A 44,708-nucleotide genomic window follows, 5' to 3' on the forward strand; every position below is an offset into this window, starting at 1 on the left:
AATCCGTCGCGGGCAGGAGGCTCCCTCCGCCTACCCCGAACGGCGTCGGGATCGTTGATCCGTTCGGTCGACCGCCGGCGAGGTGGGCATGCCCGCGCACCCGAGTGCTGAGCCCAATCTGACAGCGGCCGGTGCAGAAGTTAAGCCCTGATGTCCGGCGCGCCCGGATTCCGCTGAATTGCACCCGTTCGGCGGTGGCCGGTCACTGATCGTGACGTAGCCGCTGAGCTGGGCAAAGGCCGTCCAGATCAGTCGCTCTCGACGAGGTCCAGGAACTGCCAGTGACCATCCGAGAGGCCGGCGAGCAGCGTGCCGCAGTTCTGCAGCACGCCGGGGACCGAGGTCACGTGCTGGGTGCCTCTGTGCAGATCGCGGAAGAAGCGCTGCAGGACGCTGCGCCGCAGCGCCGCCGTGCCCGGCCACTTGCAGACGGCCTGGCCCACCTCGTGCAGTGCAGCCGTGCGACGCCGATGTCGGGTCTTCGAGGACGCTACCGGCGAGTGCTCGGCGGCCGGACACCGGCACATGTCCCGCGCAGCCGGTCAGCTGGAGGACAGCACCGACTGCGAGGAGATGATCGTGCCGTAGCGGGCGATGGTCAGCGCCGAGTCGTCGACGTGGTAGACGTGCCCGTCGTTGGTCTCGGTCACGTACCAGCTTCCGCTGGGGTAGGCCCGCAGCGTGATCGACCCGCTGTCGCTGGAGCCGTAGTAGTACAGCGATCCGGCCGAACCGCAGATGTCCACACGGGACTGCGCGGTCTCGTAGGAGGCCACGCAACCGCTGGTGCGCGCCGGGCTCGGCTGCGGGACCTGGTGGGGCGCTGCGGGCACGACCGGCGCTGCGGGTGCGACGGGAGCCGCGGGCACCGGGATCGTGATCGTCGGTGGGGCCGCGGGCAGGTAGGTCACGCAGGCCGTCAGCGCCGGAGCGCTCAGCAGTGCGAGTGCTGCGGCGGCGTTGCGGAGCCGACGACGGCGCATGACGGGTCCTTCCGGGCGGTGGTGGACGAGGGGGATGCGGGGTGAGGTCGCGATGAGCCCGCACCCCCCTCGAAACAAGGGAACACCGGCTGGGAGCCCGGGTTCCCGCTGTCATTGGGCTCCGGAGCGGCGAGCACCGACCAGGGCCTTTGGTCCCGGGGCACCTGTGACGCGGCGACGTAACGTGGTCACCAGGTGGTTATTCGTCCACCACGGATCTTCCTGGGGGTGCGCGATGTACGCAGCGGCCGTGTCCGGAGGTGTCGCCGCTGCCGCGTTGCTCACCGGGTGCGCCGCGGGGCAGACGCCGAGGACCGTCTACGTCGAGACCCCGGCACCGCCTCCACCGCCGCGAACGCCCGTCGAACAGCCGCGCGGCGAGTGCGGGATCGATCCGGCGCGGATGAGCGAGAAGACCAAGGCCCGGTGCGGGCTCGTGGTGCGGGAGAGCGCCGATCGTCACTGCGGCGATCCGGAGTGGTGGGACTTCTCCGATCCCGCCGACGTCCACAGCTACTTCCGGGTGTGCACCGACGGCCCGATCCCGGTTCCTGTCCCGGTACCCGTGCCGGTGCCGTACGAAGTGCCGAGCCCGCCGTCGACGAGCGAGTCCGCCGAACCGCGGTCGTCGGTCGAGTCGGAGGTGGAAGCACCGGAGACATCTCCGCCTGAGTCGCCGCAGTCCCAGTTCTCGGAACCGGACACGAGCTCCGTCGAACCGGACACCGGGTCGTCGGAGGAGGCCCCGAGTTCGGAGGACTCGACTCCCGCCGAGGAGTCGGATTCCGGTGAGTGAGGCGAACCGGTGGTTCAGCGCTCGATGACGGGGTTGCCGAGGATGTCCAAGGCGCCGGTCAGGTCGTCGACGGCGATGAGCCGATCCGGCGGGAACGTCTGCTCCACCGTCACGACCGCGCCCGCGTCGATGCCGTTGTGGTCGATGAGCAGGTGCGGGTCGGCGTCGACGCCGAGTCCGAGCAGTTCGACACCCGCGTGCACCGCGCCGTCGGCGACCGGCTCGGGTGACGGGGACGGCGCGGGAATCGGCAGCGGTGGCAACGGGTTCGGCTGCTGAGCGCCGGGCGGCGGAGCCGGTCGTCCGGGTACCGGCGCGGATCCCGGCGGAGCGGGAACGGCCGGAGCTGCCGGGGGAGCGGGCGGTGCCGAGGGTGACTGGGGCTGCGGCTGCTGCGGGGCGGACGGCGGCTGCGGCGGCGCGGAGGCGACCGGCGGGATCTCGTCCTCGTTGGCCGCCATCGCCAACCCGAGGACGGCCAGCGCCGCGGCGAGCGCGGCGCCCGACACGGCCGCGCGTCGCGGACCGCCCACGGCGTTGACGACCCCGCCGACGACTCCGCCGCTCCCGGCACCCACGGCGGTGAGGTAGCCGGCCGCGGTGGCGCTGCCGATCACCAGGGGAGCGATGAACACGCGCAGCGCCCCGTTGATCTCCACCAGTTCCGCGGCCAGCGCGCTGCACCGGTCGCAGTCGTCGAGATGCGCCTCGACCCGGGAGGTCTCGCGCTTCGCCAGGCCGCCGCGCGTCCACGCGCCGAGCCGCTCCACGTTCTCCCGGCAACGCTCCTGCTCGGCGTCCAGGTTGCCCAGGTGCACCTGCAGGAACGCCTGCTTGAGGCCTTCCCGCGCGCGGTAGGCCAGCGCGGACACGCCGTTGGGCGTCATTCCCAGCAGCGGAGCGACCTTCGCCGGGGACTCGCCCTCGATCTCGACGTGCCAGAGCACCATCTGCCAACGCTCGGGCAGTTTCGCGAACGCCGCGGCGACCAGAGACCGGTCCTCGCCTTCGACGGCGGTGTCCTGGAACGGCTCGGAGATGTCGATGCCGGGCACCGTCGCCAGGTCCTCGGCGTACTGCAGCCGCTGCTGCTTGCGGGTGCGGTCGTAGGCGGCGTGCCGGACGGCGGTCAGCAGGTAGGCGCGGAACGCCGAGGTCGGTCCGCGCTGGTCGCGCAGCAGGTCGAGGACCTTCGCGAACGCCTCGGAGACGACGTCGTCGGCCTCGGCGGCGGACTTGGTGACCTGCCGTGCCATGCTGTGCGCGGCGGCGACGTGGCGCTCGTAGAGGCTTCCGTAGGCCCCGGTGTCGCCCTCGCGCACCGCCTCGATGAGCTCGCCGTCGCTGCGCTCCAGGGAGCCAGCCTCCGTCGGTAACGCCGCCATGCCAGCCCCCTGCTCGCGGTCTTGATCAACACTGCCCGGCACAAGTGCTACCCCGGCCGGCGCGGCGGTGGTCGATGACGCTCGCATTCGTTGCGCCTTCGTGACCGCGTGTTGCTCCGTTCGTATGGCGCGCAACGACTTCCGACGGTCTACGGCGATGGGCGAAACATCACAGCACCGCCGGCGCCCGAAGGGGTCGAACGGCTCAGAACGGTCAATTCGCGAATTGCAGCCGGTGATTCGTCGGACGGGGGATGACGTGCACCCAGCTGCCCGCGTCGGTGAACACCAGGCCGCATTCGCGCAGATCCGCCAGGCGGGAGTGCACCTGCCCGCCGAAGCGGGCCGCGAGCACCGACAGGGGGCAGGGGGCGTCCACGTAGCGCAGGAGCTCCGCGGCTTCACCGGCGAAGACGTACTCGTGCCGACCGAAACCCGGCCGGTCGTCGAGGACGACGAGCGCGCCGCCGTCCTCGACGAGCTCCAGCAAGCCGAGCGGGTTGTCCCGCCGCCAGGCCGCGACACCGGCCAGCAGCACCGCTTCGGTGTCGCCGGAGATGCCGTCGCCGCACCGCACGGCGCTCTGCATCGGCGGCAGGTGGTGCAGAGCGGGGAACTGCGCCAGCACCCGTGCGTAGGAGCGGTCGGTCTCGCCGGGGAAGCCGTAGCGGTAGGTCCACTCCACCGACAGCCCCAACGTCCGGGCATCGCGCAACATCCGCACGTTCCCGCAGCCCTCGGACCGGCTGCCCGCCAGCCGCAGCACCCGCGTGCTGAGGTTGTCGATGCCGGGCCGGACCCGGCGGAACCCGCTGTCGCGCAGGCGCGACAGCCGCTCGTAGGACACCTCGGTGCTGATCTCGGCCTGCGACCGCATCGGACCCGCATCACCTTTCGCCGCTCGTGCGGTGGAGCGGCGGGAAGCCCCCCTCGCGCATCTCAGAGGTCCGGATGTCGTCCACGCCGCCTCGTCGCACCGCGAAGAACCCCAGTCCGATCCACCGTGCCAGGAGGTCCCCCGCGAAACCAGGCGTGATTCACCCGGACGTCGTCATCGTCTCGTTCTCGGGTTTCCCGCTTTTCCGCTCGCTCGCCGAGAGGGTCTCCAGCAGCGCGTCGTAGGCGGGCTTGGGGGTGAAGTCGTCCCAGTAGATCGTCGCCGCGCCCTGGTTCGGGAACGTTCCGGGCACCCAGGAGTACTTGTCCGGCAACCCCCACACGGTGAACGAGCGGCAGCTGGAGACGTCCAGGCACGACTGCAGCGCGCGGCGGTAGTAGTCGGCCTGCTCGGTCAGCTGCTGCTGGGTGGGGGCACCGCCCTGCGGCAGCGTCATGCGCACGTCCAGCTCGGTGATCGCGGTCTCCAGCCCGAGATCGGCGAAGCGCTGCAGGTTCTGCGTGAGGTCCGCCGGGAACCCGTCGTCGAGGTTGAGGTGGGCCTGCGCGGAGAAGCCCTGCACCGGAACTCCCTGCGCCAGCAGGTCCTGGACCAGCGCGTAGTAGGCGTCGCTCTTGGCGTTGTCGCCCTCCACGCCGTAGTCGTTGAAGAACAGCTCGGCCTGGGGATCGGCTTCGTGGGCCCAGCGGAAGGCGTCGGCGATGATGCCGGGGCCGAGCTCGCGGATCCAGATGTTGTCGGTGGTGCGCAGGTTCCCGGGCTCGTCGAAGATCTCGTTGGCCACGTCCCACTGCTGGATCCGCCCGGCGTAGCGGCCGACCACGGTGGAGATGTGCTCGTGCAGGATCTCGCGCAGCTCTTCGGGCGAGAAACCGCCGTTCTCCAGCCATTCCGGGTTCTGGCTGTGCCACAGCAGGGTGTGCCCGCGCATCACTTGGCCGTGCTGCTCGGCGAAGTCGACGATCGCATCGGCGGTGCCGAACTCGTAGGTGTCGCGAGCGGGGTGGAGGTACTCCCACTTCATCTGGTTCTCCGGCGACAACGAGCTGAACTCGCGGGCGAGCACGTCGCGGTAGGGCTGGTCGGAGGTGAACGGGTCGGGGTAGGGCTGCTCGTCGTGGTGGCCGCCGCCGGCGACGGCGGAGCCGACGACGAGGCCTTCCGGCGCGGCATCGCGCAGCGCGGGCGCCTGGGGTGCGGCTTCGGCGTGGACGGGTAGCAGCAGGACCGCTGCGGCGGCGGTGGTGGCGAGGCGAATCGGCTTCATTGCGGACTCCCGCGTTCTCTACTGGACCGGAACAGTTTCCGAAATATTTCGTACAACACGCGATTTCGAAGACTATTGGCGCGCCCGAGGAAAGGTCAAGAACCGCAACTTTCGGATTCAAGGTACGTGCAAATCCCCGGCATTCGCGCGCCGAGGCCATGAACCTCCCCCGAGGGTGGACTTCCGATCCGTGAGCGAAACATTTCGGTCAGGAATCGCCCGCGGGCCGCGGCAGGTATCAACCTCGGAACGACTCCCGCTGGGCGGAACAGAACGCTGGTCCGGAATCCGGGAGGCGCCCACATGATTCCGGGCACGACACCGACAGCGAAGAGGTGACCTGGAATGACAACGGCGTCAGGACAGTCCGGCCGCGCGCCGGGGGCGAGCGCTCGGGGCGTCGCCGCGCTGTGCTGGGCGGCGGTGGCGCTGGAGGGCTACGACCTGGTGGTCCTCGGCGTCGTGCTTCCCAAGCTGCTGCGCGATCCGAGCTGGCAGCTCACGCCTGCGACCGCATCGCTGATCTCCTCGGTCGGGCTGGTGGGCGTGATGATCGGCGCGCTGTGCGTTGGACCGCTGACCGACCGCTTCGGCCGCCGCAAGCTCATGATCGCCACGGTCGCCCTGTTCTCCGCGCTGACCCTGGCGTGCGCGTTCGCCGACGGCCCGCTGCTGTTCGGCGCCCTGCGATTCCTGGCCGGTCTCGGGCTCGGCGGCGTCCTGCCGGTGGCGATCGCCCTGGTCAACGAGGCGTCCGAGGCCAAGGGCGGGAGCGCGACGACCACCCTGATGACCGGCTACCACGTGGGTGCCGTGGCCACCGCACTGCTGGGAATCCTGGTGATCCCCGCGCTGACCTGGCGCGCCATGTTCGTCATCGGTGCGCTGCCCGCGCTGGTGCTGCTGCCGCTGCTGGCGCGCCACCTCCCGGAGTCGCTGCCGGCCACGGCCGAGGAGAAGGCCGCCCGCAGCCCCGTGGCAACCCTGTTCCGAGGCGGCTACCTGCGGTCCTCGCTGGCGTTCTGGGTGACCTCGTTCATGGGTCTGCTGCTGGTCTACGGGCTCAACACCTGGCTGCCGGAGATCATGCGCGCGGCCGGCTACGAGCTCGGCGCCGCGCTGGCGCTGCTGCTGACGCTCAACGTCGGTGCGGTGCTGGGTCTCCTGCTCGCCGGACGGGTTTCCGACCGCATCGGCGTGCGCACCTGCACGCTGATCTGGTTCACCGCCGCAGCCGTGTTCCTCGCCCTGCTGAGCGTGCGGCTGCCCGGCTTCGGCGTGTACGTCAGCGTGCTGCTGGCGGGTGTGTTCGTCTTCAGCACGCAGGTCCTCGTCTACGCCTACGTCAGTCACCACTACCCGGCCATCGGGCGGGCCACCGCGCTCGGCGCGTCCAGCGGTGTGGGGCGGCTCGGCGCGATCTGCGGCCCCCTGGTCGGTGGAGCGCTGCTCAGCGCGGGTCTGGCCTACCCGTGGGGCTTCTACGCGTTCGCGGCCGTCGCGGTCATCGGGCTGGTGTCGGTGACGTTCGTGTCGAACCGGCGACCCGCCTGAGCCCTGCCCGGCCCGGGATGTGGGACGCGAGCGGCGGTGCTTTGCAGCGCGCTGATCACGAGCGAGGATGACCGGCATGACAGCTCAGGCCGGTTTCGTGGTGCGGTGCCACATCGACCTGTTGCGCGTGGGCAGCGCGATCTGTTGATCCACGGCTGCACAGCCGCTCAGAACATCTCTCCTGCACCGGTTCTCAGGCCGGTACCCGCTCGCACGCCTCGTCCCGGGAGTCCTCGTGCTGTCGTGTCCCGCCATGCCCTCGTGCAGTCCTCTGTGGACCGAGGGGGCCGGGTGTGGTTGAGCTCGCGGTGCTCACCGGGCACCTGAGTCCGAGGTCGCGGTCCGCGGCGGTGGCCCGCACGCTCCTCGACGAGCTGCGCCGCACCGGCACCGAGGTCGCCGAGGTCGCGGTGGGAGCGCTGCCGCACTCCGCGCTGATGACCGGGAACCACCGGCATCCCGCGGTGCGCGCGAGCCGCCGCGTGGTCGCCGAGGCCGCTGCGGTCGCCATCGTGACGCCCCGCTACGAGCCGCACGGGAGCGTCCCGCTGCGGTCCTGGCTGGCGATGCCGACGAGCGACCCGCTGGCCGGAAGACCACTGCTACCAGTCGGTTTGGGTGTGCCGTGAGAGGTCACTCCACCGGTCTCGGCGGTGGCCTGGGCGCCGCGAGGGTGCTGCCCGCGACGTTCCTCTACGACCACTGGTTCACCGAAACCGTCGGGTGGAGCCCGGACCCGCGCGCCGACGACCTCATCCGAGAAGCTGCCCGCACCCTCCGGGCATCCGCGTTCGGCGAGGTCGTCGCCGCGTGAACCGGTGATCAGATGCCGTGGACCTGCTTGCGCGCGGCGGCGTAGGCCGCCCGGACCGCGGCACCGCTGGTGTCGTCCCCGACGGCCCGGCGGGTGCCCGCGACCTCCCACTGCGGCGGCGCGGCGCTGCCGGAACGGGCCCAGGCGGCCTGCTTGGCCGCGCCGATGGCCACGTACTCGGCCGGCTCGGGGATGTCCACGTCGACGCCGAACAGGCCAGGAGCGATGGCCTGCACCGCCTCGGAACGGGCCGCCCCGCCGATGAGCAGCACCCGCCGGACCTCGGCGCCGGTGTCGCGCAGCGCGTCGATGGCGTCGGCCATGCCGCACAGCATCCCCTCCACGGCCGCGCGGGCGACGTTCTGCGGCGTCATGTTCGCGCCGGTCAGCCCGGCCAGAGTGCCGGTGGCCTCCGGGAGGTTCGGAGTCCGCTCGCCCTCCAGGTACGGCAGCAGGCTCAGCCCGCCGGAACCCGGCTCGGCCGCCAGCGCGAGCCGGGAGAGCCCCGCCAGGTCGGTGTCGAGCATGTGCGCGGTGGAGCTGAGCACGCGCGCGGCGTTGAGGGTGCACACCAGCGGCAGGTACCGGCCGGTGGCGTCGCAGAAGCCCGCGACGATGCCGGTCTGGTCGGCGCTGGGCTTCTCGGCGGGCGCGAACACCGCACCCGAGGTGCCCAGCGACACCACCACGTCACCGGGCTTGAGCCCCAGTCCGAGCGCGGCGGCCATGTTGTCGCCGGTGCCGACGCCGATGGTCGCGCCCTCGATGCCCGGCAGCGTCGCTCGCGCGGCTTCGGCGTTGGGGCCCAGCAGCTTCGGCAGCTCCGGGGTGCGTCCGCCCATGGCCTCGGTGAGCAGTTCGGGCAACCACTCGCCGGTGGTCGGGGAGTAGTAGCCGGTGCCCGAGGCGTCGCCGTGGTCGGTCCAGCTCTGCTCGGGGCGTCCGGCGATTTGCCAGCCGAGCCAGTCGTGCGGCAGCAGCACCTGCGCGACGCGATCGGCGTTGTCCGGCTCGTGCTGCGCCAGCCAGGCGAGCTTGGTGATGGTGAAGCTCGCGACCGGGACCAGCCCGGTGCGGGTGGCGAGCGCCTCGGCCCCGTGGCGTTCGACGAGCTCCTCGGCCTGCGGGGCCGAGCGGGTGTCGTTCCACAGCAGGGCGTCGCGGACCGGCTCGCCGGAGGAGTCCAGCGCGACCATGCCGTGCTGCTGGCCGCCCACCGCCACCGCTTCGATGCGGCCCGGCGACTTCGCCACGACTGCGGCGATGGCGTTCTGCGCCGCCTCCCACCAGACCGCCGGGTCCACCTCGGTCCCGTCGGGGTGCGACGCCTTGGCCTCGGCGACGACCGCGCCGTCGTCGGCGTCGACGACGAGCGCCTTGGTGGACTGGGTCGACGAGTCGATGCCTAGCACCAGCATTGCGGATCATCCTTCGTGCTCGCGGAGTGCAAGCACTCCCGGGCCGGGTTCGTGCGGCGCCGGAACGCCGTGGTCGGTTCTGACCGGACACGATTGTGCGCGATCAGGACGCGGTCGTGCGAACACCCCTGGCCCCAGCACAGGGGTGCCGGGGCCAGGGGCTCGGTGGGTCAGTTGACGCCGAGGAGGTGGTCCATGGCGAGCTGGTCGAGGCGCTCGAAGTGCATGCCGCGAGCGGCCGCGGCCTCGACGTCGAGCTCCTCGGACAGCAGGTCGGACACCGATTCCCCGGTGTTGAGGGTCGGGGTGGACAGCTCGGCGACCCGAGACGCCTCCAGCGCCTCCTTCACCCGCGGGTCCGCGCGGAAGGCCGCCGCGCGCTCCTTGAGGATCAGGTAGTTGCGCATGCAGCCGGCCGCCGAAGCCCAGACGCCGTCGTAGTCCTCGGTGCGCGGCGGCTTGAAGTCGAAGTGCCGCGGGCCTTCGTAACCGCCGTTCTCCAGCAGGTCGACCAGGAAGAACGCGTTGCGCACGTCGCCGGCGCCGAAGCGCAGGTCCTGGTCGTACTTGATGCCGCTCTGCCCGTTGAGGTCGATGTGGAACAGCTTGCCCGCCCACAACGCCTGCGCGATGCCGTGCGCGAAGTTCAGGCCCGCCATCTGCTCGTGCCCGACCTCGGGGTTCACGCCGACGATGTCGCCGTGCTCCAGCTCGTTGATGAACGCCAGCGCGTGGCCGACGGTCGGCAGCAGGATGTCGCCGCGCGGCTCGTTCGGCTTGGGCTCCAGCGCCAGCTTCATGTCGTAACCGCGTTCCTTGATGAACGCGCAGACGGTGTCCACGGCCTCGCGGTAGCGGTCCAGCCCGGCGCGAACGTCCTTGGCCGCACCGGATTCGGCGCCCTCGCGACCGCCCCAGGCGACGAAGGTGCGGGCGCCGAGCTCGGCGGCCAGCTCGACGTTGCGCAGCACCTTGCGCAGTGCGAAGCGGCGCACGTCGCGGTCGTTGGCGGTGAAACCGCCGTCCTTGAACACCGGGTGGCTGAACAGGTTGGTCGTCACCATCGGCACGGCGAGACCGGTTTCGTCCAGCGCGCTTCGGAAGCGGGAGACGATGGCCGAGCGCTCGGTGGCGTCGGAACCGAAGGGCACCAGGTCGTCGTCGTGGAAGGTGATGCCGTGGGCGCCCAGGTCGGAGAGCCGGTGCACGGCCTCGACCGGGTCCAGCGGGCTGCGGGTGGCTTCGCCGAACGGGTCGCGTCCGAGCCAGCCGACGGTCCACAGGCCGAACGAGAACTTGTCCTCGCGCTCCGGGGTGAAGTCGGTCATGACTTGATGCTCCTCACGTCGTGGTGCAGTGCGATGTCGTGCCGGCACCGGGTGGTGCCGAAACCCGGTCAGCCGACGGCCTTCTCGGCCGCGGGGATGCGCAGCGGATCGTGGAAGATCTCCTCGATGACGATGCTGCTGGCGCCGCGCACGGCGGCGGAGAACCCGTAGGTGGAGGCGGTGATCCGGCAGACCGCCGCATCTCCGGCCACCGAGCGGTCGCGCAGTTCCCGCATCGCGGCGGGAACCAGGTAGGGCGCGACGGTGCCGAGGTAGCCGCCGAGCACGACGACCTCCGGGTTGAGCAGGTTGACCAGCATCGACACGCCGATGCCCAGCCACCGGCCGATCTCGTCGAAGCCGGCCATGGCTTCCGGCCCGCCGTCCTCGGCGCGCCGGCGCAGCGCGTGGGCCTGTTCCTGCGGGTCGACGTCCTGATCGGCCAGGTCGGGTGCCGCCGCGCGCAGCACGGCGGGCAAGCCGATCTTGGTCTCCAGGCAGCCGCGGCGCCCGCATCCGCAGACCTGCCCGTCGAGGTCGACCGGGACGTGCCCGATCTCCCCGCTGAACCCGCCGGAGCCGCGCAGGAGCCGCCCGCCGGTGATCAGGCCAGCCCCGACGCCGACCTCACCGGTCAGGTACACCAGGTCGGCGGCCGGTGGGGTCATGGAGTGCAGCTCGGCGAGGGCGGAGAGGTTGGCCTCGTTGTCGACCACGATCGGCACGTCACCACCGAGGCGCTCGCGCAGCGCGTCGGCGATCGGGATCGAGCGCCATTCGAGGTTGGGCGCGTAGCGCACCCGGCCGGTCTCGGCGTCGACCAGACCGGGCACGGCCACGGCGATGCCGGCCAGGGACGACGATCTGGTGCCCGCCAGTTCGGTGACGGCTTCGCGGGCGATCGCGGCGAGCCGGTCGAGGGTGGTCTCCGGGTCGGCGCGCATGGCGTCGAACCCGATCCGACGCTCGACGATGACGCGTCCGGCCAGGTCGGTGCCGCGCGCGGCGAGGTACTGGGAGTTGATCTCCAGCCCGAGCGCGGTGATGCCGCCGCCGTCGAGCTCCAGCGAGCGTCCGGGACGACCGACGGCGCCGTCGCGGCGCAGGCCGGTCTCGCGGATGAGGCCGCGGTCGATGAGCTCGGCCGCCAGGCTGGAGACGGTCGCCTTGGTGAGCTTGCTGCTGGTGGCGATGTCGGCGCGCGAGACGACCTCGCCGCGCCGCACCTCGTCGAGCACGCGCGCGAGGTTGGCCCGCCGCACCGCGGTCTGGTCGACACCGGCCGACGCGCCGAGCCGCACGGCCTCACCGCTTCCTCGTTCGGCCACACCCACCTCCCAATAAGTACGGCCGCAAAACTAATGGCCGAATCTGCCGATGGCAAGAGTGGCCGCGAGATCCGACCTTCGTGCGGGCTCGTCCGGTTCATGCGGTGACGGCGCACGTCTGCCGGGCTCCTTGGTTGACCCGGCGAACTAATCCGATCACCGGATGCGGTGAGATCGTCACGCAGTGCCGCATTCGGGGATCGCCGTTGCGCCGAGCGGCGTAGTCTCTCGGCTGCCCGTCTCGCTCCCGCCCCCTCGGTGAGGCGGGCACCTCTTCGTCCAGGACACGAACCGGACAGGGTTCGGTTCGTGTCCTGGACAATCCGTTGCCCTGAGCTCGAGCGCGGTGGCAGCATCGTGATCACGCACGATCACCGGATCGCGACCACCAGCGGCGTCCGGAACGACTCGCCGGAGGGGCGATGACCGCGAACCATTCCGCCGACCCGAGCGCGGCCACCGCCACGATCCGCCACGTCGAGATCGGCTGCCGGAACCTGGCGCGCTCCCAGGAGTTCTACACCGGACTTCTGGGATTCACCGAAACCGCGCGGGAATCCGGTGTCAGCTGGCTCGACGCCGGGCCCGCGCGGATCAAGCTCGTCGAGATCGGCGACGGCGACCTCGGCGGCTGGGCGTCCGACGACCTGCAGTGCGGGATGCGGCACGTGGGCATGAAGGTCGGCGACGTCGACGCCCAGGCGGCCCGGCTCCGCGAAGCCGGCGTCGAGTTCACCACGCATCCCAAGGACGCCCACGGCAACGTGCGCATCACCTTCTTCACCGACCCCGACGGGACGCTGCTGGAATTCGTCGAGGGTGCCGTGCGCCACGACGAGACCTGCTCGCCCGAGCTGGCCGCCGAAGACGTCGCCGCGCACCACAACCGGCCGCGCGACGCGGGACCGGTCTTCGACCACATCGCCGTCACCGCCCCTGACCTGCAAGAAGCGCTCGACTTCTACGTCCGCACGCTCGGTGCGAAGGTGATCGGCAAGCTCATCCGCTCCGACGACCCGCGCGGGTTCGTCATCACCAACCTGCGACTCGGCGGTGCCGTGCTGGAGCTGTTCACCTTCCGCCGCGAGACCAGGCCCAGCCCGTGGTCGGCGGGGCAGTCGCGGCTCGGGCTGCGCGCCGTCGGGCTCGGCGTGGCCGAAGCGCGCGGAGCCGTGGGGGCCATGACCGCCGCCGGTGCGGGCGCGGTGCTGCGACCAGGACCCGAACCGCTGCTCATCGACCCGCACGGCCTGCCGCTGACCATCACCACGCGATGAGCCGCTCCACGAGGAGCGACCGAGCGGCCGCCTGAGCACGGGTCCGGTGTGGACGTCAGGACTTCTCGGTCATCGGGAACGTGATCCCGGTGAGGTGCTCGGAGAGGGTCCACAACCGCTGGGCCGCCTCGGGGTCGCTGGCCGCCTGGGTGCGTCCGACCAGGGTGGGGGAGCCGCGCAGCTCGAACGGCCCGTCCGGACCCACGTAGCTGGCGCCCGGGATGTCCTGGGTGGCGGCGAACAGCGTCGGCAGCGCGCCTGCCTGCGCGGGCTGCGCGACGATGAGGTTGCCGACGGCCATCAACCGGCGCAGCAGCGAATTCCCCGCGCGGCTCTGCAGGTTCGTCGCCGCGTAGCCCGGGTGCGCGGCCGTGGCGCGGACCGCCGAACCCGCTTCGGAGAGCCGGCGCTGCAGCTCCAGGGTGAACAGCAGGTTCGCCAGCTTCGACTGGCCGTAGGCCTTCTGCGGGTCGTAGGCGCCGGTGAAGTTCGGGTCCTCCCAGCGGATTCCCTTCACCGAGCGGTGCAGGCTGGACGACACCGTGACCACGCGATCGGTGACGTGGCCGATCAGCAGGTTGGTCAGCGCGAAGTGACCGAGGTGGTTGGTGCCGAACTGGATCTCGAAGCCGTCCCGCGTGAGCCCCTCGGGCGGGAACATGACCCCGGCGTTGTTGATGAGCATGGCGATCTCGCCGTCCCACGCCTCGGCGAACTCGTGCACCGAGGCGAGGTCGCCCAGGTCGAGCCGGCGCACCTCGGCCGAGCCGTGCACGCTCCCGGCGGCCTGCTCACCCTTGGCGACGTTGCGCACGGCGAGCACCACGTGCGCGCCCGCCCGCCCGAGCGCCTGCGCGGCCTCCAGCCCGAGTCCGCTGTTCGCGCCGGTGATGACGGCCGTCTTGCCGGCCAGGTTCGGTAGTTGATCGCTGGTCCATCGCGTCATGCCGCCCATCGTGCCACCGATGTCGCGACATGCCGATGACCACGGCCGCCCCGAGCGGCCGTGGCCATCGACGTCCCCCTGTCAGCAGGGATCGACCAGGTAGGTGTCGAAGCCCTTGTCGTTCGGGCTGTCCTCCACCGCGGTGGAGGAGTACTGCCATTCGCCCCCGGCACCGTGGAAGTTCGCGACGGTGCCCGGTGTCTGCCGGTTCATGAACGAGCCCAAGCGGAGTTCCAGCGGGATCGGGCCGGCCTGGCATTCGAAGAGATCGACCCTGTTGCCGGTGTAGTTGGGTCCGTCCCAGACGCAGAGGAAGGTGTCCTCGCACTCCGCCAGAGCGCGTGCCGTGGCCTCGTGCTGCGTCTCACCGGATGCCAACCCGGCTCCGGCCCCCAGCAGGAGCAGTGAACCTGCGCCGGCCGCGGCCAACTTGCTGATCAGTGCTGCGTGCATTGCTGATTCCCCCAGTCGGTGCGGCCCGGCCACCACCGCGCGGAACAGCGGTGGCCGGGCGCTTTCCTCACATCAGCAGGGGTGCACCCGGCGGGTGTCGAATCCCCTGTTGTCGTCGCTGAACTCAGGTGCGGTCGAGGTGTACTGGACGATCCACGCGCCGTCCGGGTTCGCCGGGTCGGGACCGATGAACTCGGCCACCTGGCCGGTGTACTGGTTGTTGATCCAGGAACCGACCGGCCACGGCGTGTCGTAGACGCCGCACTCGAAGAACTTCACCATCTCGCCGTGCCCGTTGGCCTCGGGCCAGACGCACAGGTAGCCGTCCCCGCATGCTTCGGCCATGGCGCGCTGAGTGGCTTCCTGATCGGTTTCAGCAGAGGCGAGGCCCATGCTCGATCCGGCCAGCAGCAGTCCTCCCGCAACGGCGGTTCCGGCCTTGACAAGTGTCCTCGTCGACATCGTTCCTCCCAGTTCGCAGCGTTCGCGGGCGTGCGAACGCACAGGTGTCCCCGTCGTGTGGTGTTCGGTGTTGGCCCCCAGCGGCCCGGTCGGGCCTTGGCATCGCGACACCCTTTCCACGTCGCACGTTCGACTAGGGTTGCCTCGAACCGGACGGACAATGCGGCGTTTTCGGCCACGCCACCCGGCCGAGACCGCGCGAGGCCCGAACTCACAGCCGGTAACCAGCGCGAACATCAACCAGGCAGCCCGGTTTCAGGGCGAACCCACGTGCGAAACGCGCCTGCGCATCGCTCGCATGCGCACAGGGTGAGGAAGTTGAACCCTCAGCGAACGCCGTGCGGTGTACTTGGGTGGACTTCCGGGGGAGGACACGAATTTCGTCGGCGGATCGTGCTGTTGGCTCGGCTCGGTCCACAGCGGTATGTGGATGGTGCTGCCCAACATGCTCTAGAACCCGTGAACCAGGCGGCGAGGCCGGTATCCGGTCAACTCGAGCAGCGCAGACGAGTCACCCGACACGGCCCTGACGCAGTAGGCCCTGCGCTGCCCGGATCAGACGCGTGCCGGTGCCAGTCCGCATCGCCAGGTCGTAGGCGCCGCGCAGCGCCGCCGGCCTGATGGACTCAACCGCAGGAGAACAACGGTAGGGACTGCCGCCGAAATCGCACTTGTATCGAACGTAGCTGCTCAGCGACGACCAATCATCGACGTCGTCCAGCAACGTCCTCAACGCCGACTCTGGCAGACCCCCATGGTCGAACCATCGAAACCCCTGGTCCCTAGCCCACATCATGGCTTCCCAGTGCAGGATGCCGGGCAGCCCGTTTGGGCTCGGCACCGCGCGGTCGAACCCGGTCAGGCGCGCCCTCATCGTCGCCCCGCACAGGGTGTACAGGTGGGCGACCACGGGCGTTCCGCGATAGCGGGCGATCCACAGCACGGCGTGCCTGCCGAGCCCATGCAGCAGGGCTTCCACGTACTCCTCGGAATACGGCTGGAACCTGTGGTGGGCACCGGTCCGGGCGAGCAGCTCGGCCATCACAGAGAAATCCCGCTCATCACCGCGACCGACCCGAACCCCCTTGTTCTCCCAGGACCTCCTCCTGACTTCCCGGCGCAGCCGCTTGTTGCCGAGCTCGGACCACAAGGCGTCCTCAGGGCGGTTGAGGTCGATGCGCAACGACCCAGGTGGGGCCACGCACGCGTCGGACCCGCGGAATCCGCGCGCGATCATCTCACCGCTGAGGTCGTCGACGCCTTCCGGTGGTTGCACGAACAGCATCCGCAATCGATGCCGAGCGAGGTCGTCAAGCGCCCCAGCGAGCGCATCACGCACACACGCGCGGTCAGGCACGCCCGTCGCGATCACGGGCCCGTAGGGCACGTAGCCGAGCGTCCCGAGCGGCCGCACCTGCCGGACCAGGACCTGCGCCCCACCGAGGACTTCGCCCCCGCGCGTGACCAAGACGTAGTGGGGTGCGTACCCTGCCTCCGCGCGAACGCGCCCCCACGCGCTCAGCTGGCTGACGTCACAACCAGGTGTGGCCTCGACGAGTTCGTCCCACGCCCGAAGCCAGGACTGTCCTGGTTGAGCCGAGTCCACAATGATCATCGAGTTCCCCGCAGACATGTCCTGCCCCTTTCGCGACGCGGAGCCGGTCACCGGCGTCCGTCACAGCCTTTCCGCGTTACCGGACCGCAGCCGGTTGCGCGTGTCCAACACGCAGTCGCTGCGTTGAGCGACCAGGTCCCAGTTGATGACGTCGTGATCGGTCAGCACGATCACCAGGTCCGCACCATCGAGCTGTTCCCGCTCGCAGCCCACCATCTCCACGTACGTAGGTACCGCGGTTGAGTCGACGAGCGGGTCTATCGCGTACAGCCGGGCACCGAGTTTGTCGAGGAGCCGAGCTACGGCGACCGCCGGAGAGTTGCGCGCGTCCCCGGAGTTCGACTTGTAGGCCAAGCCGACGAGCAGTATTCGGCTGCCGTTGACCGCCTTGCGGCGGGCGTTGAGGCATTTGGCCGCACGAGCGACGACGTGTTCAGGCATGTGGTCGTTGACGGCGTTGGCGAGGTCGACGAATCGGAACGCCTGCCCGAGCGACCGCTTCACCTGCCACGATAGATACGACGGATCGATGGGCAGGCAGTGGCCGCCGACACCGGGACCGGGCTCGAAACGCATGAACCCGAACGGCTTCGTCGCGGCGGCGTCGATCACCGACCACACATCGACCCCCAATCCGTGCGTGTAGAGCGCGAGCTCGTTGATCAGGGCGATGTTGACGTGCCGGAAGGTGTTCTCCAGCAGTTTGGCGAGCTCGGCCTCCCGCGTCCCGGGGACCGCGAACGTGCGGGAGACGAGCGAGTCGTAGAACTCCCGCACGACTCGGAGCGACTCGTCATCGACGCCCGAGACGATCTTCGGCGTGTTGTGGAACCGCCACGTCCGGTTGCTCGGGTCGATGCGTTCCGGGCTGTATCCGACGTGGAAATCCCTGCCGGCGCGGAGTCCGGAACCGGCTTCGAGGATCGGGATCAACACATCCTCGGTCGTTCCCGGGTAGGTGGTGGACTCCAGAACGACGCAGCACCCGGCAGCGAGGTGGCCCGAGATCATCCGTCCGGCCTCCTCGATGCAGCCGACGTCCGGGGCCCCGTCACGCAACGGTGTCGGCACGCAGATGACTGCGACGTCGAACCCGGCCAGCTCCTTCTGGTCGCAGGTGGCGACGTACCGGCCGGACGAGAGCGCGAGTGCGATCTGGGCGTCGCTCACGTCGTCGACGAACGTGCTGGCTCGCCCGAGCAGCTCCACCCTGTCCTTGTCGAGATCGAACCCGACGACCTCGAAACCGACCTCCACTGCTCTGATGGCGACCGGTAGTCCCACGTATCCCTGGCCCACCACCACGAGCCGTCCAAGCGATTCGTCTGGCATCTCACCCATCTCCTTTGCGATGCGATTCGGCGCCCGGCTCCGAGCACGTCGGGCGGCCCCGTCGTCGCTGCATGAATCGGGGCCGAGTTCTAACCTCGGAGAAGTTGTGCTCGGGTTTCAGACGGGGAGGGAAACCATGAGCGTCAAGATGATGATCGCGGTCGTGGGGACGACGGCGGCGCTGTTCGCAGGCGCGTGCACCGGTGGTGGGAGCGAACCCGAGGGACCGTCCCGACCAGAACGAGCTCCGGCCGCGGTTGCCGAGCCTCCGCGAGCACTGCCCCCTATCACCTGCACGCACACCGCGACCGATCCGGAGCAGGCCCGCGCTCAACTCGCTCAGGCCGCACCCGGTCAGACTCTGTGCTTCGCGGGTGATCGACTCCACGGCGCCGACTTGGAGGCGACGGCGTCGGGAACTCCGCAGCAACCCATCGTGCTGGTCGGTCGGGACGCCACCGTGGGCGCGGTCTCGGTGGACGCCGACCACGTGATCGTTGACGGCTTCACCACCGTCGACGGCGACGGCGTGACGCTCGACGGGACGGGCCTCACGGTTCGGGGAAGCGAAGTGCTGCGTGCGCACGACGACGGCATCAGCTGCCAGTGCACCAACACGGACATCACGGACAACGTCGTGCGCGAGGCGGACGGCACCGGGATCAGGATCGAGGGCGAGCGGATCTCCGTGCTGAACAACGACGTGAGCCGTTCGGTCATGCGCGAGTCGAACGATGCCGACGGGATCCGGTTCTTCGGCACCGGACATCGGATCAGCGCAAACAAGGTTCACGACATCTCCGACGACGGTTACCCCGACCCGCCGCACACCGACTGCTTCCAGACCTACGACAACTCCAGTCCGCCCACGCGCGACGTGGAGATCTCCGGGAACGCCTGCTACAACGTCGATCACCAATGCCTGATCGCCACGGCGGAGGAGGCTGGTCAGGACGGCGCTGTCGGCCGCTCCCGCTCGCTGCGGTTCGTCGGCAACACCTGTGCCGTCGAGGGGTCGCAGGCCGTTCTCGTCCGATGGTTCCCCGAGATCACGGTGCGGGACAACGAGATCTCGGGCCCGGATCTGGTCAACGGGGTGTACATCGCGGACGGTTCGACGTCCGCGACGGTCGTCGACAACAGATTCCGCGGTGACTACCCGATGGTCGAGGTGGACGAGAGTTCTCGGCCAGGCCTGCGCGTCGAGGGAAACGAACGTTTCTGATGCGGACAACCCTGAGGGCGACAACGCCCGGACGAGACCGCGCCGATGATCGCACGACATGTGCCGCTCCTAGCAGAAGTAGTGGTACAGCATGGCCCCGGCTCGCGCCGTGACCTCCTCCGGGACGGAGTCCTCGGTGAGCAGCAGCGTGATCGCGTTCAGGGTCGACCCGACCTCGATCTCCGCGGGCGAGGCCTCCCCTCGGGAACGCAGCGTCACGACGCGCGACTCGTGCGTGGAGTACTTGCGCTTGAACCGCTGCAGACCGGGCTGGTCGAGTCCGCTGATTCCCCAGTCGACCATCCGCAGCCCCTGGTGCGCCGCCCAACGGATACCGGTCCAGTACAGTGCGTCGTTCGGCCTGTCGTCGAGGAATCCGGGCAACGACGCCATGAACTTGGCGTACAGCACATCGTTCCACCGCAGGAACACAACACCCGCCACTGGCTCCGTGCCGCCGGGTAGGTACGCCAGCATCGTGGTCACGGCCTGCTCCAGGGTGAACGCCTCCCAGATCCGTTCGAAGAACTCGACCGGCTGCGCCAACATCCGGAACTTGACCTTGCGCAGCGCCACCTGCAGCCGATGGAACTGCCGCACCCCGTGAAGACCCGTATCGATTTCAACCCGAACGCCCCGTCGCTCGGACCTGGTGACGCTGCGCCGGGCAGCGGCCCCGATGCGCTCGTACAGTTCCGGCACGGGCACGTCGAGGCGACAACCGTGTCGGACCGCCTCGTCGACCACCTCGAGGCGGGTGTCCTCGAAGGGAACCGAGTCCTTCGAGCACCGCACGCTGAAGCGCTCCCCGGGTGCGAGCAGATCGTCGGTCAGCGCGTTCCAGGTCGCCGCGTCCGCCATGATCGGGTCCACCCAGTCGGAGAACGGGAGACTGCAGACCCGGTGTCCTCGGGCATCCGAGACCGGGATCCACGCCAGCCCTGAGACCGGTCTTCCCCCGGCGTCGAGCGCGAGTCTGGCCATCGGGGTGAATCCGTAGGTCGCGCTCAACGCTCGGATCCACGGCGGGGAGACGAACGGTCCTCCGGACGTGCTCAGCACCAACTCCTTCCATCGGTCGTCCCACCGCGGATCGACCCGCACAATCTCGCCGGCAGCGAGCGTCATCGCCGACCACTCCTCTCGTGGCGTGGGAGCAGGCTGAACGGGCTCGGTTCGTCAACGCGCCGAACCGACCAGGACATGCTTGCGATCAGCTCCGCTACGTCGACCGGCCCATCCCGTCGGTACGACGCCAAACCACGCCGCAGCAGCTCCTCGGCCAGCTGATCCTGATGGTCGTCGCTGGCTTCGCCGTACTCGTGCAGGCGAGAGACCAGGGCGGGCTTCAGTCCCGCTTCGAACGCCGCCATCGCCGACCCGGTACCGGCATGACTGATCACGATGTCCGACACCGACAGGGCGTGGTCCAGATCGGGCCCCGACAGGTACTGGACCCCGTCGATCGGCAACCCGTCGACCGGCGTGGAACCCGTCTGCCACAGCACCTCCACGGTCCGCCCCGTGGTGGTGCTCAGCGCACCCTGCGGCGCGAGCAGCTGCACGAGCTGGGCGAGCATGCGTCTGAACGGGAAGGCCGACGTTCCCACGGTGACCAGGACCCGGATCGGACCGCGGCGATCGCGGTGCGCCGGTACCGGTGCGTAGCAGTCGAACTGGCTGCCCCCGTAGTGCCAGTGACGCGATGCCCATCCGGGGTACTGGGTGTAGCAGCGCACACCGGGTACCCACCGCATGAGCCGCCCGGTGAGCGAGGGACCCGTGACTCTGGCTGCGCTCTCGACGTAGTGGCACTCGACACCGCGCGCCGCCAGGTACGGGAGGAACCCCAGCGCTATTCCCGAACCCGTTGAGATGGCCCGCGTCACCTCCCGGTCCCGCCAAATCCGGTGGGCGATCGGCAGACACCGCAGCACACCCGCAACACTGCGGCCCGGGACGACGTGGGTGAACTCCGCATCCCGGTGTGTCAGCAACGAGCGGCCCTGCGTGGAGTCGGGGGTCACCCACAGCGCGGTGCCGGCGGGGGGAACGCGCTGTGCCAGCCTGTCCAGCTGGGCGAGGTGACCCCCTGTCGTCGCCACGAACAGCGTGGTCATCGCGAACCACCTCCGCGCAGCATCGAAGGCACCGTTCTGGCGAGGATCACGAGATCGCTCCAGAAGCAGCGCTGCCGGACGTAGGCGAGATCCAACTGCAACATCTCGAGAGTCCCCATCGTGCTCCGGCCGTTGACCTGCCAAAGCCCGGTCATGCCGGGCCGGACGGTGAACCGCTCTGCGTAGGCCGCGGGGAACATCGCCGCTTCCCACTCCAGACAAGGCCTCGGACCGACCAGCGCCATGTCTCCGCGGACCACGTTGATCAGCTGGGGGAGTTCGTCGAGGCTGGTCCTGCGCAGCCACGAGCCGAAGCGGGTGATCCTCGGATCGGTGTCGAGCTTGCAGCTGCCATCGATCAAGGTGTCTTCACCCCGCAGCTCACGAGCGATGAGCTCCCGGTGCGCGGCGTCGCTGCCGCCGACGCGCATAGTGCGGAACTTGTAGAGGGTGAACGGTTCTCCCGCGAGACCGACGCGGCGCTGCCGCAGCAGGGCAGGGCCGGGACCCGTCAGCCGTACGAGCGCGCCGATGACAAGCATCGGTATCGCGAGCAATCCCAGCGCCACGATTGCCAGGACGACGCCGGCCCACAGAGGAGGGTCGAGTGGCCGTCGGACTGGTAGGTCACGATCGATCACGGGTACACCTCCCCGAAACGACTGCGAGGAGCACGAACAGCAGGTCGCCAGACCCCCGCAGGACCAGGTGAATGTCGATGATCGAGAGCACGAGGATCACCCACCACGTGATCTCGAGGGTCGTCGCGTAGGCGCCAGTGGCGTCCTGACGCGTCCTCAACCGCGATGTCGCGGTCAGAACCGACACCGAAAGCCACCCGAATGCCACGAGAAGCGGCAGACCGCCCACCCACAGGAACTGCAGGTAACCGCTCTCGAGGTAGATCAGCTCACGCCAGGTTTCCGGAGCGACGAGCACTGAATCCGGCGAGACGCCGAGAAAGAAGCCGAACTCGTCGAGCCGGGGCACGTAGAAGTGGGTGATGTTGTCCCAGCGTCCCAACCAGCTGCGCGGGACGGTGAAGCCCTCCGAAAAGTCCGACATCCGGCCGAGGAACGCGGGCGCGCCGACCAGCACGGCGACCCCCACCACCGGCAGGAATCTCACGGCGCTCCTCCGCAGCTGCGGGATCCTCCGAAGGATCACCACCACCGCGACCGCGGCCGCGATCCACGTGGAGAACTGCCCGGCCGCCAGCACTCCTGCTCCGAGGACGAAGCCGGTGACGAGTGCTTCCCGCCTGGCGAACAGACCGCGCAGCGAGCAACAGATCACCAGGCTCAAGCACATGATGACGTAGTCACCGGTGGCAATCGACGAACCGAGTGTCGTCGTCCCCCGGGACGAGAGCCCACCGCTGTCCGTGGACCACCACCCGGCGAGCAGGTCCAGCACGGGACCGACGTTGAGCGTCTGCAGGATCGCCACCACGGCGACGACGGCACCCGGCCAGACGATCAAGCGTGCGCATCGGAGCAGCTGTGCATCGGTTCGCACGGTCATGCGCACCAGGACGAACAACGCCGCGAGCTTGCACATCGGCAGGACGGCCGCAAAATCCGAGCCCAGCGGTGTCTGCCCGCGAAGCATCATGGAGGCGATCGGCCACACCGTGGCCAGCAGCACGAGGCCGGCCAGCGGCATGTCCATCGGACGCAGCCGCAACCGCACGGCGTCACCGCGCAGGTATCTCAGGACTCCGCCGAAGCAAGCGCCTGCCAGCAGCACGGCCAGCAGAGCTTCGTTCGGACGCGCCATCGGCACCAACGCGCCGCGTTCGATCCCGGCCAGGAACGGCAACGTGACGAGGTAGATGTAAGGAGCGAACACCGGGCGGTAGGCGCAGACGGCGAAGAGCCCGACGATCCCGAGCGTCGCGAACACGAGCAACCCGCCCACGATCGACAACGCCCCGAACACGACCGCCGTGACCGCGGCCAACGCGACCAGCCGACCGTCGCCGCCGACACGCGCTCGCGGTGTTCTGTCGCGGACCAACGAGATCACGTCGCACCTCCCGACAGGTGGAGCAACCTGGCACGCGCAGCTCCGGTGAAAGCGGCCAATGACAGCAGTCCACACGCAACGAGCACGCCGAATTCTGCGGCGGTGCCGAGTTCGTTGGTATCCAGCAGCCACCAGCCGACCCCGACGACGGGCAGCATCGCTGCCGTAGCAATGACGGCGACCGCGATGTGCGCCGGATCGGCGAACTTCTCGGGCCGGATGGCGTGCCACAGCCGAACGAGCGTGATCACCGCCCCCGCGAGCTCCCCGAGCAGCAACGCGACGCACAGGATGACCAGGCGCATTGTTCCGGGCGTGACCAACAGCGCCAACGCAGCGATCGTCACAGTCATGATCAACAATGCCAGGCTCGCGTTCCTCGGTCCGGCGACATCGATGCGTGCGAACAATCCCTGGCGTCCGATCTGGTGCATCCCGGCCGCAAGCTGGGCCACCGCGACGACGGTGATGCACGCCGCGAACCGGGCTATCACGTCGGGCGACCGCATCTCGCCGCTGGCGAGCACGTGGGCCACTGACTCACCGAGCACCAGGAGCAGCACCGCCGCGGGCAAACCGGTCACGGTGGCATATGTCAGTGCCTGACGCCACGATGCGGCGAAGGCGGCGCGGTCGCCACGTTCGTAGCTGCCCGACATGTCGGGCAGCACGGCTATCGAGACGGCACGAGCCCCCAACGCGATCGGGAACTGGAAGATGGCGTACGCGAGCTGGACGACGACCACACCTCCGGGAACCGTCGCCGCGACGATGAGCAGCGCGTACATCCCGATCATCGGTGCGGCGGGTACCGCGAGGGAACCACGGAGACGCCGCGCGACCCGCAACGCGCCGGGTTCGCGCCACCACCTGCGAAACGGCCGGACCGCCAGGCCGCACCGTGCTGCACCGTACAGCTGCAGTCCCGTGTGGACGACGACGGCGGCTGTGCTGCCCACCCCCAGCGTCAGGAGGAAACCGTGCGGGACACCACCGACCTCATGACCTGTACCCCACGTGACACCGGCGACAACAACGATCACGATCAGGATGACGTTCTCCACCGCCGGCGCGGCGGCGGCGAGGACGAACCGCTCCTGAGCTTGCTGGGCGGCAGCCGCTAGGGCGGCCAGTGTGTACAGCATGACCTGCGGGCTGACCAGGAGGATCAGCAGCACTGCGATGCGCTGAGCCTGCTGCCCGACGACGGGGTCGTCGATGCCGAAGGTCAGTGACCACGCCAACAGAGGAGAGGCGAGGATCAGGAGCGCGGTCACCGCTCCGGCCGCCGTGAGCAGACACGCTCCCACACCACCGAGCAGTTCCGCGGCATGCCCGCGCGGCCCGCGCGGCCCGCGCGACGAGGCGCTCACGACGGCCGGCACGACCACGAGCCCGAGTGCCTGTCCTGCCACGGCCGAGAAGACGATGTTGGGAACGACGTTGGTGGCGATGAACGTGTTCGCGAAGAAGGTCGGCCCGAGCACCGCCCCTATCACGACCACGCGGCCCAGCCCGGTCGCCCGACTGATCAACGTCCAGCTCGCGACGACGGCCGAACGACGTGCCGCCACGGTGACGAATGGCCCAAGAGGGCGAGAGCGCAACACTACTCGGCCCCGCTCATCCTCGAGCGCCTGTGAACGAGCACCACGACCGTCAACGTCGCGACAACGAAGGCCGCGAGCGCGCCGGAGGCGACCGCGAAGCCGGGCCGTGGGCTTACCGGGTCATGCACGCCGTACGGAGGAACGACGACCTCGGTACGGGGCGCGTCCATACCTGCGACCGTGAGCTCGTCGAGCTGCCGCCGCAGGTTCTGCTCCCGATCACTAAGACTCTGCACCTGGGCCTCGGCAGACGCCAGTTCCGAGGTCCCGATCGCGCCGTAGGCCTGTCGAGCGCGCTGGCGTTCCAGCTCCGTGCGGGCCTTGGCGAGTCCGTCCTGCACCTGGCTCAGCTGCGTGTTCAGGTAGTCCGTCGCCCCGCTGCCATCTTGGGTCAGCACGACCTGCCGATAGCGGTCGAGGATGCTGCGAGTCAGGTTCTGCGCGGTGTCACGATCCCCTGCCCGGGCCTCCACCTGGATGATCTCGCTGCTGTCCAGCAGTGAGATGGTGACCTGCTTCTCGAGTTGCTCGACGGGGACACCATTGGCGATGGCGACCGGCGCGAGCACCTGCCTGCTGCGGAGGGTGACCAGCTGGGTGGTCAGGCTGCGGTCCTCTCGCAGGAAGCCCGTCGGCTTCTCCGTGCTGATCTCGTAGAGGATCTCCGCGCGGGCCGCGTACTCCTTCGGCGACAGCAGGGCACCGACATATCCGGCGGCTGCGCCGAGCAGCACTATCGCAAGAACCAACGAGAACAGGCGACGAGGGGCGATCAGGCGAAAGATGCTGTGCGCGGCGGTGTCGCGGTCCCGGGTTGGTACCCGTGTCGGGCCCGCCCCCCAGGGCTCGTAACGATGCCAGCGTTCGATGGACGACTGGTTCGCATTCCCGTCCGGTTCGGCCCGCGGCTGTCCTTGATCGGATCCGGTGTTGGTCATGAGGTGACACCTCGCAATACATCACAGATTCGTGCGACGTCGGCTTCACCCAACGTCGGTGAGATCGGCAGGGAAAGAATCTGCCGGGCGGCCGTCTCGACCGTCGGCAAGCGCTCGCGAAACGCGGAGAAAGCGGGCTGCAGGTGGCAGGGAACCGGGTAGTGCACGCCCCACCCGATCGCAGCGGAGTTCAGTGCGGACACGGCGCGCTCCCGTTGTGCGGTCCGCACGACGGCCAGGTGGTGCGCGGACTGCGCCGCGGGTGATACGGCGACCGGGACGTAGGAGGATGGCAGCAGCGCCGCGTAGGCCTCCATCAACGCCGAGCGTCGTCGGTTCTCGTCATCCAGTTTCGGCAGTTTGGCCGACAGTGCTGCCGCCTGGATGCTGTCGAGTCGGCTGTTGCGGCCACGTTCGCGGTGCACATGACGGTTCGTCGGTGAGCAGCCGTGGTTCCCGAGCCGACGCACTCTGTCAGCGATCGAACGATCCTGCGTAACAACGGCTCCCGCGTCTCCGAGCGCTCCGAGGTTCTTGCCCGGGTAGAAGCTGAAGGCCGCTGCTGTGCCGACGCTCCCTGCCCGGTGGCCGGCGTACCGGGCGCCGTGCGCTTGTGCGGCATCTTCGAGCAGCGCAAGCCCGTGCCTTCGGGCCACGGCCGCTACGCGGGGCACGTCGATCATCTGACCGAAGAGGTGCACCCCGACGATCGCTGCTGTCCGCGAGTTCACTGCCGCGTCCGCCGCAGCGGGATCGATGAGCAGCGTTCCGGGATCGACGTCAACGAACCGCGGTCGGGCACCTGCCGAGCAGACCGCCTCGGCCGTGGCGGCGAAGGTGTTGGCCGGGACGATCACCTCGTCACCGGCCCCGATCGACAGCGCGGTCAGGATCAGTTGCAGCGCGTCGGTCCCGTTGCCGACACCGACACACGCGGAGGCCTCGCAGTAGCTCGCGAACTGTTCTTCGAACAGCTCGACCTCCGGTCCGCCCACGAATCGCCCGTGCTGCAACACAGACTTCCACGCGATGTCGAGCTCCTCACGAACATCCGAGTTGACGCCGGCGACATCCAGGAAGCGAATCAAGTCGTTCATGATGGTGTCCCAGTGAATTTGGTGTGCGCGAACGTGACCTGTCGGCCGTCGACGACGCCATGCTCGTCGTGAACCGGGACTTCGCGCCCACTCTTGCGGGCCACATCGGAGGCGCTGAGTACCCGGACCACGTCGAGTCCGCTCGCTCCTGGTGTTAGCGGCCGCGCGCCTGTGCGTACGCAGTCGAGGAAGTGAGTGTCCTGAACCCAGAGCGGCTCCCGGAGCACGACGTGCGGTGAAACGATGTCGCCCGTGCGGTAGGTGACCGGCATCGCCGGCGTGTCCACCGGCTCGCCGGGATCGTTGGAATCCACCCCGATGTCATAGATCCGGATCCGGTCCTCGTCGAGCAGGTCGTCGTAGACAGCCATCTTGCGGTCGCCGACGACGGTCACGCGCCGGACCTTCTGCGGGTTCAGCCAGCTCACGTGCACGAAGGCCGGAACAAGGGACCGCTCGAGCTGCAGACGCAAGTACGCGACGTCGGCATGTCGCGCGCCGAGGCTGCGATGTGCCCAGGCCGCAACCGAAACGGGCCGTTCCCCCATGAGGAACGAGATGATCGACAGATCGTGCGGAGCCAGATCCCAGATCACATCGACATCGTTTTGATAGATTCCTAGATTGAGCCGAGCTGTATCTATGTAGAGAACTCGTCCGAGCTCACCAGAATTGATCACCTCTCGCAGCTTCCACACCGCCGCGTTGTACTCGAAGGTATGGCCGACCATCAGCCGGGCACCGTGCTCGGCCGCGGTGTCGATGAGCGACCTCGCCACCGATGTGGACGTCGCCAGCGGCTTCTCGACCAGGACGGGTTTGCCCAAGCGCAGTGCGCGATGTGCGATGTCACCGTGCGTCCTAGGTGGAGTGGCGACCACGACGCCGTCGACGAAGTCGAGCACCTCGGCGAGATTTCCCGTGATGTCCGCATTGGGGCAACCGCGCTGGGCCTCTGCCCTGCGCTCCGGATCATTGTCGACCACGACGAGGTCGACTCCCGGAACGCTGCTCAACACGCGTGCGTGCTTGGCACCCCAGTACCCATACCCGACTACGGCCAAGCGCGTGTGTTGATGACTCATCCCGCCCCCATTCGAGTCGGTACTGCAACTCATTTCACGTGTCCTTCGACAGGTTGTGATAGCGCTACCGAAGCGTGGAACAGGTTGGTGCGTCGTCCTAGTGTCAAAAGTCCCTGCGGCTCCCCACAACGGACGGGCAGGCGGACACAACCAGCGCCCGCTGAGGAAACGTCGGGGCTGCCCGGGCTTTGGTTGACGGGGCCTGAGGGCCGCAGCCGTACCGACACGCGGAATGGGGGACGTAAGCGATTGAAAGGTGTGGCGACAGCGGGGAAACGGAGCAAAATCGTTCTCTTGTGTTCAAGATCTGGCGGCCCGCTGTGCGCGGTGCGGCCCGCAACCAGGCGGCGAAGTCGACGCCGTACGTCCGGCCGTGGCCGTGGCCGTGACCGGGCGCGTCGAGGGACGTCGTCGTGTGGAGCTGGGTTGGCGGATGTGATCGTGTACTACCGCTCAGTGCCGCTGGTCGCGACCGGCTTTCCGGATGCGTTTGATCTCGTCGGCGTCGTAGAGGTTCGCCAGCGCGCCGCGACCGGCAGGTCGCCGCGCAACCGGACTGATCCTGTGCCGGGCTAGCCAAGCGTTCACCGATCCGACCCGGATTCCCAAATAGGCGGCGATGTCGTGACGATCCCACTGTTGCTGATTCATGGGACCTCCTTGTGCGGGTCCGATCACGAACTCATTTCCTCGATTGTTCACTCCCCGCTTCCCTCGGGGAGGGGGAGGAAGTCCTGGCTCGGGCCTTTGGCCCCTGGTATGTGGCACCACGTTGGTGCACTCTTCCGGCAGGCCCTGTCGGGGCCGCCATCATCGGCGGTCCTCAGCGTTGAACGAAGCGCCGGTAGAGCTGCCCAGTGCCGGCCCTGGTGGCGCTGAAGGCAGTGTGCTCGCAAACCCGATGCACGAGAGCAGAGGGATCCGCAATCATGAGTGCAGCGAAAATGACTGGGACACGGGCGAGTTCAGCAGCACGACTCGTGGAGGAGTCGGAGTTGGTTCACGCTGTGGTCGTGGGTTCGGGTGAAGTCGTTCTGCGGAACGCATTGTCACTCGTTGAATCTGGAGGCGTGGGGACCGGTGTGAACATCGATGAGAACAGGCGGCTGGTGCGCAAGACCAGGGAGCAGAGCCGGCCACGCCTGAACATGCGCGATTCGAGCGCGCGCTCGCTCGTGGCCGGTTGGAGCTGACCTCTCACGTCGCGGCGATCAGCGACGCGATGTTCGTGGTGATTGCAGTGCCCATGCCAGCGGGCGGCGAGGACGTTCACGTCGCTTTCAGTCCGGAACATGTCGATCCCGGCGTGAGCGGGGAAGGACGGTACGCGACCCCGCGCGTGGTGGGTGGGGTGACCGAGGAGTGCGGTCGCCGGGCCGAGGCGGTGATGAACGCCGCGATGGGTTCGATCGCGGCCCGGCCGCGTCGGGTCGTGGACCGCGCCAGGCAGCTGCTCGCCGATCGCGGCAAGCGCGTCACGGGAGCTCAGGTCCTGGTCCTGGGCGTGGCCTACAAACCTGGCGTCGCCGACGTTCGCGAATCCCCGGCCCTGGAGATCATGACCGAACTGGCGGGCCTCGGAGTCGACGTCACCTACGCCGATCCGCACGTTCCCACCGTCCGCCTGGGTGAAACCGCGTTGCAGTCGAGTGACCAGGTGGAGTCCCAGGAGTGGGACCTGGTCATCGTGCACACCGTGCACCCCGGGCAGGATCCGTCCTGGTTGGGCGGCCAGAACGCGGTCCTGGACACCACCTACCGGCTCGGCCCAGAGCTGCGCTGCGCCCGCCTGTAGAACCACCCGACCTGCGGCGTCCTGGGATGCGGACACGGTCGCCGAGGTGGGAGTGCGGGACCATGCTGGAGCGACTGAACGCCATCTCCCGAGGAGGACGAGATGAGCCATGCCGCGGTCGATCCGACCTTCTACCGCTGTCCCGCCGACGCGATCGCCGCACCACCGGAGAAGCTGGCCTACGTGGTCACCTTCGACCGCGCGGCCGAACAACCCGATGCCCTCGCCGTCATCGACACCGACCCGGGATCGGCCCAGCAAGGGCAGATCGTCGGATGGGCGGAGCTGCCGACCAAGGGTGACGAGCTCCACCACTTCGGCTGGAACGCCTGCAGCAGCGCCTTCGCCCACGCCGGTCACCACACCGACGGCCTGCAACGCCGGTACCTGCTGCTGCCCGGCCTGCGCTCCTCGAACCTGCACGTCTACGACACCCACCCGGACCCGAAGCAGCCGCGCCTGATCCGCACCATCACCGCCGACGAGCTCGCCGACCGCGCCGGGTACTCGCGTCCGCACACGCTGCACTGCGGACCGGACGGCATCTACCTGTCCTGCCTGGGCTCCGCCGACGGTGACGGGGGACCGGGCGGGATCGCGGTGCTCGACCACGACACCTTCGAGGTCGTGCGGGCGTGGGAGACCGACCGTGGCCCGCAGCGACTCGCCTACGACGCCTGGTGGCACCTCAACCAGAACACGCTGATCACCAGCGAGTGGGGCACGCCCTCGATGGTCGAGGACGGCGTGGTGCCCGAACTGCTGCTCGCCAACGAGTACGGCCACGCCCTGCACTTCTGGGACCTCGCCGAGGGCAAGCACCTGCAGCGGGTGGACCTCGGCGCCGAGCAGCAGATGGTGCTGGAGCTGCGGCCCTCGCACGACCCGAACGCCACCTGGGGCTTCGCCGGCGTGGTGATCAGCACCGAAGACCTGTCCGCCTCGGTGTGGCGCTGGCGGCGCGACGGCGATCAGTGGACGGCGGACAAGGTCATCACCATCCCCGCCGAACCCGCCGACGCCGAACTCCTACCCCCCGCGCTCAAGCCCTTCGGCGCCGTTCCGCCGCTGGTCACCGACATCAACCTCTCCGTCGACGACCGCTTCCTCTACGTCTCGTGCTGGGGGACCGGCGAGCTCAAGCAGTACGACGTCAGCGACCCCGCGGCGCCTCGCGAAGCCGGGTCGGTGCGTCTCGGCGGGATCGTCGGCCGGGTCCCGCACCCGTCGGCGCCCGACCGGCCGCTGGCGGGCGGACCGCAGATGGTCGAGGTCAGCCGGGACGGGGCGCGGATCTACCTGACCAACTCGCTCTACGGGTCGTGGGACGACCAGTTCTACCCCGACGGCGTCGGCGCGTGGATGGCCAAGCTCACCACCGACCCGCACCGCGGCGGCCTGACGGTCGAGGAGGAGTTCTTCCCCCACGGCGAGGACTTCCGAGGTCGTCGAGCCCACCAGGTCCGGCTCCAAGGTGGCGACGCTTCCTCGGACTCCTACTGCTACGCGGGGTTCTGAAACGCGACGAGGGGCCGTGAGCAGCGCTCACGGCCCCTCGAACGAGTGATGACTGTCAGCGACCGCGGGTCGACGGGCGGGCCGACGGGGTCGCCGAGACGTCGCGGATCTCGTGGCTGCCGTCCGCGCGGCCGATCACGACCTCCGCGGCGATGCCGGTGAACAGGCCGTTCTCCACCACGCCGGGGATCCAGTTGAGCTGCGAGTCCAGCGCGATCGGGTCCTTGATCGCCTCGATGTGGGCGTCGACGATGAAGTTGCCGCTGTCGGTGACCAGCGGGCCGCCGTCCTTCTCGCGGCGGGTCAGCTTCACGCCGGGCTGGCCCAGCTCGTCGAGCAGCGCGCTGATGGCGCGCTCGGTGGCCTGCCACTCGTACTGCACGACCTCGATGGGCAGCGGGAACTTGCCGAGCTGGTCGACGACCTTGCCCTCGTCGACCACGCACACCATCTTGTTCGAGGTGTCGGCGATGATGCGCTCCCACAGCAGGCAGGCGCCGCCGCCCTTGATCATGTGGCCTGCGGGGTCGATCTCGTCGGCGCCGTCGACGGTGAGGTCCAGCCGGCCGACCTCGGCGAGCGTGGTCAGCGGCACGCCGACCTCGAGCGCCAGGTCACGAGTGCCGGTCGAGGTGGGCACGCCCACCACGGTGAGGCCGTTCGACACGGCTTCGCCCAGCGCGCGGACGAACCAGTGCGAGGTCGTGCCCGAGCCCAGGCCGAGCTTCATGCCGTCGCGGATGTAGGCGTCGATGACGGCCGTACCCGCGGCCCACTTCGCGCGGTCCTGCTCGTTACTCGGTTGCATCGGTCGTAAGTCTCCTGTGGACGCTCCAGCGGATCACCACCCGGCGGGCCGGCCGGTGGGTTCGCCAGTCACGGTACATGCGCTGGTCGCGGGCGGTTGCGGGGTCGCTCCTGACGGCGGTCTCCGCGCGTCACCGGCTCCGCGACGGACCCCGTCGCGGACTTCGGAATCGATCTGGAAACGCCCACCTATCGGGTGACGGCGGCGGGGTCCGGTGATGATGTTGCCAGCGCAATGAACCTGCGGGTCAGGGCCGCGTCGAGGGCAACCTGAAGCATGCTCGCGATCTTGCCGGGATCGCCGCGTTCGGTAGGCTCCGGCGACCTCGGCGGGAACCTCGAACAGCCGGTGTCCGATTCGGAGGGAGCGATCGCGAAAGCGGCTACGTAGCACGGATTTTCGGAGGTGTCCGCAGGTGTGTTCTCCGCCACCGCTGTCGCCCGATGTCGTGCCTGTGGGGCGATCACCGGGTTCCGATCGAGTTGCTGATTCCCTTTCGGGCCCAACAATGGTCCCGGTGGGGGTAATCCGGTAGCGGGGCGCCCCAGGGGGAAATTGAGTGGAAGGACGCCTGAGCCATGCCCTTCTATTCGACGATGGCCGAGACCGACATCGAGTGCCCGGCCATGGACGTCTACAGCTACATCACCGATCCGGCGAACTGGGAGGACGGTCGGCCGGTGACCGATCCAGGTTGGACACTCGTGCCCCGGGGCAGGCAGCCCGCGGGCACGACGTGGCGGGAGCCGCGCGGCGAGGACTGGGCGATACTGGAAGCCGAACCGGGTCGCCGCTGGATCGTCCGGTCCCAGGGTGTCGATGACGCGTCCTCGGTGACCATCACCTACAGCTTCTCCGAGGTCGAGGGCATGACCCACGTCTTCCGGCACATGGAGATCGAGGTGTCCGCGCACGCCGCGATCAGCGAGCACGCTCGCGCCGCGTTCACCTGCTCCAAGCCCGGCCGGGACGTGGTGACCGTCATCAAGCGCGTGCTGGAGGGTTCTCGCCAGGTCGTCGCTCCGCCGGTGGCGGTGCCGGTCTCGATCTCGCAGCCCGACTGACGGCAGCCTCGTCGTCCGGTAGTTGACAACCAGGGTTTCATCACGCAACCCTACTGGTCAAAGCCGCACGACGAGGAGGTCGCCGAGCATGGAGTGGACGGGCGCGCGCTACGCCGACGGGCCGACGGTCGAGGTCGAGACCTGGATCGACTCCGCACCGCAACGCGTGTGGGAACTGGTCACCGACATGCAGCTGATCGCCCGCATCAGCGACGAGCTGCAGGACGTGCAGTGGCTCGACGGCGCCCGCGGTCCCTCGCTCGGAGCCCGGTTCACCGGCCGCAACCGCAACGAGGCGCTGGGGGAGTGGACCACCACTTCGCACGTCGTCGAGTTCGAACCCCAGCGGGTCTTCGGCTGGGCCGTGCGCGACCCCGAGAACCCGATGGCGTCCTGGCGGTTCACCCTGCGCCCCGCCGACGGCGGCACGCAGCTGAGCCAGTGGGTCCGGATGGGCCCGGCGCCTTCCGGCCTGAGCCTGGCCATCGAACGCATGCCGGAGAAGGAGCAGAAGATCGTCTTCGTCCGGCTGCGGGACTTCGAACGCGGTATGACCGCCAACCTCGCCGGGATCAAGGAACTCGCCGAGGCCGGCGCCTGATGCGCACCGCCACCACCATCGAGGGCACCGGCGGCGACTGGCGCGAGATCGTCGAGTTCGTCCTCGAAGCCGAGAAGCTCGGCCTGGACATGTGCTGGGTCGCCGAGGCCTGGGGTTCCGACGCTCCCTCCACGCTCGGCTACCTCACCGCCCGCACCGACACGATCCTGCTCGGATCCGGGATCATGCAGCTGGGCACGCGCACTCCGGTCGCGATCGGCCAGGCCGCGATGACGCTCGCGCACCTGTCCGAAGGACGCTTCCACCTCGGTCTCGGCGCCTCCGGCCCGCAGGTGATCGAGGGGCTGCACGGCGTGGACTTCGCCCGCCCGCTGGCCCGGATGCGCGAGACCGTGCAGGTCGTGCGGCAGGTCTTCACCGGCGAGAAGATCTCCCACAACGGCGAGCACTTCACCATCCCGCGCTCCGGGGAGTCCCGGCCGATGCGGGTGTCGATCCCGCCGGTGGACGTCCCCATCCACCTCGCCACGCTCTCGCCGAAGATGCTGGAGCTCACCGGCGAGATCGCCGACGGCTGGCTGGGCACCAGCTTCGTCCCGGAAGGCGCCGACGCCTACTTCGAACACCTCGACAGCGGTCTGGCCAAGGCCGGACGCACCCGGGACCAGCTGGACATCTGCCAGGGCGCCGAGGTCGCGTTCGTCGACGACCCCGACGAGCTGAGCGGTGTCCTGGCGAGCCGGAAGAAGGGGCTGGCGTTCTCGCTGGGCGGCATGGGATCGGCCACGACCAACTTCTACAACCGCGCCTACTCCCGGCAGGGCTGGCAGGACGCCGCCGCAGCGGTGCGCGAACGCTGGCAGGCCGGCGACCGCGAGGGCGCCGCCGCGCTGGTCACCGACGAGATGGTGCTGGCCACCACGCTGATCGGCACCGAGGACGTGGTCCGCGAGCGGCTGCGGGTCTGGCGGGACACCGGCGTGAACACCGTCCGCTTCTACCCCGCGGGCGACACCCTGGACGAGCGCCTCACCACCCTGGGGCGAGCCCTGGACCTGGTCCGGGGTCTGTGAGTTACCGCAAACGATCACAGGGCATGACGACGCCCCACGGGATAGCGAGCCCGCTCGGCGCGACGACGATCTGAACCTCGCCGGGGCCTGGGTGGTCAGCAAATGCCAGCCTCGGCTGCGGCTCGGTCGTCGGGGGTGCCTGCGTGCAAGTCTCCGCTGCGCGACGCACATCGTCTTCCCAGCTCGGGCTGTGTGATCGAACGGTCTCTCCGCCCACGCTGGCGACCAGTTGGAGGCTCAGGAGTGCGGTTATTGCGATGGGAGCCAGTCGGAATGCGTGAGGTTGGCCACGCTGTGTCAGGACTTTGTCGACGACAGCGATGACGGCGAGCCACAGAAACATGAGCGGAACGATCGTGTAGCGCGATCCGCTGAGGAAGAGCGGGCCATGATCGAGGTAGCCCTCGTTTCCCCGCAGCGCCAACGGAATGCAGAGGTAGGCCACGGAGGTCGTCGCTGCTAGCAGCGCGACCAGGCGAGTCTCCCGGTTCACCAGGCTCAGTATTTTGAGGAACAACGTGGCGAGAACGGCGGAAACGACCAAGACACCGGTCAGGCCAAACGTGTCGTAGAAAAGACCGAGCTCCCGGTCGCCAATTGCAGAACTGGTGAGGACACGAAGTCCGTATATCCACGGCAGTTGGTGCGGATCCGACTTCACCCACTGAAGCGGTGGCTGGCCCAGGCGGACCGCTCCCTGAACGACCAGGCCGACGACCATGACGCTCGGAACGATGAAGGAACGGCGACGGCGTACGAACGCACCCAATACCGCAGCCGGGAGCACGAGCGCGGTCAACGGGTCCGAGAGTGCGGCGACGAGAACCACCAGAGACCCGACGACCTGACCCCGGATGGAGGTGGGTGCTGCGAGCAGCACCCAGAAGGCGGCATAGGCCAGAAACCAGTGCAGGTTGGCGCCGGTGGCGTTCACTTCGAAGCTCGCCTGCGGCAGCAGCGGGACCAGTGCCGTTACCGTCATTCGCGCCCACGGTGACGAGAGCACGGATGCGCTGGCAAACCACACCACGAGCGAGAGCAGGGACACCACCACGGAGGCGCCCGCCGCGATCCCCACCGCCATCCACGACGGTGGCAGCAACGCCACTGCATCCGAGAGCAGACGGCACACGACCTGCACGTAACCCGCGTGCGGCGTGAGCAGGTTCTCCCAAGCTGTTCGGTGGATGGCGTGGTTGAGAAAAGCAGCGTCCTCCGCCCAGATGGCGTCGGGAGCCCGAGTTGCGGGTCCACGCACGAGCTGGGCGAAGGTCGCCCACACGACCCATGCGACGCTCAACGCGAGGGTCCTGGCCGCGCCACGATCGGTAGGAGCCTCTGCCTCGGATGACTGGTGTGGCCGGTCCGGGGTGAGGACCCGTTCGATCATTTCCACGGTCCTCCCGCGCGTCGCAGCAGATCCCCGCTCACGCCCGCCAGGTTCCGCAGCGCTGGGGTGAAGCGCCGCTGGTCCTCGAGTTCCCTGACGAGGACTTCGTTCCGGCGACGAAGCTCGCCGATCTCGCGGGCGTGGCGTTTGCGCAAGGCTTCGTTGTCGCGACGGAGTTCGTCGATCTCGTCTCGCCGTTCCGCCATGCCGCGCACGAGCTGGTCGGCCTCCTGAGCATGCGCGGCCATCTCGGCCTGCATGGCCAGCACGCGGGTGTAGAGAGCGATTCTGTTGTTCTCCATCGCCGCGAGCAGTCGGGAGTGCGTGTACGGGCGCAGGGCTCCGAGTAGACGGGTGTCGTTGGCGGTGTCTGCGCGCAGCAGCAGGCCGAGGCCGAAGACGGCAGGCACGATCGTGAACCGCCGGTTGTCGTCATAGGCGATCGCGTCCTCGATCGCGGTGAGGACGCCGTTCTCCTCACCTCCTGCATGCGCTGCGCTGGTGAACGCACCACGCCCAACGAACCCGGACGAGGTCACGCAATCGTGCCAAACTGTCGGCCCATCCTCGGTGCAGGAATGCCGTTGATCAGACCTCAGCAGGCTTGGTTGGTAATAGAGATCTCGGCGGCTACACGGCCAGAGCACGTCGTGGAAGGCGACGAGCGCTCCGGGAGCGTGCTCGAGGATCCAGTCGAGTTCAGCGCGCACAGTGGCGTAGTTGTGATCGCCGTCGAGCACGTAGAGATCGGCGATCGGGAGCTCTGCCAACGCGACGGGCGAATGGCGTTCCACGAGGTGCAGAGCAGGGTTCTCTGCGATGTGCGCTCGCAGTTCGTCGCTCGGGATGGGCTCAACGCAGTAGACGTCCTCGGCGCCGAGCTCGGCATAGAGCCCGCTGACCTCGCCCGTTTCCACCCCGATCTCAACGACGGTTGCGATCGGGCGGTGCTCGAACACAACCTCGAAGATTTCGCGGAAGAGGGTCAGGGAGTGCAGTAGGAGCGGCTGAGAGCGTGCAGCCCTGGCTTGTGCGTGCGGGTCTTGCCGGGTCCCGAGCATCGCGACGATCCGGTCTTGCTCGTCCATCAGAGGCCTCCCAAACGGCGGTATGCGACGCGCGCCGCGCCGGACATCACTCCGCGCATGCCGGACGCGCGGTATTCCTCGCGCAACCGGCCTGCCATCCGCACCAGGTCGGGTGCGGTCGCCATGCGTGGTGCGAGTCCCGAGTCCGACTGCGGAAGCGTCGCGAATGCGATGTTGATCTGGGCGGATGTCACCGGGCCACCCGCGTGGTTGGCCAGTGGCAGCCAGAACGCGCCGTGTGGAGCGTGGAATTCGACCATCGTGCCGCCGAGCCAGGCGCAGTCGGCGAAGACCAGACCGGCGAAATCCTCCGGACGCTCCCATCGCAGCTTGCGCTGGCGAGGGTCTCCGCTCACGTACGCAGTGACCTCGATCCAGTCGATGCGGACTATCGCCGGCTGGCCGGGGACTGCCAGCGACACATCGAGCGCACCGTCCGAGGCGAAGTCGAGCCTGGCGAAGGACAGGCCGTTGTGGTTGATGCGCACACGCCGCCGTGGCCCTTCGTGCCATTTGTCGTCGGCCGTGCGGAATCGCAGACGTGTTTCCGGGGCCTCGTGCGACATCTCGAAGATGCCCGGATCGACCGCCCGTGTGTGCACTGCGGTGATCGCTGCTCGAAGCTGGGGGTCCCCGGCCGCCAGCAAGCCCGGCCAGAACGCGTCGCGCATGTGCAGGTCGTCGAGGTCGCCAGGAGACATGTACGGCACTGCTGCCGACAGGTCCGCGGGGAGGATCCTGGTGATTACCGAAGATCCGAAGTTGTCCTCGTGGTGCCAGTTGCCGAAAACGGTCGCCTCGGCCGAGGTGGGTGCGCGAAGTGCCGCAGTCATGATCGCGGCGAGCCGCGCCGTGCCACCAGCGTCCAGTGCGGGCCACGGCTGCGCGTCGTCGATGCTGGTGTACTGGTTCCAGGTCTTCTGGAAGGCAAGAATTCCTTCCTGCGCCGACCGCCTTTCCAGATCCTGCGCCGGGCTGTTGTTCGTCGGAGCGAGCACCGGGTCCCCGTCATCGGTGAAGTCCACGAGAGATCCGCACAGCGCGCTCACGCACTGCTCGATGACCTCAGGGCTGCGCGTCAGGGCTTGAACGACTTCGCTCGGGTGGCCGCTCTGCCCTAGGAAGCCCTCGGCCTTACCGCCGGTGAGTGACAGCCGTGCGGATCGCTGGTCTGTGACGATGTAGAAGCCCGAAGCGCGGACGTCGATGCGGCTGCGTTCGAGCACGCGTGTGAGCTGGTACTGGATCGTGCCGCCCCATCCCAGGTCGACGAGCGGAAGGACCGGCGATTCGAGCGCCCCGGTCTTGCGCAACGCCCGCAGGAGGCGGTCGCGGGCTGCGGTCACGGTCGAAGCCAGACGATTCCTCAGGTGCGGAGCCTCGGTGAGCGCAACGGTGACCCGCCTGCGGAGGTCGGGCTGGTCCAGCGACATGTCGAGTTTGTCCGCCAGCGCGGGAACATCACCCGGGCGTAGGTGCAGTGATGCGAGTAGTTGCGCGATCGTCAACCGGTAGCTGCGCCCGATGAAGTCCTCGACCGAGTTCTCGTCGTAGCAGTCCAACGTGGCCAGTGACGTGACTTGACGCGATAGCCAGATGGGTCGTGCGGTGACTTCCCACCCGTGCTTGGCAGCTGCGTTGTTGATCAACTCGGAGAGCAGTTCACCTTCACGCATCGGGCACCACAAGTCCTGGTGCCCGGCCTCATGCGCCCGTCGAGCGACCCACTCGGCGAAGGCCGTGAGGACCGGCCCGAGCACGCCGGCTCCGAATCGCCATGCGATGCGCGCCGAATCACCGACCTCAGTGGGAGCTTGCCGCAGGGCCTTGGCGCGCAGGCTGGTCAACCCACAGTCGCCGTAGTCGGGGTGGACCTTGTCGTCTAGCGGCGCGAAGGAGTCAGTCGACTCGCCCTCGCGCTCCAGGACCGGAGCGAACTCGTCGTCGATCCTGCAGTAGTGGATGGTTCGAATTCCCAGCTCTGCTGGTGCTTCGTCGTCGGCCACGGGATTGTCGCCCAGGTGCACGACTTGCTCCGGTCTGGTTCCCAGCTCCTGCAGGACCACCTCGAACAGCCCGCCGGATTTGGGCAGACCGTGTTGGTGCGAGCGGAAAACCTTCGCCTTGTTTAGCGGCACCAGAACCGGGCGATCAAGTAGGTAGGAAAGCTGGTCGGCGGTGAAGTAGGTGTCCGAGACCAACACGATCGGCACGTCGTTCTTGGCGGCGTCGTGAACGAGCTCGGCGATGTGCAGGTCGGGAACGGTAACCTCGCGCTCCAGCTGGACTTCCGCCGCGACCAATTCTTCGAGGTTCAGGCCACCGAACACGGACAACGGCATCTCTCGCCAGATGTCGAACAGGGATACTTCGCCGGAGGCAGAAACGCTCGCGTCGCGGGCGCGTTTCTCGGCCTCGATGCGTATGAGGCGGAACGTCGCTTCGGTGAGCCAGGGCGGACATTGCCCTGCTCGCCGCAACTTGGCTCCCAGCATCCCGAAGACGTCCGTGGGACGTGGCGCTCGACGCCACAGCACGGTATCGAAAACATCCAAAGAAAGCACCGTGCATGATCCATCGGTGACAAGACGGTGTGCCCGTTCGAGTTCAGGTGTCCTGTCGGCATTCTCAGGGCTCGCAAGCGCAGGCAACAAAATGCGTCTCCTTTGACGCGAGGTGCGGAGGTCGCCGAGCCACCGAAAGCATGTTCCTCGGCGACCTGCTGTTGATTAGAAATCTAGCGACGTTCGCGCTACGGGAATTGGCGACCCGCCGGTTGGGCATCTATTCGGGTGATTGAGTACCCGAACGATCGCTAGCGGAATCTGAAAAGTGTAATGCTTTGGGCTGATTTCCGCGCGTTCAGAAGAATCTTCGAGAATTTACTTCGAGTTCTCCGGCCGTAGCTCTTGTGTGCTCAGCCGAAGCGGGCCCGCACGTCGGGCCGCTCGGCCAGCCGGGAGGGGTAGCCGGGGCCGAGGTGCGAGCTGGTGTCCTCGGCCCGCAGCGGCTCGCGGCAGGCCGCGCAGACCACCTCGGCGTGGGTGTCGTGGCCGCACGTGCGGTGGTGCAGCACCACCGGCGCGCCCTCGTCACCGGACAGCCAGCGGTCGCCCCAGCGCGCCATGGCCGCCAGCACGCCGTAGAAGTCGCGGCCCTTGTCGGTGAGGACGTAGTCGTAGCGCGGTGGATCGTCCTGGTAGGCGCGCTTGTCGAACAGGCCTTCGTCGACGAGCCGGCGCAATCGTTCGGTCAGCGTGTTGCGGGCGATGCCCAGCGAGGACTGGAAGTCGTCGAAGCGCCGGACGCCGTAGAAGGCCTCCCGCAGCACCAGCGGCGTCCACTGGTCGCCCAGCAGGTCCAGGGCGCGCGCGATCGAACAGGGCCAGTGAGCCAGGGACGTCCGCCGCATGCGTTCGAGGATATACGGGTCGCACCGCGCGACCCGCGTCATTCGATCCGCGTGCGCCGGTCGGCGAGGTCGATGGTCGCGGCCAGGTCCTCGATCGGTGCAGGCCGGCCCAGGTAGTAGCCCTGCGCCTGGTCGCAGCCCAGCCGCCGCAGCACCTCCAGCTGGTCGGCGGTCTCCACGCCCTCGGCGATCACCGCGAGATCGACCGCGTGGGCCATCGCCATGATGCTGTTGACCAGAGCCTTGGCGTCGTGGGAGCGGGCGATGCCGTCGATGAACGACCGGTCGATCTTCAGCGAGTCCAGCGGAAGCCGCAGCAGCTGCGCCAGCGACGAGTAACCGGTCCCGAAGTCGTCGATGGCCAGCCGGATTCCGTACCGGCGCAGCTCCTGCAGCATCCGGGTGGCGGTCGCCGGATCGTGCATGAGCGCGCTCTCGGTGAGCTCCAGCGACAACGACTTCGCCGACAGCCCCGATTTGCGCAGCGCCTCGTCCACCGTCTCCGGCAGGCCCGGATCCTCCAGCTGGCGCACCGAGAGGTTGGCCTTCACCTGCAGGTCGAGGCCGTGACGCGTGCGGAACTCGGCCAGCTGCTCGATCGCGGTGGACAGCGCCCAGGACCCGATGTGGTGGATCAGATCGCTCTCCTCGGCCATCGAGATGAACTCGTCCGGGGAGATCTGGCCGTGCACCGGGTGCGTCCAGCGCAGCAGCGCCTCGACCCCGCCGACGCGGTTGGCGTGCAGGTTCACGATCGGCTGGTAGGCCACCCAGAGCTCACCGCGGTCCACCGCCGAGCGCAGGTCCTGCTCCAGCTCCAGGTAGCGCTGCAGGCGTTCGCGCAGCTGCACGTCGAAGAACGCCGCCCGCCCGCGGCCGCGCGTCTTCGCCTCGTACATGGCCACGTCGGCATCGCGCAGCACGTCCTCGGCAGTGCGCGGGTCGTCGGGCGGGACGAGCACGATCCCGATGCTGGCGTCGACGTGCAGCTGCCTGCCCTCGACCGTGATCGGCTCGGTGAGCCGCCGCCGGATCGCGTCGGCCAGGGTCCCCAGGGATGAGCCGCCGTCCTCGTCGTGCACCAGCACCACGAACTCGTCGCCGCCGTGCCTGCCGACCTGCTCGGCGGAGTGCATCACGGTGCGGAGGCGTTCACCGGTCACGCGCAGGACCTCGTCACCGACGACGTGGCCCAGCGAATCGTTGATGATCTTGAACTTGTCCAGGTCGATGAACATCACGCCGGTCGTGACCGTGCGGTCGGGCTCGCGCATCGCCGCTTGCAACCTGCGCAGCACCATCGTCCGGTTCGCCAGCCCGGTCAGCGGGTCGTGGGTGGCCTCCCGCTCCAGTCGCTTGCGGAACGCGCGCGGCTCGGTGATGTCGGTGAACGACACCAGCGTCCGGTGCGGCGGCGAGTCGTCCGCGGTCAGCGACCGCGCCGAGATCGCCAGCCACACGCTGCTGCCGTCGGAGCGCTCGAAGCGCGCCACGCGCCGGTTCTCCGGCTCACCGGTGAGCCGGGTGCGCAGGGACGGTGCCTGCGGGAGCCGGTTGCCGTCCTCGTCGAAGGTCACCCACGACTCCGGGCGGGTGCCCACGATGTCCTCCTCCTGGGCGCCGAGGATGGACGTGGCCGCCGGGTTGGCCATCACGACCTTGCCGCCCTCGTCGATGACCAGCACGCCCTCGTCGAGCAGGCTGACCACCGTCGCGTAGCGCTTCTCGGCCCGGCGCCGGGCCGTCTCGTCGGTGCACACCAGCACGTAGCCGTCGCTCATCTCCGCCGCCGAGATCCGCACCTGCACCGGTGACCCGTCGGCGTGCCGGTGCTTGGCCTCGACGGTGCCGCCCACCGCCAGCAGCGCGGCCGGGTCGATCGCGGTTCCCACGACCTCGGAGACCTCTCGCCCGCGCGCCTGCGCCGAGGAGTAGCCGTAGATCGTCTCGGCGGCCGGGTTCCAGCTGGTCACCACGCCCTGCCAGGTGGTGGCGATGATGGCGTTGCTGACGTTCTCGACCAGCGCCGCCTGGTAGCGCAGAGCCGCCTCGGCCTCCCGCTGCGCGGTGACGTCGCGCAGGATGACCTGGAACGCCGGGCGACCGTGCCAGCTGGTGCGCACCGCGATCGACTCGACCAGCATCCGCGATCCGTCGACCCGGATCATCTCCGCCTCGGCGGGCTCGGTGGTCGTCCCCGGATCGTTGGCCACCGACAGCCGCGAGAACAACTCCGCTCGCGCGTGCTCGGCGACGAACTCGGTGATGGGGTGCCCCACGATCTCGTCGGGGGAGGAGGCGTTCATCATCCGCACCCCGGCGGGGTTGACGTAGACGGTGACGCCGTCCTGGTGCACGCACACCGCGTCCGGGTTCAGCTCGATCAGCCGCCGGTAGCGGTCGGCGATGTCGGTGTCGTGGCTCTCCTCGCTCAGCGGGTACGCCACGTCCACCGCGATCCCGACCAGGCACTGCTCGGGACCGTGGAGCGTGGTGCAGCAGCGCAGGAAGATCGCGCGCCGCTCCCCGGACGGCGTCTGGAACGGCTCCTCGACGGACTGCGAACCGTCCGCCTGCCTGGTCTCGGCGGAGTGCACCAGCGGCGCGATGAGCTCCCGCAGCCTGCGCTGGAGCTCCTCCGGATCACCCTCGTCGACGTGCAGCAGACTCGCCATCCCCGCCGACCAGCGCAGATCCCCATCGGAGAACCGGTAGCTCCAGGCGGCGGCCCGGTTGACCTCGCAGGCCAGGTTGCGGAGCCCCTCGTCCAGCCCGGACGCCCCCTCCAGCCGGTCGCTCTCAGTCATGGCCCTCCGCTCCCGAGGCGGACGCCGACGACCACACCCCGCCGGCTCCGTGCCGGCGGACCCCCCGCCCGCCCGCCCGGTGCCGGGCGGGCGGGACGACGCGTTCAGCGGTGCTGAACCGCGGCGCGGGGAGCCGGCGCGAACCTCTCGATGTCCACGGTAGAACCGATGTCGGTCAGCCGGACGGCCACCTGTTCGTTGTCGATGGTGAAGGCTTCGTAGGAGAACTTCCAACCGGTCGCGTCGACGTGCTCTCCCCAGGCGCGGGCCGACGAGCTCCAGCACGGTCTGCGACCGGGCCCGGGTGGGTCTCCAGGAACTTCGGCAGCGTGTCGTCGAACGTCATCCGTACACCGCGTACGGATCCAAGCGGATGCCGTCGTCCATGAAGAGCGCGTTCGCTGCGTCGTCGTAAGCCAGGGCTTCGCGGGTTCCAAAGGGCTCGTGCGGACTCGAGAGGATCGTCGCCCTGGTCGATCACGTGGACGGCCGACTGCGCGCTCATCGCGGTGGGGCTCCACTGCAATCTCGAGGTCGGGACCGCACAGTGCGGGTGAACCGTGACAGTGGTGCGGTGCCAGCGGGATCGCGCCTGGTTCTTGTTCACTTCGCGAAAGCCGCCATAAGTGTCACGAGCGCCGCCTTCAGTCCTTAACGAAACTTGGATCTACGTCGTTATTTGCGCGCTCGCGCGTGAATCATCGGTAGCCACGACGGTGCGGCCGCCGGGTATCACCTGTTCCGGTGATGTTCGGTGCTCCGACCTGGCAGCTTGACAAAGGCCCCGGGCGTCACCAGAATTTTGAGCACGCCGGGTTCGACCGACTCGACGCGCTCCGATCAGGAGCGCGACCGCTGGCTGAGAGGCGCTGCAACGGACGTCACGTCCGCCACGCTCGGCCGGCGGGGTAAAGGGACAGCACGGTAAGGGCGCCTCCTGACGGAGGTGCCTTTTTTGATGTCGCGAGAGGGATCACGGCCGACCGCCGACGATGCCGGGTCGTGCTGAGCCGAATCTTCGCCGACCCCGTGCGATCGCCATCCGGCACCTCCGCCGAAGCAGTCCAAATCGGACTCGATCGTCGATGAATCTTTGCACCCGAGAGGAAGTCATGAGCGTCAAGTTGCAGAAGGTCAACGGCCTGGAGTTCGCCGTGAAGGATCTGGGTTTGGCCGAGGCGGGTCGGCACCAGATTCGGTTGGCCGAGCACGAGATGCCGGGTCTGATGGCC

General features: G+C 68.7%; 40 protein-coding genes. 12 read left to right on the top strand and 28 right to left on the bottom strand.

All coding sequences use genetic code 11. From position 1 onward, the window contains the following. Positions 1-248 precede the first annotated feature (248 nt). A complete protein-coding gene (locus E1202_RS14935; protein WP_132683666.1) occupies positions 249-443 on the bottom strand; it encodes a hypothetical protein in 195 nt (64 codons plus the stop codon). Positions 444-542: 99 nt separating this feature from the next. Next, positions 543-983 carry a hypothetical protein gene (locus E1202_RS14940; protein WP_132683667.1) on the bottom strand — a complete coding sequence of 147 codons (441 nt, stop codon included), beginning with the start codon at positions 981-983 and terminating at the stop codon, positions 543-545. Between the two features lie 235 nt (positions 984-1,218). Between E1202_RS14940 and E1202_RS14945 the strand changes: the two genes are divergently transcribed. Continuing rightward, positions 1,219-1,779: a hypothetical protein gene (locus E1202_RS14945; RefSeq protein WP_132683668.1), complete on the top strand. Its 561-nt coding sequence runs from the start codon at positions 1,219-1,221 to the stop codon at positions 1,777-1,779. A 14-nt stretch (positions 1,780-1,793) separates the two neighbouring features. On the opposite strand, the gene E1202_RS14950 is transcribed toward E1202_RS14945, so the two are convergent. The 3 genes from E1202_RS14950 to E1202_RS14960 form a co-directional block, all read right to left on the bottom strand. Then, positions 1,794-3,164, bottom strand: coding sequence for a sigma-70 family RNA polymerase sigma factor (locus tag E1202_RS14950; RefSeq protein WP_132683669.1), 1,371 nt, complete (start codon positions 3,162-3,164; stop codon positions 1,794-1,796). Positions 3,165-3,378: 214 nt separating this feature from the next. Continuing rightward, positions 3,379-4,041 (bottom strand): hypothetical protein, encoded by a 663-nt coding sequence (locus E1202_RS14955; RefSeq protein WP_132683670.1) that lies wholly within the window; start codon positions 4,039-4,041, stop codon positions 3,379-3,381. A 160-nt stretch (positions 4,042-4,201) separates the two neighbouring features. Then, on the bottom strand, positions 4,202-5,329 hold the full coding sequence (locus tag E1202_RS14960; protein ID WP_132683672.1) for an endo-1,4-beta-xylanase: 1,128 nt from the start codon (positions 5,327-5,329) through the stop codon (positions 4,202-4,204). 345 nt (positions 5,330-5,674) lie between these two features. Between E1202_RS14960 and E1202_RS14965 the strand changes: the two genes are divergently transcribed. The 3 genes from E1202_RS14965 to E1202_RS14975 all read left to right on the top strand — a co-directional run bounded on the left by E1202_RS14965 (position 5,675) and on the right by E1202_RS14975 (position 7,697). Next, the gene (locus E1202_RS14965) at positions 5,675-6,883 is read left to right on the top strand and encodes an MFS transporter (protein ID WP_132683674.1); all 1,209 of its coding nucleotides are present in this window, start codon (positions 5,675-5,677) and stop codon (positions 6,881-6,883) included. Between the two features lie 293 nt (positions 6,884-7,176). Beyond that, positions 7,177-7,512 carry an NAD(P)H-dependent oxidoreductase gene (locus E1202_RS14970; protein ID WP_165943863.1) on the top strand — a complete coding sequence of 112 codons (336 nt, stop codon included), beginning with the start codon at positions 7,177-7,179 and terminating at the stop codon, positions 7,510-7,512. Continuing rightward, positions 7,509-7,697 carry a hypothetical protein gene (locus E1202_RS14975; protein WP_132683676.1) on the top strand — a complete coding sequence of 63 codons (189 nt, stop codon included), beginning with the start codon at positions 7,509-7,511 and terminating at the stop codon, positions 7,695-7,697. The genes E1202_RS14970 and E1202_RS14975 overlap by 4 nt, the downstream gene beginning before the upstream one ends. Before the next feature lie 8 nt (positions 7,698-7,705). On the opposite strand, the gene xylB is transcribed toward E1202_RS14975, so the two are convergent. The 3 genes from xylB to E1202_RS14990 all read right to left on the bottom strand — a co-directional run bounded on the left by xylB (position 7,706) and on the right by E1202_RS14990 (position 11,771). Next, positions 7,706-9,115, bottom strand: a complete 1,410-nt coding sequence (xylB, locus tag E1202_RS14980) for a xylulokinase (RefSeq protein ID WP_132683678.1) — start codon at positions 9,113-9,115, stop codon at positions 7,706-7,708. A gap of 170 nt (positions 9,116-9,285) precedes the next feature. Continuing rightward, on the bottom strand, positions 9,286-10,443 hold the full coding sequence (gene xylA / locus E1202_RS14985; protein WP_132683680.1) for a xylose isomerase: 1,158 nt from the start codon (positions 10,441-10,443) through the stop codon (positions 9,286-9,288). A gap of 68 nt (positions 10,444-10,511) precedes the next feature. Then, positions 10,512-11,771 carry an ROK family transcriptional regulator gene (locus E1202_RS14990; protein WP_207918641.1) on the bottom strand — a complete coding sequence of 420 codons (1,260 nt, stop codon included), beginning with the start codon at positions 11,769-11,771 and terminating at the stop codon, positions 10,512-10,514. 422 nt (positions 11,772-12,193) lie between these two features. Between E1202_RS14990 and E1202_RS14995 the strand changes: the two genes are divergently transcribed. Continuing rightward, positions 12,194-13,048, top strand: a complete 855-nt coding sequence (locus E1202_RS14995) for a VOC family protein (RefSeq protein WP_132683682.1) — start codon at positions 12,194-12,196, stop codon at positions 13,046-13,048. A gap of 55 nt (positions 13,049-13,103) precedes the next feature. On the opposite strand, the gene E1202_RS15000 is transcribed toward E1202_RS14995, so the two are convergent. From E1202_RS15000 to E1202_RS15020, 5 genes are all read right to left on the bottom strand, one after another. Beyond that, positions 13,104-13,994, bottom strand: coding sequence for an oxidoreductase (locus tag E1202_RS15000; RefSeq protein WP_132683684.1), 891 nt, complete (start codon positions 13,992-13,994; stop codon positions 13,104-13,106). A gap of 81 nt (positions 13,995-14,075) precedes the next feature. Continuing rightward, a complete protein-coding gene (locus E1202_RS15005; RefSeq protein WP_132683686.1) occupies positions 14,076-14,447 on the bottom strand; it encodes a peptidase inhibitor family I36 protein in 372 nt (123 codons plus the stop codon). 72 nt (positions 14,448-14,519) lie between these two features. Beyond that, positions 14,520-15,146 (bottom strand): peptidase inhibitor family I36 protein, encoded by a 627-nt coding sequence (locus E1202_RS32600; protein ID WP_132683688.1) that lies wholly within the window; start codon positions 15,144-15,146, stop codon positions 14,520-14,522. Between the two features lie 274 nt (positions 15,147-15,420). Further along, entirely contained in the window at positions 15,421-16,524 is a 1,104-nt protein-coding gene (locus E1202_RS15015) for a lipid II:glycine glycyltransferase FemX (protein WP_165943865.1), read from the bottom strand. Between the two features lie 60 nt (positions 16,525-16,584). Further along, entirely contained in the window at positions 16,585-17,856 is a 1,272-nt protein-coding gene (locus E1202_RS15020; RefSeq protein WP_132683692.1) for a nucleotide sugar dehydrogenase, read from the bottom strand. A 136-nt stretch (positions 17,857-17,992) separates the two neighbouring features. On the opposite strand from E1202_RS15020, the gene E1202_RS15025 reads away from it, so the two are divergent. After that, the gene (locus tag E1202_RS15025) at positions 17,993-19,081 is read left to right on the top strand and encodes a right-handed parallel beta-helix repeat-containing protein (RefSeq protein WP_165943866.1); all 1,089 of its coding nucleotides are present in this window, start codon (positions 17,993-17,995) and stop codon (positions 19,079-19,081) included. A gap of 69 nt (positions 19,082-19,150) precedes the next feature. On the opposite strand, the gene E1202_RS15030 is transcribed toward E1202_RS15025, so the two are convergent. The 9 genes from E1202_RS15030 to E1202_RS15070 form a co-directional block, all read right to left on the bottom strand. Then, positions 19,151-20,209: a GNAT family N-acetyltransferase gene (locus tag E1202_RS15030; protein ID WP_132683696.1), complete on the bottom strand. Its 1,059-nt coding sequence runs from the start codon at positions 20,207-20,209 to the stop codon at positions 19,151-19,153. Next, complete coding sequence (locus E1202_RS15035) at positions 20,206-21,201, bottom strand: glycosyltransferase (RefSeq protein ID WP_132683698.1); 996 nt, start codon at positions 21,199-21,201, stop codon at positions 20,206-20,208. The genes E1202_RS15030 and E1202_RS15035 overlap by 4 nt, the downstream gene beginning before the upstream one ends. After that, complete coding sequence (locus tag E1202_RS15040; protein ID WP_268952325.1) at positions 21,198-21,842, bottom strand: sugar transferase; 645 nt, start codon at positions 21,840-21,842, stop codon at positions 21,198-21,200. The genes E1202_RS15035 and E1202_RS15040 overlap by 4 nt, the downstream gene beginning before the upstream one ends. Continuing rightward, positions 21,829-23,229: a hypothetical protein gene (locus tag E1202_RS15045; protein ID WP_132683700.1), complete on the bottom strand. Its 1,401-nt coding sequence runs from the start codon at positions 23,227-23,229 to the stop codon at positions 21,829-21,831. Before E1202_RS15045 ends, E1202_RS15040 begins: the two co-directional genes overlap by 14 nt. Further along, the gene (locus E1202_RS15050; RefSeq protein ID WP_165943867.1) at positions 23,226-24,803 is read right to left on the bottom strand and encodes a lipid II flippase MurJ; all 1,578 of its coding nucleotides are present in this window, start codon (positions 24,801-24,803) and stop codon (positions 23,226-23,228) included. The genes E1202_RS15045 and E1202_RS15050 overlap by 4 nt, the downstream gene beginning before the upstream one ends. Positions 24,804-24,838: 35 nt before the next feature. After that, a complete protein-coding gene (locus tag E1202_RS15055; protein WP_132683704.1) occupies positions 24,839-25,777 on the bottom strand; it encodes a GumC domain-containing protein in 939 nt (312 codons plus the stop codon). After that, positions 25,774-26,874: a DegT/DnrJ/EryC1/StrS family aminotransferase gene (locus tag E1202_RS15060; protein WP_132683705.1), complete on the bottom strand. Its 1,101-nt coding sequence runs from the start codon at positions 26,872-26,874 to the stop codon at positions 25,774-25,776. Before E1202_RS15060 ends, E1202_RS15055 begins: the two co-directional genes overlap by 4 nt. Then, positions 26,871-27,992, bottom strand: coding sequence for a Gfo/Idh/MocA family protein (locus tag E1202_RS15065; RefSeq protein WP_328590986.1), 1,122 nt, complete (start codon positions 27,990-27,992; stop codon positions 26,871-26,873). The genes E1202_RS15060 and E1202_RS15065 overlap by 4 nt, the downstream gene beginning before the upstream one ends. 420 nt (positions 27,993-28,412) lie before the next feature. Then, complete coding sequence (locus tag E1202_RS15070) at positions 28,413-28,610, bottom strand: hypothetical protein (RefSeq protein ID WP_132683709.1); 198 nt, start codon at positions 28,608-28,610, stop codon at positions 28,413-28,415. 655 nt (positions 28,611-29,265) lie between these two features. On the opposite strand from E1202_RS15070, the gene E1202_RS15075 reads away from it, so the two are divergent. Further along, the gene (locus tag E1202_RS15075; RefSeq protein WP_207918643.1) at positions 29,266-29,754 is read left to right on the top strand and encodes a UDP binding domain-containing protein; all 489 of its coding nucleotides are present in this window, start codon (positions 29,266-29,268) and stop codon (positions 29,752-29,754) included. A 102-nt stretch (positions 29,755-29,856) separates the two neighbouring features. Next, a complete protein-coding gene (locus E1202_RS15080) occupies positions 29,857-31,272 on the top strand; it encodes a selenium-binding protein SBP56-related protein (RefSeq protein WP_132683711.1) in 1,416 nt (471 codons plus the stop codon). A 55-nt stretch (positions 31,273-31,327) separates the two neighbouring features. On the opposite strand, the gene rpiA is transcribed toward E1202_RS15080, so the two are convergent. Continuing rightward, positions 31,328-32,080, bottom strand: coding sequence for a ribose-5-phosphate isomerase RpiA (gene rpiA / locus E1202_RS15085; protein WP_132683713.1), 753 nt, complete (start codon positions 32,078-32,080; stop codon positions 31,328-31,330). A 578-nt stretch (positions 32,081-32,658) separates the two neighbouring features. On the opposite strand from rpiA, the gene E1202_RS15090 reads away from it, so the two are divergent. The 3 genes from E1202_RS15090 (at position 32,659) to E1202_RS15100 (ending at position 34,779) form a co-directional block, all read left to right on the top strand. Then, entirely contained in the window at positions 32,659-33,144 is a 486-nt protein-coding gene (locus E1202_RS15090; protein WP_132683715.1) for an SRPBCC family protein, read from the top strand. A gap of 88 nt (positions 33,145-33,232) precedes the next feature. Next, entirely contained in the window at positions 33,233-33,745 is a 513-nt protein-coding gene (locus E1202_RS15095; RefSeq protein ID WP_132683716.1) for an SRPBCC family protein, read from the top strand. Further along, on the top strand, positions 33,745-34,779 hold the full coding sequence (locus tag E1202_RS15100) for an LLM class flavin-dependent oxidoreductase (RefSeq protein ID WP_132683718.1): 1,035 nt from the start codon (positions 33,745-33,747) through the stop codon (positions 34,777-34,779). Before E1202_RS15095 ends, E1202_RS15100 begins: the two co-directional genes overlap by 1 nt. 1 nt (position 34,780) lies before the next feature. Here E1202_RS15100 and E1202_RS15105 read toward each other — a convergent pair whose 3' ends face one another. The 5 genes from E1202_RS15105 to E1202_RS15125 form a co-directional block, all read right to left on the bottom strand. Next, positions 34,781-36,169 (bottom strand): glucosyltransferase, encoded by a 1,389-nt coding sequence (locus tag E1202_RS15105; RefSeq protein ID WP_132683720.1) that lies wholly within the window; start codon positions 36,167-36,169, stop codon positions 34,781-34,783. Next, the gene (locus E1202_RS15110; protein WP_132683721.1) at positions 36,166-37,257 is read right to left on the bottom strand and encodes a class I SAM-dependent methyltransferase; all 1,092 of its coding nucleotides are present in this window, start codon (positions 37,255-37,257) and stop codon (positions 36,166-36,168) included. Before E1202_RS15110 ends, E1202_RS15105 begins: the two co-directional genes overlap by 4 nt. Continuing rightward, positions 37,257-39,821 (bottom strand): HAD family hydrolase, encoded by a 2,565-nt coding sequence (locus E1202_RS15115; RefSeq protein ID WP_328590987.1) that lies wholly within the window; start codon positions 39,819-39,821, stop codon positions 37,257-37,259. Before E1202_RS15115 ends, E1202_RS15110 begins: the two co-directional genes overlap by 1 nt. 353 nt (positions 39,822-40,174) lie before the next feature. Then, positions 40,175-40,669 (bottom strand): winged helix-turn-helix transcriptional regulator, encoded by a 495-nt coding sequence (locus E1202_RS15120; RefSeq protein WP_132683724.1) that lies wholly within the window; start codon positions 40,667-40,669, stop codon positions 40,175-40,177. A gap of 38 nt (positions 40,670-40,707) precedes the next feature. Then, on the bottom strand, positions 40,708-43,476 hold the full coding sequence (locus E1202_RS15125; protein WP_132683726.1) for a sensor domain-containing protein: 2,769 nt from the start codon (positions 43,474-43,476) through the stop codon (positions 40,708-40,710). A 1,112-nt stretch (positions 43,477-44,588) separates the two neighbouring features. On the opposite strand from E1202_RS15125, the gene E1202_RS15130 reads away from it, so the two are divergent. After that, positions 44,589-44,708: adenosylhomocysteinase (locus tag E1202_RS15130; RefSeq protein ID WP_132676350.1), on the top strand; the 120-nt coding region annotated here is incomplete at its 3' end.

This window comes from Saccharopolyspora karakumensis (genome assembly GCF_004349225.1).
Taxonomy (GTDB): Bacteria; Actinomycetota; Actinomycetes; order Mycobacteriales; family Pseudonocardiaceae; genus Saccharopolyspora; species Saccharopolyspora endophytica.

Coding starts and splice junctions, on each gene's coding strand:
- E1202_RS14940 (WP_132683667.1), bottom strand. CDS start 983: ATGCGCCGTCGTCGGCTCCGCAACGCCGCCGCAGCACTCGCACTGCTG.
- E1202_RS14945 (WP_132683668.1), top strand. CDS start 1,219: ATGTACGCAGCGGCCGTGTCCGGAGGTGTCGCCGCTGCCGCGTTGCTC.
- E1202_RS14950 (WP_132683669.1), bottom strand. CDS start 3,164: ATGGCGGCGTTACCGACGGAGGCTGGCTCCCTGGAGCGCAGCGACGGC.
- E1202_RS14955 (WP_132683670.1), bottom strand. CDS start 4,041: ATGCGGTCGCAGGCCGAGATCAGCACCGAGGTGTCCTACGAGCGGCTG.
- E1202_RS14960 (WP_132683672.1), bottom strand. CDS start 5,329: ATGAAGCCGATTCGCCTCGCCACCACCGCCGCCGCAGCGGTCCTGCTG.
- E1202_RS14965 (WP_132683674.1), top strand. CDS start 5,675: ATGACAACGGCGTCAGGACAGTCCGGCCGCGCGCCGGGGGCGAGCGCT.
- xylB (WP_132683678.1), bottom strand. CDS start 9,115: ATGCTGGTGCTAGGCATCGACTCGTCGACCCAGTCCACCAAGGCGCTC.
- xylA (WP_132683680.1), bottom strand. CDS start 10,443: ATGACCGACTTCACCCCGGAGCGCGAGGACAAGTTCTCGTTCGGCCTG.
- E1202_RS14995 (WP_132683682.1), top strand. CDS start 12,194: ATGACCGCGAACCATTCCGCCGACCCGAGCGCGGCCACCGCCACGATC.
- E1202_RS15000 (WP_132683684.1), bottom strand. CDS start 13,994: ATGACGCGATGGACCAGCGATCAACTACCGAACCTGGCCGGCAAGACG.
- E1202_RS15005 (WP_132683686.1), bottom strand. CDS start 14,447: ATGCACGCAGCACTGATCAGCAAGTTGGCCGCGGCCGGCGCAGGTTCA.
- E1202_RS32600 (WP_132683688.1), bottom strand. CDS start 15,146: ATGTTCGCGCTGGTTACCGGCTGTGAGTTCGGGCCTCGCGCGGTCTCG.
- E1202_RS15015 (WP_165943865.1), bottom strand. CDS start 16,524: ATGATCATTGTGGACTCGGCTCAACCAGGACAGTCCTGGCTTCGGGCG.
- E1202_RS15020 (WP_132683692.1), bottom strand. CDS start 17,856: ATGCCAGACGAATCGCTTGGACGGCTCGTGGTGGTGGGCCAGGGATAC.
- E1202_RS15025 (WP_165943866.1), top strand. CDS start 17,993: ATGAGCGTCAAGATGATGATCGCGGTCGTGGGGACGACGGCGGCGCTG.
- E1202_RS15030 (WP_132683696.1), bottom strand. CDS start 20,209: ATGACGCTCGCTGCCGGCGAGATTGTGCGGGTCGATCCGCGGTGGGAC.
- E1202_RS15035 (WP_132683698.1), bottom strand. CDS start 21,201: ATGACCACGCTGTTCGTGGCGACGACAGGGGGTCACCTCGCCCAGCTG.
- E1202_RS15055 (WP_132683704.1), bottom strand. CDS start 25,777: ATGACCAACACCGGATCCGATCAAGGACAGCCGCGGGCCGAACCGGAC.
- E1202_RS15060 (WP_132683705.1), bottom strand. CDS start 26,874: ATGAACGACTTGATTCGCTTCCTGGATGTCGCCGGCGTCAACTCGGAT.
- E1202_RS15065 (WP_328590986.1), bottom strand. CDS start 27,992: ATGAGTTGCAGTACCGACTCGAATGGGGGCGGGATGAGTCATCAACAC.
- E1202_RS15070 (WP_132683709.1), bottom strand. CDS start 28,610: ATGAATCAGCAACAGTGGGATCGTCACGACATCGCCGCCTATTTGGGA.
- E1202_RS15080 (WP_132683711.1), top strand. CDS start 29,857: ATGAGCCATGCCGCGGTCGATCCGACCTTCTACCGCTGTCCCGCCGAC.
- rpiA (WP_132683713.1), bottom strand. CDS start 32,080: ATGCAACCGAGTAACGAGCAGGACCGCGCGAAGTGGGCCGCGGGTACG.
- E1202_RS15090 (WP_132683715.1), top strand. CDS start 32,659: ATGCCCTTCTATTCGACGATGGCCGAGACCGACATCGAGTGCCCGGCC.
- E1202_RS15095 (WP_132683716.1), top strand. CDS start 33,233: ATGGAGTGGACGGGCGCGCGCTACGCCGACGGGCCGACGGTCGAGGTC.
- E1202_RS15100 (WP_132683718.1), top strand. CDS start 33,745: ATGCGCACCGCCACCACCATCGAGGGCACCGGCGGCGACTGGCGCGAG.
- E1202_RS15105 (WP_132683720.1), bottom strand. CDS start 36,169: ATGATCGAACGGGTCCTCACCCCGGACCGGCCACACCAGTCATCCGAG.
- E1202_RS15110 (WP_132683721.1), bottom strand. CDS start 37,257: ATGGACGAGCAAGACCGGATCGTCGCGATGCTCGGGACCCGGCAAGAC.
- E1202_RS15120 (WP_132683724.1), bottom strand. CDS start 40,669: ATGCGGCGGACGTCCCTGGCTCACTGGCCCTGTTCGATCGCGCGCGCC.
- E1202_RS15125 (WP_132683726.1), bottom strand. CDS start 43,476: ATGACTGAGAGCGACCGGCTGGAGGGGGCGTCCGGGCTGGACGAGGGG.